This window comes from Chitinophaga niabensis (assembly GCF_900129465.1).
Classification (GTDB): domain Bacteria; phylum Bacteroidota; class Bacteroidia; order Chitinophagales; family Chitinophagaceae; genus Chitinophaga; species Chitinophaga niabensis.
On sequence record NZ_FSRA01000002.1, the window covers coordinates 2532871 to 2590541 of the forward strand.

Here is a 57671-nt window from a genome sequence, read left to right on the forward strand (position 1 = left end):
TCCGTAAACTTACGGACGTGATCGATATTATGCCATGATACTTTGGATCGGATAGACACATACCTTGAAAAGAACCTGAACTTTGTTGCAAATCATTGAATGATAAAGGCTACCGGATGGCGCTTAGCGGATCCAGTAACTTTTTTATCGCTGCAAAGTGGTTCTAAGTGATTGTCCAAAGGCTTTTTAAACGGCTATATCCAGGCAAAAGACCATGCTATTAACCGATTATAAAAAGAACTGTAAAAATAAATCAAACACGCCGGGCTTATGGCGAAGCGTGTCTTAAACGCAATGTGGAATGCGGTCGCTAGACGGCCCTGTTTCATATTTTCAGTAGGTGTATTCGGTTAATAGGAAAGGGGCGAATTCTTTCGCCCCTTCACTTTTTCATACATGCCTGAAGTACAATCGTTTATTTTTTTTAACTTGTGGATACTCTTTCCTTTCACCATGTCTAAAAAAGGCCTCATTCTTATTGTGTTCCTGCACCTTGCCATGTGGATGCATGCATCGGCACAGGATTCCCTGCAGGTTCAGGCGAGCCTGGATTCCATCAAAGGAATGGCGGACGATACGGTCAAAGTGAACCGGCTCATGGCCAGATCTAAAAGTCTCTACCGCTATTTTGATAAACGTAAGGAAGATAACGCCTTCCTCCAGGAAGCCATCAACGTTTCCCATAAGATCCGCTATAACAAAGGATTAGCAGAAGGATATAACGAGCTGGGCACGGCTAAACGAAATAAATCCCAATACATCCTCGCAGCCGATTTTCATGAAAGGGCCCTCAAATATGCAGAAGACGCAAAAGACGTTCGCCTGATCACTATTTCCCTCAATAACATCGGGGTAGATTACCGCAGGAGGGATATGCTGCCCAAAGCATTCGACTTCCACTTCCGTGCGCTTAAACTGGCTGAAAAGGCCAATGATGTCCGTAATATCTGCATCGCCACTAACTCCATCGGCAATATCAAACTCTCAGACGGCAAGTATAACGATGCCATCCAGGAATTTTCCCGCAGCCTCAGGCTGGAACGGGAAGGTAAAAACGATCTCGGTGTGGCCATTAACCTGGGTAACCTGGGATATGCCTATGAGGGGCTGGGGCAGCTGGACAAAGCCATTGAATACTATAAAAGCTCCCTGGCCGTTAACCAGGCTATGGATAATAAAACAGGGATGTCCATCTGTTATACCTGCCTGGGCACCGCCTATCAGAAAAAGAAGAATTACCCCCTTGCCATGGAATACCTCCAAAAGGCATTACAGGCAAATGATAAAGTAGACGACAAAGTACATGTGGCAGAAAGTTACCTGAGCATCGGACGTTTATTGAATGAAGAAGGTAAACATGAAGAAGCCCGCAAATACATCCAGGGATCTATAGACCTGGGTTTGAAATGGGGATTCAAATCTACCCTGATGGAGGCTTACAAAGCCATGGCGGATAACTACAAACGCGCTGGTGATTTCAACCGTTCCATTGATAATTCCAATCTCTCCCTCCTGTACAAGGATAGTATCCTGGACGAAAGGTCTACTACAGAGTTTGCACAGATGCAGGCGATGTATGTAGTACACCAGAAGGATAACCAGATCAAACAATTACAGCAGGAACAGGATATCAGCCAACTGAGGATCCGCCGTAACCTGGCACTGGCCATTGCGCTGGCAGGTTTTCTTTTTATGCTGATCGTAGGCGGGTTCTTTTATATCAGGCACCGTAACCTCCAGGCGAACCGCCAGACCCTTCAGCTGGAATTACGTTCCCTTCGTTCTCAAATGAACCCGCATTTCATTTTCAACTCGCTTAGTTCCATCCACCGTTATATCTGGAGCAATAACCAGGAAGAAGCATCGGATTACCTCACCAAGTTTTCCAAACTGATGCGCATGATCCTGGATAACAGCCAGCATACGTTCATCCCTTTGAATAAGGAGCTGGAATCCCTGCGTTTGTATCTTGATCTCGAAGCATTGCGCTGTAATAATATCTTTGATTACAACATTCATGTGGCAGAAAATATCAATGAAGAAGAAGTGCTGATCCCGCCCATGATCATTCAACCCTATGTAGAGAATTCCATCTGGCATGGCTTAGTGCACCGTAAGGATAAAGGCCGTTTGGATATCAATGTGAGCCTCAATGGGAGAGTACTCGAAATACTTGTAACAGATAACGGCATCGGCCGCAAACTGGCGATGGAGATCAAAGCCAAAAAAGATCATCTGCATAATTCCATGGGTATGAAAGTGACCGAGGGCCGTATAGCACTGATCCGCAAGATCAATAATACCAAAGATGCCAACGTGGTAGTGAACGATCTGCAGGACCATGTAGGGCTGGCTACCGGAACGCAGGTAAAGATCGTATTGCCCGCAGAATTTTTATTTTAGACAGAGGGGCAGAGAAAATAGCAAAATATCACCACATGAGCGAGATTAAAGCAATTATCGTTGACGATGAACAGCATTGCATTGATGCTTTGCAGACTATGCTGCAGAAAAAATGCCCGGAAGTGACGGTACTGGCCGGCGTGAATAGTGTACAGGACGCTAAACAGATCATAGACGATCTGCGGCCGGACCTGGTTTTCCTGGATGTGGAAATGCCCCATCAGAATGGGTTTGAATTATTGAAGCTGTACGATAAGGTGCATTTTGATGTGATCTTTACCACTGCTTACGAACAATACGCCCTGAAAGCTATCAAGTTTAATGCCCTCGATTACCTGCTGAAACCATTCAGCGTACAGGAATTACAGGAAGCCCTCCGCAAGTTCCACGAAAGGCGCCTGAATAAACAGGATAACAGCACCGCCCCGCTGGAAGTTTTCCTGCAGAACATGAAAACTTTGCAGCAGACCAATAAAAAGATAGCACTCCCAACTATTAACGGGTTGGTGTTCATGCCTGTACAGAATATCGTAAGATGTGAATCCACCGGCAACTATACCAAGATCTTCTTCACAGATAAAAAGCAGCTCCTGGTGTCCAAACCACTCAAAGAGTTTGAAGAGCTGCTTACAGACGTGGATTTCTTCCGCATACATAATTCCCACCTGATCAATTTACAACAGATGGAATCCTATATCCAGGGAGAAGGTGGGTTTGCCTTGATGAGCGACGGCACACAGGTAGAAGTGTCACGCAGGCGTAAAGCAGATTTCCTGAAAAAAGCGATGCAGTTTTAATGGCAGTCCTGCCGCACCAAATTTACTTCCAATCTTACCACTTATCGGCAATACAATACCGGATATTAAATCAAGGTTGCGGACTGCTATATTGGAATGTACTTTTGTTGCACGTTCAAGGTCATCAATTGTTTGTTACAAGAATTTTCTCTGCATTACTAGCGTTTGATTAGCCCCAAAGGAAAAAGACACCCTTCTGGTGTCTTTTTTGTTATCCGAAAGTTTCTATCGCTTCATTCACTTTATGTTCCAGTCCGTAAAAAGAAAGTAGTTTCCGGATCACTCCCTCTACAATGGCATCCGGGCAGGATGCGCCACTGGTAAGGAGAATGGTAGCCGGCGTTTCCTTTTGCGGAAGGAATTGGGTGCTGTGCAGCTCCTGGTGATGATGGAAATCCCAGTGTAATACCTCATCGCGGGAAAGGAGCTTTTCTTCTGAGGAAACAAAATAGGTAGGGAGTTTCTCCTCGCAGAGCTCTACCAGGTGGGAAGTGTTGGAACTGTTATACCCGCCCACCACAATGGCCAGGTCGGCTTCCTCTTCCAGCATCCCTGTAACAGCAGTCTGGTTGTCGTTTGTGGCATAACATAAAGTATCCCTTGTGTCCGCAAACCTTTCAGCCACCTGGTTATCTGCCAGCTGGTATTTCTCCTGGATGGTCTGTTTGATATAGTCTGCAATAGCCTGTGTTTCCGATGCCAGCATGGTAGTCTGGTTCACTACACCAACACGCTGGAGGTGTTTGGTAACATCGAACCCTTCAGAATATTGTCCTTTGAATTCTTCGTAGAATTGCTCCGCAGGCTGTGTGCCCAGGATGTAGGCTGCCAGCCTGTGGGTTTCTTCCATATCCTTTACAACAACTGTAGGGGTATGGTGCCTGCTATGGGAAAAAGTAGCCCGGGTTTCTTCATGTTTGGGTTTGCCATGTACGATCACGGTATATTCTTTGGCCGCAATCTGTTCAGCTTTATTCCATACACGTTCAACAAAAGGGCAGGTGGTATTATATTGAAGCGGGGTGATCCCCATGTCCTGCAACCTGCCTTCAATTTCCAGGGTGGTGCCAAAAGCAGGAATGATCACAATATCGTCTGCACTCAATTCGTCCCAGGGGATCAGCTGCCGGCCGGAAGTATCCATCAGGAACTTCACGCCACGGGAAAGCAGGTCGTTGTTCACCTGCGGGTTATGGATCATTTCGCTCAGCAGGAAGATCCTTTTCCCCTCATTTTCATCCACCGTTTTAAAAGCGATCTCAATTGCATTTTCCACCCCGTAACAAAACCCGAAATGCCGGGCAAGTTGTATCCGTACAGGCCCAAAATCCAGCAGGGTAGGGGTGAAGTCTTTCTTCATGCGGTCCTGCTGTTTCCGCTGCTGTTTAATAGCAGAGATCAGTGGGCTGCGGTATATAATAGGAACGTTAAATGTCTTCATGTGGTTCGTCTGTACATTGTCTTGTGCCGTACAAAGATAACAAGAATCTGATTGCCCATAATTCGGTAAATTCGTATCGCTTAAATCCCCGCCCGTGAACATCACCAGGTCCATATTATGCTTAAGCGCTGCCTTGTTCTTTACGGTAACCTCTTCAAATGCCCAGGATGCGCTCCTTGCCGCAGCCATAAAACAAAGGCTGGATAAGCAAACCTTCCGCCGCCGGAACTCGCCGGAGTAAGTTATATGGTACTGAATGTGTTAAAGACCGGAGAGGCTACCCTTTATGTGGAACCGCGGAATAAACAGCCCATTTCCTACCTGGGGAACATTATAGAATAAAAAAAAGCCCCCAGGGAGATCCTGAGGGCCTGTTCAATCCTTAACCTTACCTTATAAAACATAGTAAGCGGGTTGCTGCTGTTCAAGTTCTACCTCCGGCAGCTGCGTTTCTTCCAGCATCTGCAAAAGGTCCCGCTCAACTTTACGGGCAATGCTTGTCATAGGAGTATCAGTTGGTTTATTTTCAAACGGGTCCTGCAGGTTGATGGCCATTTTCTCGATCAGCAGAAAAGAAGCTGAAATAGCTGCCACCAACGGCACTTCTACAATACCAAGGGAATCTATAAGGGCAAAGGGAAGTAACAGGATAAAAAAGATCACGGCAAAATGGGTATACAGGCTGTAAGTGGCCGGAAAGATCGTGTTCTTGATCCGCTCACATTTACCCATCGCATCACAAAGCCGGGTAAGCGTTCTGTCCATTTCCACCTGCTGGTAACTATTGATCCATTCATGCTGCAGGGCATACCGCAGATCACGGCTATGCATCTGGAGAAGACCGGCAGGAACATTATCGAATTTCGAAACAAAATTCAGTTCCCGCCGGGAGAGCAGCCGGTCCAATCCTTTAAGTGGATCTTTCTTTCTGAGCGCTTGCCCGAGGGCATAATTCCATGCTATCTGTCTCCTTACGAATTGGTCCCGGAAATGCCTGATCTCCTCTGATTCATTTGTGTTATTGATCATGGATGTCAACTGCCTCACCAGTGAACGGGAATCATTTACAATGGCTCCCCAGATCGTACGTGCTTCCCACCAGCGATCATATGCCTGGTTAGATCTGAAAGCCAGGAGCAGGGATAATACTGTACCCAGTACCATCGGTATGGCCAGCGGAATAGCAATCTCACGTAATCCGTATTGATAATAAAGGATATTGATCAGCAGCGTGTAAACCGTTACTGCCAGTATCTCATACCGGATCGTACCAAAAATATATCTTAGCGGAATACCTTTCTTTAGCAACATAATTCATCATTTTAATTTTCACCGGTAAGGCATCATCTTAATTTTGCAGTACCAGCAGCTCAGCAATCGAAGTGGCGGAAGGAGCAGTCTGTTTGGGTGTATGTATGATCAGTTCCCTGATCGGCAAACGGCATTTCTTTAACAGCTTTTCAGGATTATAGCTTTCACTCCCCGGGCACTGATAAACCAACGACTGTGGCATAGCTACTTCATGGATCTCATGTGCTTTCAGGAAGTTCCGCAGCGCAGGAGTAGTGCTGCCGTAGAAGAATTCTACTTTTATTTCACGGATCGTTTTGGCGTACTTATTCTTCATCACTTCACAGGCCTCTCTGAAATCGCCGGTAACAAGCGTATGATGTCTTCCTGATTTGGTGAACATCCAGAGGTCCAGAATGGAGTCCGGCATTCTTAATGCATGCATCAGCGTGATGCTCACCACTTCATCATTCCGCTCTGCCAGGTTGTGCAGGTAGTTTAATGAACGAATGGATAGATCAGTGGGTACGAGTATGTTTTTCATGAGCATTTATTTTAAAACAAAACTAAAATGGGGGTGTTAGAAGGAAGTAAATGCAGGATTAGAAGATAGTTGCGAAATGATAAAAATCTGTTGGCAAAGAGGTTAGAATCTGGTAAGAGAATGTGCAAACCCACTGTTTTCTGGGCTTCAGTGTTTAAATTTGGAAAGATGAGGATTTTATTAGTAGAAGATGAACCTGCTGTGGTATCTGTGATCTCCCGTGGATTAACAGAATCAGGATATGAGGTAAGTGTGGCGCCGGATGGTTTGCTGGGGCTGGATATGGCGCGGAATAACAATTTCGGCCTGATCATCATGGATGTAATGCTGCCCGGAAAGAACGGGATAGAAGTATGCCGGCAATTAAGGGCTGACCAGGTACAAACACCCATCCTGATGTTAACTGCATTAGGTACTACGGAAAATGTAGTGATCGGGCTGGACAGTGGGGCAGATGATTACCTCACCAAACCTTTTAAATTCCAGGAACTGGAAGCCCGTATCCGTTCCCTGCTCAGAAGAAGGAGTACAACACCCCTCAACGGCAAAGATAACAATAACGTGCTGCGAATGGCTGACCTGGAACTGGATACCGATACCAAACAGGCCTCCCGCAAAGGACGGATCATGACCTTAACCGCTACGGAATACCGCCTGCTGGAATACCTGCTGCGCAATCCCAGGAAAGTATTGTCCAGGGTAGAGATCCTGGAGCATGTATGGGGCATTGATTTCAATATGAGCACCAAAGTAGTGGACGTATATGTGAACTACCTCCGCAAAAAAATAAATAAAGACAGTGGGCCGGAACTTATACAAACCGTTGTAGGCCATGGTTATATGCTAAAAGAAACCCTTGCCGATGAAAATTCGTACTAAGATCATGCTGCTGTTTGCGATACTGACGGTATCCATTATTTCAGTAATGTGCTTTTTTGTGTATTACCTGGCTACGCAGTATTCTTTTGAAGATTTCTATAAACGGCTTGAAATACGGGCATACCTCACTGCTACAGCTGCTTTCCCGCCTGTGGGAACAGATACGCTGGCATATAATTATATACGGGACAAACACCTGGAAAAACTGCCATCAGAAAATGAATATATCCTGCGCATCCTGCCCGGCAACAAAATAGAGGCGCATCATTACATTGGCCTTCAACCGGAATTCTACCAGGCCGTGATCAGGGAAGGAAGGGAAACGTTCCGGAATGGAGACCGGTTCTATGAAGGCATCCTCTACACCAGCGGAGAGAATAGTTACATCGTGATCGTGTCCGCAGTGAATGAGTATATGTCGCAATACATGACGGACCTGCGGCGGATCCTGCTTACCTGCCTTACAGTAGCGCTGGCACTGATCATAGGAACAGGGCTGTTCTTTTCACGTTATATTTTAATGCCCGTACATCGTATTATAGACCGGGTGAAAGATATCAGTTCCAGTAACCTGCATTTACGTGTGGAAGCACACGGCGGAAATGATGAGATCCGTGAGCTGGCAGATACTTTTAATAATATGCTGGATCGTTTGGAGATGGCTTTTGAAACACAGAATAACTTTGTAAGTAACGCCTCGCATGAACTGAGTACACCACTTACGGCTATTATCGGGGAAGCAGAGCTGGCATTGAGCAAGGAAAGGGATTGCCTGAGCTACCGCGCTGCCGTCAGTAATATGCTGCGGGAAGCAGAACGCCTGGAACATATTACGCGCAGCCTGTTACACCTGGCACAAACAGGTTTTGATGGTAAAAAAGAAAGCTGGGACATGGTGCGTACAGACGAATTGCTGTTTGCCGTAAAACATGTGATAGACCGTATCACGCCGGATAATAAAGTAGAGATTGATTACAGTCTTTTCCCGGAAGAAGAAGAGAAAATGAATGTGCTGGGTAGTTTTCAGTTACTGGAACTGGCGCTGAGCAATATTGTGAGCAATGCCGTGAAGTATTCCAGCAACCGGCCGGTATCGCTGGCATTAGCTGCTACCAATTCCAAGAACATCATTATTGTAAGGGACCTGGGGATTGGTATACCCGTACCGGACCTGCCTTATATCTTTTCTCCTTTTTTCCGTGCATCCAATACACAGCCATTTAAAGGTTACGGGATAGGGCTGCCGCTCACAAAGAACATTATCCGCATGCACAAGGGGGAGATCATAGTAAACAGCCGTATGGGGGAAGGAACGGAGATCAGGGTGGAATTGCCTTCGGCATAAAAGAGTGCCTGTTACTGAAAGCTAATTTGCTTAACACCCTTTCTGCCAGCCAGCCTACTTCTCGTCACTATATTTCTTCAGCCAGTTCTTCTCCTCTGAAGTGAGGCTTTCATATCCCTTCTCATTGATCTTATCCAGCAATTCATCCAGCCGGGTGCCGATAGCCACCTCATTATTCCTCACCACGCGGAGGGGAGATTTTTTAGGTTTGAACTTCTTAGGTGCCCTGGCTTCGCGGCGGGAGAAGATCCCTGATATTTTATCAAAGGCCGTGATCAATGGCCCGCAAAGGTCAGTGCCGCTCTGCAATACCCGGATATAACCAAAGCCAAAAGCAGCACCTCCCAGGTGAGAGAGCAGTCCGCCCAGGTTACCATCTGCCATGGAAAACACGTCTATCAATACCAGCGCAATGGCCAGCCATTTTAACCGGATATTGAAGACCCCGAACAGCGCTATTTCAAGATTAGGCATGAGGGTACTGCTGGCTACGAGAAAGGTCATAACAGCAGCTGAGGCTCCTACCATGGTCCCGTCTATTCCCCGGTAACCGGGAAGGAGATTGTAAACCGTTACATAAACTATACCGCCAACAAGCCCTCCGAGCAGGTATAAAGGCAGCACACGCCGGTTACCCAGGTCTGAACGGAAAAGATTGCCGAAAAAGAAAAATATCATCAGGTTAAACAATACATGGAGTACCATGTAATGGGTGAACATATAGGAAATAAAGCCCCATGGCTTCACCAGCAATTGGTCAGGGCTGGAATGCAGCGCCAGGTTGTCGTACAGGAAAACGAAAACAGGGTTGGCACTGTCCGATGCGAGGGCAACCAGCCTGATAATACCCATTAGAAAGAAAATAGCGATATTCGTTACGATCAGGTACGTAACCATATTTTCCTGCCTGATCCAGTTCCGCAATTCCGTTTTGATAGAAGTTCCGTTCATAATGGAAAATTAAAGAAAATTGTTGATCCCGGCGGAAACAGCTGTCATTAATAACGTTATATTTAATATGTAACCCGCTTATATACACGGGCTATTTGGTCCAAAAAAAATTGTCCGAAAGGGATTATCTGCGTATCTTTGCCGTCCTTAAAATTCTTTACTTAAAAGGAGGAAACAAAAATTGACAGAAAACAACATTACTAACGAACAAAACGCTGAACAACAGGCCCCCGCAGCTCAGGAAGCTACGGCAGGAACAGCGACACAAAATGCACCTGTTGCCACCGCTCACGATGATTTCGACTGGAGCGTGGACAAACGTAACGTATCTTCTTACAACAAAGAAGAAAAGGCTAAGTACGATCAAACCTACGAGAGCACTTTCAAAGTGATCGAAGAGAATGGTCTGTTAACTGGTCTCGTGGTTGGTTTAACTAAAACCGACGTAGTGCTGAACATCGGCTTCAAATCCGATGGTCTGATCTCCCTGAACGAGTTCCGCGACATGCCGAACCTGAAGATCGGAGACGACGTAGAAGTATTGGTAGTAGAAAAAGAAGACCGGGACGGTAACCTGCACCTGAGCCGCAAACAAGCGCGCGCACAACGTGCATGGGAACGTATCGTTGAGGTTTACAAAACAGGCGAAGTTGTTACTGGTACTGTTACCAGCAAAACCAAAGGCGGCTTGATCGTAGATGTTCACGGTATGGAAACATTCCTGCCAGGTTCTCAGATCGACGTTAAACCGGTTACCGACTACGATCAGTTTGTAGGCAAAACCATGGAATTCAAGGTGGTGAAAGTGAACGAAGCCATCCGCAACGCCGTGGTATCTCACAAAGCCCTGATCGAAAGCGATATCGAGCAACAACGCGTGGATATCATCTCCAAACTGGAAAAAGGCCAGGTATTGGAAGGTACTATCAAGAACATCACAGACTTCGGTGCTTTCATCGATCTGGGTGGCCTCGATGGTTTACTGTACATCACAGACATCAGCTGGGGACGTATCTCTCACCCAAGCGAAGTACTCCAGATGGATCAAAAGATCAATGTGGTGGTACTGGACTTCGACGACGAGAAGAAACGTATCAGCTTAGGCTACAAACAACTGACCCCGCATCCTTGGGACACATTGCCTGCAACTATCACCGAAGGTGCAAAAGTGAAAGGCAAAGTGGTAAATATCGAAGATTACGGCGCATTCCTGGAAATTCTGCCTGGTGTAGAAGGCCTGGTACACGTATCCGAGATCTCATGGGCTTCCACGCCGATCAACGCCAAAGAGTTCTTCAAACTGGGCGAAGAGTACGAAGCAGTGGTAGTTACCCTGAGCAAAGACGAGCGTAAAATGAGCCTGTCTATCAAACAACTCACAGAAGATCCATGGTCTACTATAGAAACTAAATTCCCGCTCGAAAGCCGTCACAAAGGTATCGTGAAGAACATCACTCCTTATGGCGTATTCGTTGAGCTGGAAACTGGTATCGGTGGTATGATCCACATCTCCGACCTGAGCTGGATCAAACGCTTCAATCACCCAAGCGAGTACACGAAAGTGGGTAGCGAGATCGAAGTTGTTATCCTCGGTATAGATAAGGACAACCGCAAACTGAGCCTCGGTCACAAACAGATCGAAGAAGATCCATGGAACACTTTCGAAACTATCTTCCCGATTGGTTCTATCCATGAAGGTACCGTAGTGAAGAAAGATGATAAAGGCGCTACCGTACAACTGCAATACGGACTGGAAGCTTACGCTCCTGCACGTCACCTGCGTACGGAAGATGATAAACCAATTGCTGTTGAAGATGTGAAAGAATTCATGATCATTGAATTCGACCGCAACGAAAAACGCATCCTGGTTTCTCACACTAAAGTTTGGGAACAAGTTAAATCAGACGAGAAAGAAGCCGTGAACAAAGAAAAACGTGCTGAAGCGGAAAAAACCCGCAAGTCTGTTAAGAACCTCCAGGCTAAAGTGGAAAAAGCTACCCTGGGTGACCTCGGCGCACTCGCTGAACTGAGAGAAAAATTGAAACAATCAGAAGGTGGTGAAGAAAAGAAAGGTGAATAATTGATTGTTTTAAAAAGATAGAAGATCCTCCCGATGTATGTCGGGAGGATTTTTTTTGCTCCGCCATATTCCTCCGGAACTCTGGAACCCCGGGAAAGCCCGCCCTCTGCTGTGCGGCAAGATTTCCACTTCCTGCATCCCCTCATAACCCTCCTGCATCCCCTCATAGATTTTTTTTATTAGGATAGTTTTAACACATGGCCTACCTTCGCAGCCTATTTAGTCTATATAATTAATAGGGTTTAAGCCATGCGACAGAACTATATGCTAGCAACCCTGCTTTTGCTCCTAACCACCATTACCCTTCATGCACAAAGCAGGAAAATCACCGGTAAAGTAATTACCGAAGGCGGACAGCCACTACCCGGCGTTTCCGTATTTATTAAAGGTACCGGAACCGGCACTGCAACCGCCGCAGACGGCACATATGCGCTCCAACCTCCGGATACTGCCACACTGCTCACCTTCTCCCTGATCGGTATGGAAACACAGTCCATACTCATCAACGGCCAGTCAACCATCAACATCACACTGCATGCCGCTGATAAGCAATTGCAGGAAGTCGTAGTAACTGCCCTGGGTATCTCCCGCAGCAAAAAAGCACTGGGTTATGCTGTACAGGAAGTGAAAAGCGCAGAGCTGCAAACCCGCCCTACCAACGCATTGAGCGCACTTTCCGGCAAAGTTGCCGGTTTGCAGGTGATCACCTCTGGTGGTAATATGGGCGGTTCCAGCAGGGTATTATTAAGAGGGATTAATTCCATCTCTGGTAATAACCAGCCACTCTTTGTAATAGATGGTGTTACAATTGACAATGCTGATCTCAACACCAAAAGCACCACCAATGGTTCCGCCGGTAAAGATGTGGGGAATATGATACAAGACCTGAACCCGGATGATATTGAAAATGTGAGTGTGCTGAAAGGCCCGTCTGCCGCAGCCTTGTACGGATCACGCGCTGCAAATGGCGTTATCCTCATCACTACTAAAAAAGGCCGCACCGGCAGAGGATATGATGTAACCATTAATTCAGGTATTGAACTGGAAAGGATCAACCGCCTGCCCGAACGCCAGAAATTATACGGCGGCGGTAAAAGCAATACCTTCCAGGAAGCAGTGATCAACGGGCAAACCTACAAGATCGTTGATTACGGTATGGATGAAAGCTGGGGCCCTAAACTGGATGGTACGCCAGTATTGAACTGGTATAACCTGGACCCTGAATATACCAGTGACTACCTGAAAGCAACTCCATGGGTATATCCTAAAAAGGATGTTACTGATTTCTTCCGCACAGGTATTTCTTCTACTAACAACATTTCTGTTAGCGGCGGTGGTGAAGATCAAACCTTCCGCCTTTCTTATACGAATAAGTCTGTAAGAGGTACCATACCTAATTCAAGCCTGCAAAGGAATACCATCAACTTCTCCGGCTCTACCCGTTTCTCCCGTTTGCTGGCTACTGCCAACTTCAATTATGTGAAGAACAGCAGCACCGGCCGCCCGTGGACAGGAGCCTCCAACCGTAATATTATGCTGGAAGCATTTCAATGGGGCCAGGTGCAGGTGGATTATGATAAGCTCAGCGATTACAAACGCCCGGATGGAACACCCCGTTCCTGGAACCGCAACAGCTGGGAAAATACCACAGCAGGCAGGGCTACTAAATACATAGATAACCCTTACTGGTCTGCCTACGAAAGTTACCTGGAAGAGAACCGCGATCGCTTCTATGGAAATATCGGTCTTGCTTATGACGTGAATAACTGGCTGCAACTGAGTTCCAAAGTGAATGCGGATATTTATAACTACCAGTACCAGGACAGGATTGCCGTATTCTCCCGCAGCCAGAGTAATTACACGGAGTACGCCAATTCATTCAATGAGTTCAACTATGAATTCCTGGCCACTGCCAACAAACGCTGGAACACTTTATCACTCACGGCTTATGCCGGTGGTAATATCATGGACCAGAAACGCCGCATTTCCAATGCAGCCACACAGGGTGGTTTGATCATTCCATTGTATTACAACCTGAAGAATGCCACCAGCGTATTGAATGAATCCAACTTCTATCATAAAAGCATCTACTCCTTATTTGGAAGTGTATCCTTAGGTTATAAGAACTTACTCTTCCTGGATGGGACCATCCGCAACGACTGGAGCAGTACCCTGCCACGTGATAAGAACTCCTTTGCTTATCCATCCGTATCTTCCAGTTTCATCATCAGCGAACTGGAAGGGCTGAAAGATATCTCCTGGCTGAACTTCCTGAAAGTTCGCCTGGGCTGGGCACAGGTAGGTAACGATACAGATCCTTACCAATTGCAGCAGGCTTATGAAGCCCAGCAACCTTTCAACGGTAACCCCGGGTACAAATTACCGGCCGTGTTAGCGAATAAAGACCTGAAACCGGAGATCACCAGCTCCTGGGAAACAGGCCTGAATGTAAGGGCTTTCAACAACCGTGTAGGGCTGGACGTTACTTTCTATAATAACGATAGTAAGAACCAGATCATCAATATACCCGTTTCCACTGCATTGGGTTATGAATCCAAATTCATCAACGCAGGAAAGATCAATAACCGTGGTGTGGAAGTAACGCTGAACGTAGCGCCGGTAAGAACAACAGATTTCAATTGGGATGTGAGTTTTAACTGGTCTAAGAACACCAATAAAGTAGTGAAACTTTCAGAAGGTGTGACCAGCTTCCCGCTTACTGATCCAACCGGTTCACTTATTACCCTGGTAGCAAGAGAAGGAGAGGCTTATGGCCAGTTACTGGGATATGATTTTGTGTACGATAATGCCGGCAACAAAGTGATCACTGCAAATGGGGCTTACGCCAGAACAGAGCAATTGCGTTCTATCGGAAGTGTATTGCCCAAATGGCAGTTCGGCGTGCAGCAGCAATTCTCTTATAAACGTTTTGATGCCAGCTTCCTGGTAGACGGGCGTGTAGGAGGAAAGGTGTTTTCCCAGACCTATAAAGTAGGGATGCAAACAGGTGTATTAGCACCTACAGCAGCCAATGGCATCCGTGAGAATGGCCTGGTACTGGAAGGTGTGAACGGCGATGTGGTATTTAAACCAGATGGCTCTTATACCGTAAGCAACACCAAGACCAATACAACAAAGATCTCTGCATACGATTGGGCATATGGGTTCTCCAATGGCCCTACAACACAAAGCGTATTTGATGGTACTTATGTAAAACTGCGCGAAGTAACAGCAGGATATACCATCCCCTTTGCAAAAACATCCGCCATTCGCCAGGTCCGCGTAGCCGGTTACGGCCGTAACCTCTGGAACATATACCAGGCAAACAAATTCATTGATCCGGAACTCACTAACAGCGGAGGGAACATCCAGGGTGTGGAAGGTGGTAACCTGCCATTGCCCATTACATTTGGTGTAAACGTACAGGTGAAATTCTGATAAAAGTAATCGTCATGAGAAAGAAACATATTTTAATATATAGCTTCACACTGTTAGCAGCAGTATCCCTGGTTTCCTGCAGTGATAAGAAGCTGGAGGAGATCAATACAGACCCTAACAGGCCTGTTGATGTACCCACTACCACTATTATATCTTCTGCACAAAAGCAATTGATGGATAATGCACGCGGTTCCGCAGGCAGTATCAGAAGTGCGATGCTGTTTGCGCAATACTTCTCCCAGAACCAGTACACCAATGAGAGCAGGTACGATCTGCCCAGAACAAACTCTGATACTTATTGGGATAATGCCTACAAAGCATTGAATAACCTGGAACAGGTGATCCGCCTGAATACAGACCCGCTGACGAAAGCAAAAGTAACAGCGGGAGTAGGGCCTAACGAAAACCAGATCGCCATTGCGCGCATCCTGAAATCATACACCTTCCTCACGCTTACAGATGCATTCGGGAATATACCTTACAGCTCTTACGGCAGCAACGATCCTGATTTTCAGGCATTGAAGCTCAATCCGGATATTGCTAAGCCAAAGTATGCTTCCCAGGAAAAGATCTATACAGATATCCTGAAAGAGCTGAAGGAAGCTGCCGCACAGTTGATCGTAACTGAAAATACTTTCGGAAATTTCGATGGCATCTACAAAGGCAAGGCTGATCTTTGGAAACGTTTTGCCAACTCCCTGCGTTTACGTGTAGCCATCCGGGTTCGGGCAAAACTGCCGCAACTGGCAGCAACGCATATCCAGGAGGCCATTGCAGATGGACTGATCCGTAACAATACAGAGAATGCTGCCCTGAAATATGAAGCCAAAGCACCCAACGAAGCACCGCTTTACAGGGCGACCGTAACAGAGAACCGCCGGGATTTTTCCGTATCGCATATTCTGATCAATGTGCTGAAAGGCCAGGTAGGGCCTTTTACGGCTGCAGATCCAAGGTTGAAGATCTATGCCCGTCCTAATAAAGATGGGCTGTATATCGGGCAGCCTTATGGTTTGCTGCCAAGCCTGGCCTCTATCCTGAAAGCGGAAGATATCAGTTTGCCCGGTACCGTGGTGAATGCAGCAGATTATAGTGAAGTGTTGATAGAGTACGCCGAAGTGAGCTTCCTGCTGGCAGAATATAACAATTGGAGCCAGGCAGATTATATCAACGGTGTAAGGGCCTCCCTGGAAAAATGGGGGGTAGATAAACCTTCGGCAGATGCATATGTAGCATTATTACCCGCCGCTACCCAGGAAACGGTATTGTCTCAGAAGTACCTGGCATTATACATGCAGGGAAATGAAGCCTGGGCAGAGATCCGCCGCACCGGTTTCCCTACATTCCTTATAAAGAAGGGAGATGTTGTTTGGCCAACCGCCCCGGCCCCTGAGGAAGAAAAGAAATTCACCCCGCTGGCAGGAACAGGTATTCCCAAACGGATCTATTATCCGCAGAAGGAGCAGGCCGTAAACCTGGAAAATTACAGGGAGGCAGTGGGGCAATTAACGGGGGATAACATTGACGCGAAAGTCTGGTGGAATAATTAACCAGTCATCCTCGATATATAAGGGCGGCATGGGACTTAGCGCTCATGCCGCTTTCTATTTCATATTACAGCAGTTCCAGCTTCCGCTCATCAAACTCCAGTAAAGAATCCAGCTTCAGGTCCGCCAGTACAAACTTCTTTTCCTCCCGCCTGTGTACCTCTGGCACCACCACCACTTTCATCCTGGCAGCCTTGGCGGCAATCATGCCCGTCACAGAATCCTCAAAAGCCACACATTCCAGCGGGGAACTGTTCAATTTCTCCGCGCAGGAAAGATAAACTGCCGGATGGGGTTTGCCGTAAGGCTCAAATTCCGCAGAAACCACCGCATGCAGGGAAGGTCCGATCTGCAAATGGTCCAAAACGGACTGGATCAATCGCATGGGAGAGGAGGAGGCCAGTCCCATTTTGAAATCCCGCTGTGCAAAGAAGTCCAGAATATAATGGAGCCCTTCCATAGCCCGGCCCTCCCGGAGGATCCTGGCCGTAACACCTTCGATGATCTCATCCGTTACCTGCTCGGCACTTTTGGCATCCCACTTAAAATAATTGTGCCAGTAGCTCACTACTTCCTTGGTTCTCAGGCCAGTAGTGTGGCTGGCCAGCTCAGCAGAAAGCTCAACCCCTACTGTTGAAAACACCTCCCGCATGGCCAGGCCCCACAGAGGTTCCGAGTCAATCAGCAGGCCATCCATATCAAAAATCACCGTATTGATCATATAGTCGTTTTTCGCCGCCGCAAAGGTAACGCGAAACTACCGCATGCAGAAGCCCCCAATACCTCGCTTAGCCCCACCTTTCGAAAATTTCTAATTTATACCCCCCTTTTTTATTAAAAAAAGTTTTGCCGTTCGTCCCGGGGGCTATATCTTTGTATTACTCTACAAAATCTATAGGAATATGGGTAATCAAGTATCAATGGGATTGAATATGTGCATGTGCTGTTGGGCTAGCTCAACGGACTAGTGAGGTTTATACATATGAAGTATCTGTTTTCAGAATCATACAAGTTTAAGCCTCCGATATGCCAACGGAGGTTTTGTTTTTTTAGGCATCTGCCGCACGTTATATGAATACATTTTATCACGAGCAATTCAATTATCATGCAAAGTTTCAGAACTGAACTGGAAAATCCGATTGTAGAAAAGGACATCATCGAACTGGAGCAAAAGATCAGGCTGTTTAGAGAAGGAAAGATGTCTGACGAGAAATTTCGCAGTCTGCGTTTAGCCCGGGGCGTTTACGGACAACGCCAGCAAGGTGTGCAAATGGTGCGCATCAAACTTCCCTATGGTAAAATGACTTTACAGCAATGGAAACGTATTGCTGATATCTCGGATGAATATTCCACCGGGAACCTTCACCTGACCACCCGTCAGGATATACAGATCCACTTTGTTTCCCTGGACAAAACGCCTGAACTCTGGGCGAAACTCGAAATAGACGATATCACTTTACGCGAAGCCTGTGGTAACACCGTGAGGAATATTACGGCTTCTGATAAAGCAGGGATAGATCCGGAAGAACCATTTGACATCACGCCTTATGCGGATGCGGCCTTCCGTTATTTCCTCCGTAACCCTGTTTGCCAGGATATGGGCCGTAAGTTTAAGATCTCTTACTCTTCCAGCGACAGGGATACTGCCTTCTCTTTCATGCACGACCTCGGTGTGATCCCCAAGGTCCGCATCGTAGACGGTAAAGAGGTACGCGGTTTCAAAGTAATGGTGGGTGGTGGATTAGGTGCACAACCTTATCTTGCTAAAACTGCTTTTGAATTCCTGGAAGCGGATCAGCTGATCCCTTATACAGAAAGTATCCTGCGTGTATTCGACCGTTATGGTGAAAGGACCAGCAGGCATAAAGCCCGGATGAAATTCCTCATCGCCAAGATCGGTATGGAAGAATTCGAGCGCCTCGTGAAAGAAGAATACAAAGCAGTTAAACTGAAATCAGTGCCGGTAGATCACGCTGCATGGAAAGAACCTGCGCTGCCTGCTGCTAATCCTGCATTGCCTTCTTATACGATCAAAGATCCTAAGCAATACGAAGCCTGGAAGAAAACAAATACTTTCGAGCAAAAGCAGAAAGGTTATTATGGTGCTTATGTACGTGTGCCATTAGGCAATATCAGCTCCGTAAACTCCCGCACCCTGCTGGAAAAACTGGCGCCTGTTGTTGCAGATGATGTACGCGTAACCGTTAACCAGGGCTTATTGCTGAAATACGTACTCCCTGAGCACCTGCCTTATGTTTTCAGTTTACTGGAAGAAGTAGGTTTCCAGGCAGCGGGTTTCGATAGTATTGCAGACATCACTGCCTGCCCTGGTACAGATACCTGTAACCTGGGTATTTCCAGCAGCACCGGTATCGCTGCTGCATTGGAAGAAGTGATCCACAACGAATTCCCGGACCTCATTTATAATAACGACATCAAAATAAAGATCAGCGGCTGTATGAACTCCTGCGGCCAGCACGGTATGGCACATATCGGTTTTCATGGTTCTTCCATGAAGAGCGGTGGAAAAGTATTACCAGCCCTGCAGGTATTGCTGGGTGGTGGTCTTGTTGGGGATGGTGTAGGCCGTGTTTCTGACAAAGTACTGAAAGTGCCCAGCCGTAAAGGTCCTGATGTACTGCGCACACTGCTGCACGATTATGAAACCAATGGTGAGAAAAAAGAACTGTTCAATGATTACTACGATCGTAAAGGAGAGAAGTACTTCTACGAACTGCTGAAACCACTGGCAGACCTGAGTGTATTGGGAGACAGTGATTTCATCGACTGGGGCCAGGCAGAAACTTTCAGCACTGCCATCGGTGTGGGAGAATGTGCCGGTGTAATGATCGATCTCATCGCTACATTATTATTTGAAGCGGAAGAGAAACTGGAATGGGCAGCACAATCTTTTGCCAACAATTCATGGGCAGACGGTATCTATCATTCATATGCATGTATGATCCAAACCGCTAAGACCATGTTGCTGGATGAAAACGTGAACTGTAACACACAGCACGGCATCATCGCTGATTTCGACAAACACTTTGTAGAAACAGGCCGCTTCAAAATAGACAGCTTCAAAACAATGGTGCTGCAGATCAACCAGCACGAACCAACGGAAAGCTTTGCCAAACAATACTATCAACAGGCAAAGGCATTTTATGACAGAGCGCAGGAATACCGTCTTGAAAAGCAGGCGGCGAGTGCAAACGCTTAATAAACCAACCGATCATGCAAACAATACAACCGAAAGTGACACTGGTAGGCGCGGGACCCGGAGACCCCGAACTGATCACCGTAAAAGGATTGAAGGCTATTCAAAATGCCCGGGTGATCCTCTATGATGCTTTATCCAACAATGAATTGCTGGACAATGCACCACAGAACTGCCTGAAACGTTTTGTAGGCAAACGCGCAGGTATGCATGTGTACACACAGGCTGAGATCAACCGCATGATCGTTAAATATGCATTGACCTATGGGAGTGTAGTTCGTCTGAAAGGCGGCGATTCTTTTGTATTTGGCCGTGGTCAGGAAGAACTGGCTTCTGCACAACAGTATGGTATAGAAACAGAAGTGATCCCCGGCATCAGCAGTGCTATTTCCGTACCGGGCGTTAATAAAATTCCTGTAACCGCACGTAACGTGAGTGAAGGGTTTTGGGTGATCACGGGTACCACCCAGGATGGAAAACTTTCCCGTGACCTGGAATTTGCTATCCAGGCAAATACCACGGTAGTGATCCTGATGGGCATGAGTAAACTGGATGAAATTGCTGCAATTTATACCCAACAGGGTAAAGGCCAGACGCCTGCCGCCATTATTCAGAACGGAACACTGCCTACCCAGAAAATGGGCGTAGGAAATGTGGCTGATCTGGGTACATTTGCAAGAGAGCAGGGACTGAAAAATCCCGCCATCATTGTGATAGGGGAAGTGGTAAGGTTCCATGAAGCGTTTCAGGACCTGCAGGCAAAACTCGCGGAGAATTACAAGCAAATCGCATAAAATGTGATCTTATGGAAGAGAATCATTTATTTCCTGTTTTCTTTAAGCTGGATCAGTTACAGGTACTGGTAGTGGGAGGTGGAAATGTGGGTACGGAAAAAGTGAATGCCATCTTACAGAACTGCCCCGCAGCGAGAGTAACCGTAGTAGCTACCTGGTTTGCACCTGAACTGGAAAGCCTCACGGCCGGGTTTCCTAATGTAACGCTCATCCAAAAAGCGTTCTCCTGTGGGGACCTGTTCGGAAAAGACCTGGTAATAGCCGCCACGGCAGACAGGGAATTAAATGCATGCATCTGGGAAAAAGCAAAGGCCAGCAAAGTACTGATCAATGTAGCAGATACCCCCGGCCTGTGCGATTTCTACCTGGGTTCCATTGTACAGAAAGGAAACCTGAAGATCGCCATTTCCACAAACGGGAAATCCCCCACCATCGCAAAAAGATTAAAAGAGGTACTGAACGATGCCATCCCCGATACCCTGGAATCTGTTTTACAACATTTGCAGATCCTGAGGGACAGGCTGAAAGGTGATTTTAATGATAAAGTGAAGAAATTGAATGAATTGACCAGCGTACTGGTGAGCAGGGATCATTGATACCGGGCTTAAATCATAAAAAGGACCGTCCCGGGTATAACCAGGGGCGGTCTTTTCATTTCCAGACAGAGGGTACTCTATTACATAAAGAAGGGCTGTTCCGTAAAAAGAACAGCCCTTTGTGTATTAATTACATTAAAGTAAGCTTATTGCTCATAAAACAAGGCCTTCAGTTCTCCCGCATCCGCAGGTTTCATCTTCCCGCCGAGGATCAGCCTTAGCTGTCTGCGGCGGAGCGCTCCTTCAAACAGTTTCACTTCATCTTCAGATTCCGGGATGATAGGAGGTACGTGGCGGGCCTTGCCATTAGGGTCCAGGGCCACAAAGGTCATAAAGGCCTCGTTGGATTTATACCGGTACTGCTGCACAGGATCTTCGCCCCATACTTTCATATGTACTTCCATGGAAGTAGTGAAAGCACGGGTAACCTGGGCTTCAATATGTACCACATTCCCCAGTTTAATGGGGTTTTCGAAGGAGATATTATCTACAGAAGCAGTAACAACAGGGGCAGCACAGTGTTTCATGCAGGCGAGGGCGGCAGCAATGTCCATCCAGTACATTAAACGGCCCCCCATCAGGTTGGCAAAAGTATTGGTGTCGTTCGGAAGCACCAGCTCAGTCATATTGATCAGGGAGTCATGTGCCTTCTTGGGCGTCAAGGTCATATCGAATGTATTTCAGGTCGCAAATTACGGGAATGCTGCGATAATTCCCGTGAACAAATAAAGTTACACTTCGGTGAAGTTTTTTGAAACGCTTGCCAGTAAAGGATTTGAATTGATATTGAAGGGCCTCTGCGAAAAATTGGCTTGGGTGCGAGGCAAATTTGTGTAACTTTGCATGACCTTACGGAAGTAAATTACTTGACAGGATACACCAAACAGTCCGGCATCACTTCCTCTTTGGTCAAGTAAAAATTTCGGGAACTTAGTTTTTTATGGCAAAATATATCTTCGTTACGGGAGGTGTTACTTCCTCATTGGGTAAAGGAATTATCGCAGCATCCCTGGCAAAACTATTGCAGGCACGCGGCTTTAAAGTGACAATTCAGAAATTTGATCCGTATATCAATGTGGATCCCGGTACACTCAACCCCTACGAACACGGGGAATGTTACGTAACCGAAGATGGCGCCGAAACCGATCTCGATCTGGGCCACTACGAGCGTTTCCTCAATACACCTACTTCCCAGGCCAATAACGTGACCACCGGCCGTATCTATCAAACCGTGATCAACAAAGAAAGAGAAGGGGCCTACCTGGGTAAAACCGTGCAGGTGATCCCGCACATCACGGATGAGATCAAACGCCGCATCCTCCTCCTGGGCAAGGATAATAAATTCGATATCGTGATCACCGAACTCGGTGGTACCGTGGGGGACATTGAATCCCTCCCTTATATAGAAGCCGTTCGTCAGTTGCAATGGGAACTGGGGGAAGAAGATTGCCTTGTAGTGCACCTCACCCTCATTCCGTACCTGCGTGCGGCGAAAGAGCTGAAAACAAAACCCACACAACACTCTGTAAGATTATTAAGCGAAAACGGCGTGCACCCGGATATCATCGTGTGCCGTACCGAAGAACCTTTATATCGTGAACTGAAGAAAAAGATCGCCCTGTTCTGTAATGTGCAGGTAGATGCGGTGATAGAAGCACAGGACGTGGGAACCATCTACGAAGTGCCCCTGGAAATGATGCGCGAGAAACTGGATGTGATCTGCCTGAAAAAGCTGAACCTCCCCGTAGAAAAAGAACCCGAGCTGATCAAATGGCGCGAGTTCCTGGATAAGCTGAAATATCCTAAAACCAAAGTGACCATTGGTTTGATCGGTAAATACGTGGAATTGCAGGATGCCTACAAATCCATCCTGGAATCATTTGTTCATGCAGGTGCCGTGAATGAATGCAAAGTGATCGTACAAAATATTCACTCTGAGCATATTACGCCGGAAAATGTAAGTGAGAAACTGAAAAATCTGGATGGTTTGCTCGTAGCTCCCGGTTTCGGGCACAGGGGAATAGAAGGAAAGATCACCGCTATACAGTATGCCCGCGAAAACCACCTGCCTTTCTTTGGTATCTGTTTAGGTATGCAAATGGCCGTTGTGGAATATTCCCGCAACGTACTCGGCCTCCGCGACGCACACTCCACAGAAATGAACCCGGAAACACCTTACCCGGTGATCAACCTGATGGAAGAACAAAAGAAGATCACTAAAATGGGCGGTACCATGCGTTTAGGCTCCTATGCCTGCGAACTGAAACCCGGCTCGCAAGCTGCTGAGATCTACCATAACCAGGCCTCTATCAACGAACGCCACCGTCACCGCTACGAGTTCAATAACGACTTCCTGGACCAGTTAGAAGAGGGCGGCCTTGTTGCCTCCGGTAAAAACCCGGAAACCGGCCTCGTGGAAATGATCGAATTGCCGGGCCATCCCTTCTTTATAGGCGGCCAGTTCCACCCGGAACTGAAAAGTACCGTAGAAAGCCCGGCGCCTATATTTGTCAGCTTCATCGCCGCCGCCAAGAGTTTTGCCGAAAGCAGGAATGGCAAAGCTAAACAGGCGGAAGAGAAGATGATACATGATTGATATTTTTTATAAGTGATAGTGGATTCCGGCAGATGAATACTTTAACAATTCATCTGCCGGAATTCGTACATATTGCTACCTTATATATTACCTTTGCTCCTTAAATTTTAAAATCGACATGGACAGAAATTCGGTCATTGGTTTTGTGTTACTTGGCGCTTTGCTGATTGGATATATTTTCTGGAATCAACAAAGCACTAATACTGCAAAGCTGGAGAAGGCCCGTCAGGATTCCATCGCCAACCTGAATAAGCCTAAGGAAGAACAGGCCAAAGTAATTGATTCTACCGGAGGCAATATTGTACTGGACTCAGCCCGTCTGCAAAGCGAATACGGTCCTTTTGCCGCAGCCGCCAGCGGAACGGAACAACAACAGGTACTGGAAAACAAACTGGTAAAGATCACTTTTAGCAATAAAGGCGGTGAACCACGTACTATTCAACTGCTTGATTTTAAAACCTCTGATGGCAAGCCCCTGTTCCTGCAACAAGGTTCCTTTAACAGAACAGGCCTGAAAATACCTTTAGCGAATAACCAGTCGCTCAATACTTCGGATGCTTATTTTGCACCACAGCCGGTACAAAAGAATGCAGATGGCAGCCAGACCATCAGCTACCGCCTCGGTACCAGCGCCAACCAATACCTGGAATATGTATATACCCTGAAGGCAGACAGCTACCTGGTGGATTATACCATCAACCTCATTGGTATGCAGAACGTATTGCCGAAAGGTAATATCAACTTCCAGTGGAACAGCCAGGCAGACCGCCAGGAGCATAACATGGAGCAGGAGCGTTTAAATAACCAGATCCATTACCGCTTTGCGAATAAGGACCATGATTATTTCACCCTCACTAACCGCAGCCAGGAAAAGCTGGATAAACCCATCCAGTGGATCAGCTTCAAGCAGCAATTCTTCAATATCACCCTGCTGGCCCGCAAAGAAAACTTTGCATCCGCAGAGATCAATACCAAAGTACCGGAAAGTGGTAACATCGTTGGTCAGAACATGACCACCCTGGCTATCCCTTATAACGGTGCTGCCGCTTACAGCTTCCCCATGGAAGTGTATTACGGCCCTAACCACTACCAGACCTTAAAAAGGATGGATGTAGACCTGGAAAAGATCATCCCGCTCGGTTCCGGGATCTTTGCCTTTGTAAAGTATGTGAACAAATGGATCATCATCCCTGTGTTCAACTTCCTGGGTAGTCTTACTTCCAACTATGGTCTGATCATCCTGCTCCTCACCATCTTCATCCGCCTGATCATTGCTCCGTTCACTTATCAGAGTTATGTATCGGCTGCAAAGATGAAAGTACTGAAACCGGAACTGGATGAATTGCGTGCCAAATACAAAGATGATCAGCAATCCTTTGGTGTGGAACAAATGAAGCTCTTCCGCAGCGCCGGTGTGAACCCGCTGGGAGGTTGTTTGCCTGCACTGATGCAATTGCCCATCCTCGTAGCGATGTACTCTTTCTTCCCCTCTTCCATTGAGCTGAGGCAGGAAAGTTTCCTCTGGGCAAAAGACCTTTCCACCTACGATTCCATCTACACCTTCGGCTTTAATATTCCTTTCTACGGAGATCACATCAGCTTGTTCACCATCCTGATGACCATCACCAGTTTGATCCTCGCTTTCTACAACCGTGGAATGACGGACCAAAGCAACCCGGTGATGAAATACATGCCATATGTATTCCCCGTAATGTTGCTCGGTATCTTCAACAAACTTGCAGCGGCGCTTACTTATTACTACTTCCTGAGTAACGTGATCAGTATCCTGTTGCAATGGGTGATCCAGACCTTTGTGATCAACCACGATAAGATCCATGCAAAGATCCAGGCGAATAAATCAAAGCCGAAGACCCAATCCAAATGGGCGGCAAAACTGGAAGAAATGCAGAAACGCCAGCAGGAAATACAGAAAACACCCAAGAAGAAATAAAATAAAAATATCCCAAAGGCTCCACGAAACTGGGGCCTTTGTTTTTTAACAGTGAACACATGAGAGTTATTTTATTAGCAGGTTTATTATTAACCGCTGCCGGCAGCTATGCACAAACTTATATGCCCTCTGCGGAGCGCATTACCAGAACAGTAAGTTATCTCGCTTCTGATAAATTGAAAGGAAGAGGTACCGCAGAAAAAGGAGGGGAAAAAGCAAGTAAGTATGTGGCAAAGAAATTTGCCACCCTGGGCCTGGAACCGGGTTTTAACGGCAAATATTATCAACCCTTCACCTTTACCCGTGGCAAACATGTTGATGTGCCCAGCAGGAATGTGATCGGCTTCCTGGATAACGGAGCGCCTTATACGATCATCATCGGCGCACATTATGATCACCTTGGCCGGGCCGGGCTTTTCGATGGGAAATACCCTATTGGTGAGATCCATAACGGAGCGGACGATAATGCCTCCGGTGTGGCCGGTTTACTGGAACTGGCAAGGTATTACACAGAGAATGGAACGCAGGAAGACTTCAATTTTATGTTCATAGCTTTTGGAGGAGAGGAGCTGGGATTGCAAGGCTCAAAGTACTATGTGAAGCACCCTGTTGATTCGCTGGATAATATCCATTTCATGCTGAACATGGATATGATAGGGCGGTATAATCCTGAACGTGGGGTAGGTATTGGCGGATACGGCAGTGCGGAAGAATGGCCGGCCATTTTTAAAGATGTTAAAGGAGATGGTGTGAAGTTCTTTACTGATGCAGCTGGTAAGGGTGGATCGGATCATCACAGTTTTTATGTGGCTGGTGTGCCGGTATTATTTTTTCACACCGGCGGACATGATGATTATCACAAACCTACAGATGATATCGCTAAGCTGAAAGCCAGGGAGGAAGCCGGTATCCTGGGTATTGCCATTCAGCTGATCAACAATGCCATGAAGGAAAAGAAGCTGACCTATAAGGGAGAGGAAGAAAAGAAGTAGTTGGTAATTAACAGGAGAATAACAACCATTTTATTTCCGGATGGGTTGTACCTAAGTATTAAATCTTACGTACAATGAAAAAGAACTTACACATCAACCCCGAACTGCAACTGCTTACTACCACACAAATGAATGAGATCAGGGGTGGAGATGTTATTGATGTTAACGAAGTTCAGGATGATATTGAATTACCTAAGCTGCCTAATTTACCATCATCTCAACCGAATTTTATTCCGGTATACGTTAATCAATGAGACAATAAAAAAAGCGTTCCAACCGGAACGCTTTTTTTGTAATGAGATATTTATGTTCTTTTAATTTTAGCTCAACCCCACCGCGCTTTTTGCAAAGGTTGGTTTCAATTAGTTATCTTTCTTCACCGGTTTCGGCGGCATCAAAGCCTTTGGGTCCTTTGGCTGCGTAGCCGGATCTTTCGCCGGTTTATCTTTTTCTTTCGCAGGTTCTTTCTCTTTCGCAGGCTCTTCTTTCTTCTGATTCTCTACCGGTTCTCCATACTGCCCCACATCCACTACCGGTTCATAATCAGTAGCAGCACCATTCCCCACATCTTCTGCTTCAGCGCCGGGTTGTACGTTAGAATCATAATTAAAGTACAGATCATTATGCAGGTTAGCAGGAATAGGGAAGGTAGAATTAGGATCAACCCCCAGTGTTTTATCTGCATACACTTTCTGCATGAAATAAGCCCATATAGGTAAACCCGTATTCGCACCCTGTCCCAATGCTGTACTCGCAAAACGCAGGTAGTTGTTTTCGCAGCCTACCCATGCACCGGCCAGCAATTGTGGGGTATACCCCAGGAACCATCCATCTGTATTATCATTCGTTGTACCGGTCTTACCACCAATCTCACCAGGAATATTAAAACGGAAACGTAATCTCGCACCGGTACCACCCGCAGCAGTAACCCCTTCCATCATCTTCACCATTGTATAAGAATCCGTTTCGCTGATCACTTCTCTTTTTTCAGGAACAGAAGTTTCCAGGATATTGCCATTACGGTCTTCAATACGTGTGATGTAGATAGGTTTGGTGATCACCCCTCTTGCAGGGAACATCGTATAAGCACGCAGCATTTCAAAAAGGGAAAGCTCCGGCGTACCCAATGCAATGGATGGATATTCAGGGATCTTGCCTTCAAATCCGATCTTGTTCTGCGCAAAATCCGCAAAAGCTTTGGCACCTATTTGTTTGATGAGGTAAACGCTCACCAGGTTGAGCGATTTAGCCAATGCACCTGCCATGGAAATGGAACCACCCACGCTTCCCTCAGAGTTGCGGCTCACCGTCCAGTTACCAATGGTAACAGGTTCGTTGGGCAGCATCGCATTCGGACTGAAACCATTCATCAGCGCAAAGCAATAGAGGAATGGTTTAAAGGTAGAACCCACCTGGCGTTTGGTTTTATAAACGTGATCATTTTTGAAATAACGGAAATTAGGACCACCTACCCATGCTTTCACTTCCCCGCTTTCAGGGTCCATGGCCATGAAACCTGCCTGCAGTACAGCACGCATGTATTTGATGGAATCCATGGGCGTCATCACGGTATCGATATCATTCAGATCGGGTTCAGTGAAACTGCGCCATGCGAATACCTTCATTTTAACAGGTGTACTGAAAGCTTTTTTGATCTCTTCGTCCGTAGCTTCATCATCCTTCATTTGTTTATAACGGTCGGATTCTTTCATGAAAGACTCCAGGTCCTTTTGCCTTTTGTCCCACACCTTGCCGGACTTGACATTAGACTGCTGTGCGAAAGATTTTTGCAGGTCTTTCAGATGTTTGGCCACTGCTTCCTCCGCATACAGTTGCATCCGGGGATTGATAGTGGTGTAGATCTTGAGGCCATCCCGATAGAGATTGTATTCTGTACCGTCTGCTTTTTTATGTTCTTTACACCAGGTCTTTAATTCAGCCCGCAGTACTTCACGGAAGTAAGGAGCCAGTCCTTTATTGTGATCTATTTTGTTATAGCGTAAAACGATCGGACGGTTTTTGGCAGCTTCACCTTCAGCTTTGGTGATATAACCTTCATCGATCATATTCTCGATCACCGTATTCCTTCTGTCGCGCGCCATTTGAGGATTCCTCCTGGGATTGAATTGAGAAGGGCCTTTCAGCATACCTACCAGCATAGCTGCTTCTTCGAGGGATAAACGGCTGGGATCTTTACTGAAGAAAGTACGTGCGCCGTTTTCAATACCATACACGTTATCTCCGAAAGTAACTGTATTCAGATAGAGCGTAATGATCTCTTCCTTGGTGAAATTCCTTTCCAGTTTGATAGAGATCACCCATTCCGGTAATTTCTGGAAAGCACGTGCAAAGAAATTCCTTGCCCTTTGTTTTCCTTCTGCATCTGCTTGCAGGTTCAATGCCAGCTGTTGTGTAATGGTACTGGACCCTCTTTTTTTACCGATCAGCAGGTAAAAAGGAATAGCGATGGTGCCTTTGGCAGAAATACCGGAGTGTTCATAGAAACCACGGTCTTCTGTAGCCAGGAGGGCATTGATAACGTTTTTGGAGATATCCTTATAGTCGATATTGGAACGGTCTACGGAAAGATATTTACCCATAACGGTACCATCCTCTGCAAGTACCTGCGAGGCAAGAGCCGTTCTGGGGTTCTCCAGTTCCTCAATACTGGGCATATGCCCAATGAGGCGGAGATTGATGAGTAAAATAAGGATCACCAGGAAGGCAAGCCCTCCCCCGAATACCCACCATAATAATTTTACGGATTTCTTCATATGTTAAATTGTGTGAAACAGTCTGTATGGTGCAAAAATATCTAAATTCCCCGGCTTTCATAGGCCTTGCCCAATGAGGATTTTCTCTTCATTGGGTGCTACCATCATATAAAACGCAAATAATATTGAACGTAGTGCAAATATTATTCCGTTATGTAGTTGGTATTAAAGAATTTCTTGTAGCCCTCTATGTCTTTTGTATTGTTGAGAAGAATGAAGTTTTCTCTTGATATGATAAAGAATTTATACTCAGTAGGTTTGATCCTCGGAATGATCACGGAACTGGCTGATTTAGAGATCTCATCCAGGTAATCCAGGGCTTTATCTTCACTCGGGAAAAGCCGGAAAATGACCATGATCTCGGTAGGTGTGAGCACAAAACTGCTCGTTTCCACTTTATCTGTCACGTGTTTCTCTGCATTGTACTTGGAGAACTGCGCAAGTGCTTCATCTACAAGCACTTTGGATACCCGTGTGAAGTACATCACCACAAAATGTGGATTCGCCGCTTTTTCATCACCCAGTTTATAAGGTGTAACAGGGGGTGGCGGAGGAGGGGCTACAGCAACTGCTGCAGAATCCGTTGCAGGTTTTTGCACCACAGCGGCAGAATCTTTCAGATCGGGTTTAGGAGACTGCCATGGATAACGGATAGAAATATTCTCATCTACTATGGCATTCCCTGCACTATCGCGTGCAACCTGCAGGTTGGACAGGTAATCCACCACTTCTTTTTTCTTATTTAGCGCATCTGAGATCATAGTAGCCTGACGTAAGATGATATCATCTCCGGGATACTTTTTGATCACTGCCGCGATGGCATTTTTGCCTTCATCTTCCGTACCGGTTTTAATAATGGTCATGGCTTCCAGCAGGTCAAAACGGGATTGCAGGGAGCTGAACTGGAAAGCAGAATCTGCCTGCCGCTTTAAAGTGAGTACGGTATCGTAATTGCCTGTGAGATAAGCCATGTAAGCGGACTCATAAATTGCACTCACGGCTTTTGTGCGCTCTTTATTTTCATCCTTCGGTAAACCGAACTGGATATAATTGGCATAACTGGTACCACCGAACTGGCTCAGCACAATCTGTTTGTAACGCGCAGCTTCCTGCGTATGGCCCATTTTTTCATGCCATACATACAGGGAATACATGATCTCTGCCTTACGCGGATTATCCGGGAATCTCGCCAGCAGCGAATCGTAAGAAGCGATCGCATCCCGGGGATTTTCCAGTTTATCATGGTATAATTTACCCAGTTCGTACCAGGCATCCATTTGTTTGGTACGGGATTCCGCCAGTTTTTCCGGCGTTACGGGAAGATTGGCGGCCAGCACATTGCTATTGATGCTATCCGCAGGTAAACGGTCGATATTGGCAGCCACATTATCTGTAGCAGGTAACTCATCCGTAAGCGGTTGCTTATTGGCAGAAGAAGCGATGGAAGCTCCCTGGCTTCTGCGCCAGTTATCAGACAACTGGCGGTTTCCCCATCTGCGCTTAAATTCAGAATAACCACTGGATTTGCTGCCGGTATTATAAAAATACCAGTCCCCTGCAGCATCTCCGTTATTACCGGGAGCATTGGAATTATTGTAACGGTTGTTATTGTTATAAGCCTGGTATTGCTGATCTTCTCCTTTCTTCACAGGAGCATTCTTTTCATTACGAATGATCGTCACTTTCCTGGCAAGCAGGGCTTCTCTTTGATCTGCCGGTAATGCAGCGATCCTTTGGAGACTGTCTTCCTGGTTGATCAGGTCTATTCTTTTTGCTACTTCCGTTAACACCTCTTTGCGGGTGTTAACCAGTTCGGCATCTGCAAACTCAGGCCCCATAATACTGGCTGTACTGTCGTAATACCGCTGGGCAATGAGATAGTTCTTCTGGAAGTAATGAATATCCGCGATAGCTTTGAAGGTCAGTGTTTTCTGCAGCATATTGGGGTTTTCCACCTTCAGTGCTTTATGCAGGTAATCCAATGCCCTGTTGGGATCGTCGTTGGCAACAATGGAGGCCATGTTGTAATAGAGCGCATCTTTAAAGGGCAGGAAACGTTCTTTACGCATCATGCGCTGTAAAGCAGCCAGGCTTTGTTCCATATTGGCACCACTCACTTTTGCATTGGCGCGGGCTATCTGTACCCGGGCATTGAAGTCCATCAGCGCATCCGGCTTACGTGCAATCACATCCCGGAATGCATCCATGGCGGAATCCGGTACATTCTGGGAAAAGTAAAGCTGGCCCAGGATATAGCTCATGCGTGCCCTTTCGTCCCTGCTGCCTTTACCTTTTTTAATAGCCACCTTTAAAGGTTCTATGGTTTCCCTGTACAAGCCTTGTTTATAAAAGCGGTAAGCCTGTAATTCTGCCAGCTGGCCTTCCAGCCGGCGGGGAAAATAAGGGTCTGTTTCCAGTATGTTCAAAAGGGATTGTGCTTCGTCGTGTTTCTTTTCCTCCAGGTAAACACGTGCCTGCCAGAGGAAGGCATCATTCCTGGCAGATTTATGCCTGAAACGGCTAAACCAGTTCTTTTCTTTTTCGCGGGAGGAAACGGACAGTTGGGAGTCTTCACTTCTGCCGATCACCGTGCTGTATTCAGATTTCTTTTTAGGGGCAAAGGTGGTATTGATATACTTGAAGGTGTTATTGGCATTCTCCCAGTCGCCTTTATAATAATAAGCCTTACCAACCAGCAGGTAACAATCGTCTATCCATTTACTGCGCGGATCGTGGATCTGTACAGCTACGGAGGCTTTCTGGATCACGGAATCCAGGTCTGTGGTATTCAGGTTCAGTTTATCAACGGAAAAGGGGTAGAAGGGGAGGAATACATTATAATTATCCTGCCGTTGGGTGTTAATGCCTTTCAGCACACCCTCCAGCTTGAGTTTGGCGTGATAGTAATAGTTATACCGGGTCACAGTGTTCTGCACCAGCCTTCGCTTGATGGTCCAGCGCTTTTCGGCCATTTTTTCAGAAGGAGGGCGCCGATCTTCTACTTTAACAGGTTTATTAACCTGGCTTTGCCCAAATACGGCCAGTGCCCCCGAACACAAAATCAAACTTACCACACAAGCGCGTACATATAAGGATCTAGAACAATTCATGTATTTAACCAGGGTCAATAAGAACTATTATATAAACTATGTAATTGGAAAAAATATTTTAAAGATATGATTATTTTTTTCTTTGCGGAGAGGAAGGGGGTAGCCATATTATTGCCTAACTTTATGAGAATTACGATTTTTGATTGATTTTTCGGGAAATTCCACAATCTTTACATTAACAAAAAAGAATACATCTCCGTAACTGAACGCAATGGCAGAAGACAAAAACAAAAGGAGCCTCGACAGGTTAAACCACAAGTACAGGCTGGTGATCATGAATGACGATACCTATGAAGAGGTAACGGCATTCCGCCTTTCCCGTATGAGTGTATATATAGCATTGAGCACCCTGTTCGTTTTACTGGTAGCCATTACGGTGGCCACTGTTGTATTCACGCCCCTGCGTTACTACATTCCCGGCTACGGGGACCTGAAGCAACGGAAGGAGTTCCTGCAGTTGCGGATGAGGGCAGATTCCCTGGAAAGGTCCATTATCACCCGCGACCAGTACCTGGATAACCTGAAGAACGTGATTGGCGGCAACATCCAGCTGGATACAAATATGCTCAAAGTGCCCAAGGTAGACAATAGTACCTATTAACGTAATTCAGGGCCGGGGAGATTTAATAATATTATAATACACATATCAATATATTTAACTATCTTACCAGCGTCTTTAATTTTGACCATATATCTTAAAAACTGAAAACCTTTGAACCTATGTTTAACCAAACAAAGAAAGGCGACGCCAAGGGGCTCATGCCTACGTCCAACATCAACCTTATTGGTAACGGCACCACTATCAATGGCGATATTGCGTGCGAGGGTGATATTCGTATAGATGGCCAGGTGAACGGACTGGTATCCACGAAGGCAAAGATCGTTGTGGGGCCGGAAGGAGAGATCAATGGTGATCTGGTCTGCCAGAGTGCAGATATCCTGGGGAAAGTAACAGGTATTATTAAGGTAGAGGAATTACTCTTCCTGAAAGGCAATGCTTTGATCAAAGGAGATATATACACCGCACATTTTGAAATGGAGCCTACGGTGAAGTTCAATGGCCGTTGCTATATGGACCCTAATGATGCGCCTGCAGCAGCTTCTGCTTCATCATCCTATAATCATTCGGATTCTAAAAATGGAAGAACAGTCCTCCAGGAAGAGACCGTATAACATGCTCTGGCGTTACGCCGGACTTGCATTTCAAATGATGGCAGCCATCGGTATATCCTTGTGGCTGGGATACCTGTTGGATCAGTGGCTGGGCATGAAGTTCCCGCTGTTCATGATCATTTTTTCTTTACTGGCTTTAGCACTACTTTTGTGGAAGATTGTTAAAGATACCAGTAAGCATGACCGATAAATTTATTCTCTGGCTGGCAGTTGTTTTCATAGGGATCACTGCCGCCTTATTTCTCTTAAAGACCTGGCTGCTCCAAACGCTGGGCGTACATTACGAAGTGCTGGTGGCAGGTAACATTGTCATGGCACTCATCACACTCATCAGTTATTCACTGAACCGCAAGGGCATGACGAGCGAAAACGCGAATGTCATTGTGCGTTCTGTTTATGCGTCTACGTTGGCTAAACTCATGCTTTGCGTAGTAGCGATTGCGGTCTATGTGATCGTAAACCGCACCCGTGTAAGCAAAGCCACTATCTTTCTGTTCATGTTCTTCTATCTCGTATACACCGTATATGAGACCAGTCATTTGATCCGAACCAGCAAAAAGAAATCGTAGCGCTTGAAGCAGGAAGCTCCATTACATGCATTGGCCGGTTATCTGCCGGATGGGACCTTTGAGCAGGTGATCCAATACATCACCCACTATAAAGTGCATCTGACCATTACCAGGGAAAGGCAGAGCGTATTGGGAGATTATCGCCATCCTTACCAGGAAAAAGGCCACCGCATCAGTATCAATGGTGGTTTGAATAAATATGCCTTCCTCCTTACTTTACTGCATGAGATAGCCCACCTTGTTACTTTCATGATCTATGGGAACAGGGTATCCGCCCATGGAAAGGAATGGAAACAGGAATACAGCAAGATCCTCCGGGAGTTTGTAGGTAAACAATACATGCCGCCGGATGTGGAAGCCGCTGTGAGGGAAAGCCTGCATAACCCGGGTGCCAGCTCCTGTGCAGACGAAGGTTTAATGAGAGTATTGAAACGGTACGACCGGAAAAAAGATAATCATTACCTGGTAGAGCAATTGCCGCCGGGTCAGTTATTTAAAACGAAGGACGGAAGGATATTCCGGAAAGGAGAAAGGATCCGCAAGCGGTACCGTTGCGAAGAAGTGCCGTCGAAAAAAGTATACCTGTTCAGCCCGGTATACGAAGTGGAACTGGTGAGTGAGTAAGGGAGGCGCATATTGAACTGCTTAGCCGGTGTTCAAAATAAGCCCGTTTATCTTACCGTACCACTTCTACATGATTCAGTTTCACAGCTGCCCCTGATCTTAATGAAAGCGGGATCTCCGCAATCTGGTCCGTATGCCGGATCAGTTCTTCAATCTTCTCACGGGGCGCAGCAGATTCCACTTTGATGTCGTAACGGATATTAGTGGCCTTTACAGGTTCTCCGCCCCAGTCTCCGTTCACAATGATCTCTACATGCCGGATAACCACCTGCCAGAGAGCAGCTTCCCGGTACAGATCATTACAGATACTGGCGCCGATAGCCATCATAAAGAGCTCTTCCCCGCTGAACCCGATCCCCATTCCTCCAGCCCTGGGCGTACGATCTATCACCAGGCTGCGCGGTCCCGCCCAACCAGCCGCAGCGCTGCTTTCATGAATTGTTTTGATATGTACTTGCATAATTTAATGTACGGAAAGTTGAGGGGATAAACAAAAACAAATGCCCCCCGTAAACGGAGGGCAAGGGGTAACATTTGCTACTAGTTAACGTTTCTTCAACGGTTTTAGAAAATGGGCCGGCGATATATAAATCCTTTGCGTTTTCGTTTGCACATAGCCGTTAGTTTTACAAAGGATGAAATAACTCACCTGATTCCATAAACCCCGTTAAAATATTTTTAAGAAAAAGCCGCATTTTTTATCCTGTGTTCACTTTCTCCCCTCCGCACTGCAATTCGTTCATCCGTTTCAAGTGTGAGCATGGTCTTTCTTTCTTTATTATGCATGGTGAATCCATATTCATGCTGCTCCAGCAGATCATCATAAGGCCCGCGGGGCGAGATCAGCTTCACAAATACAGGTGCTGTTTCAATAGCAATGAATAACAGGATAATAAACCAGTTGGCCCAACGGATAGGGGCACTGTTCTTTGTAATGGTACCCAGTGCATCCAGCCGGGAAGCAAAGCCGTTCAACTGATCTCTTTTCAATTGTGCAATGGCGCTGGCAATCTCTGCATCCACTGCAGCCAGTTCAGCTTTGCCTGCAAGGTATTGCTGGTTTAAAGCTTCCCAGGCAACCTGTGCACTATCCGCATCTGCTTTTTTTGCTTTATAGATAGGGCCAAGGTTTTTGAGCCTGGAACCACCGGTACCATCTGCTTCCTGCTGTGCCAGTAATTGTAAGGTATCCCTGCGTGCGGCCTGTGTGGTCATTTGCTGCTGCAATGCCTGCAAACGTGTATCCAGGGTAGTGCTGCGGGCCTGGAAACGTTCTTTCACCTTATCTTCCTGGGCTTTGAATTTCTGTTGTTCCATGATCACCAGTTCAGCCTGGATCTCTTTATTAAAGATCTGCAGCTCCAGTGGTTTGGAAATAACGATAGCGATCAGGAGTGCCAGGATGATGCGCGGCAGGGCCATGAGGAATTCATCCCGGAAACGTTCCCGCTTTTTCATGCTGGAAACAATGTACCGGTCCAGGTTAAAGATCATCAGGCCCCAGACGAGCGCAAATACCACAGCAGCCCAGGGTTGCTGAAACACCGTCCAGAGGGCATAACCACCTGAAAGGGCAGCCAGTAATCCTGTGAAGAAAATAGTAGCGCCAATACCTGCATACTTGTTCAGTTCTGAAGGAGCGCGTTTCAGCATCGGCAGGTGAGCGCCGGAGCAGATGAGAAAAAATTGGCGGATGCGTAACATGCGTAATCTGTGTTAAAGGATAAGACCAATAACCATTTGCATGTTTTAAGTAAGAAGGATGGAAACCAAAGATACTAGATTTTCACAATCTCCACTCGCCGGTTCTTTGCTTTGCCTTCTTCTGAAGCATTATCTGCAATGGGTTTGTCCTGCCCGATTCCTTTTGCGGTTAAACGGCCGGCATCAATCCCTTTTGCTGTGAGCGCGGCTTTTACGGCCTGCGCTCTTTCTTCGGAAAGTTTTTTGTTACGGGCAGCGGTACCGCTGTTATCCGTATGTCCTTCTATGGCTACTTTTAAACCTGCATTGGTGCTCAGCAGTTTCTGGATCTCATCGATAGTAGGCTGGGATTCAGCTTTGATATTCGCTTTATCCGTATCAAAATTAATATAGAGCGCAATGTGCCCTTTGCTGTCCAGCTCCGATTTCATTTCTTCCGCTTTGGTAAGGGAAGCGGTGATCTTCAGGGCTTTGGTTTCCAGCACCATCCAACAGATGGAAGACCCATCGTCTGAAGGGGTGAATTGTACCCAGATGTTCTTATCGGCCCTGCGGATCAGGTAAGTAGTAGTGACGGCATTGGCGATAAATCCATACCCCGTCATATATTTTAACCTGTTATTTTCAGGAATAACGCTGGCAGAGTCTTGTGGTACTTTCATTTCTGAAACCTTCACCCCGCCGGCTCCGGTGATCACGGCATCCAGGTTCTTCGTCAGTTCCAGGTCGCTGTAGGATTTGCCTTCTTTAGCCCTGATGTAGTCATAGAAGATCTTCCCTTCCGGCTTTTCAAAATGATCTTTTACCCAAAAGTAGGCAACATCATAATCAGCAATCTTGTTCTTGTTGAAATTGTAATATCCTTCCGGCAGCTCAAAATAAGGGAATGCGCCCAGCGGTTTATCAGAAACGGGGATGGCATTCAGATCAAAGCCTTTGGCAACCGGGGTTGCTGCTTCGGGGGCAGCAGGTGTAGTATTTTCGGTGGTAGTGGTGGTATTCGTACTGTCTGTAGTGTTTCCTTTTTTACCTGAATTACAGGCTAACAGAACGGTAGCGGATGCTGCAATGGTTAGAATACGGAGGTACATATAATTGGGTTTTATGGTTATCAAATATAGGTGAAAGGCATAAAAAAATGGCCAGCATATTTGCTGGCCACTTATTATCAAAACATTATCTCTGGGTTTATTAAGCGTTTACCGCTTTGTTCACCAGTGCAGCTGCTTCACTCAGCAGGATGGCAGACTGTACTTTCAGGCCGCTCTCCTCGATAAGTTTCTTAGCTTCTTCTGCATTGGTGCCTTGTAAACGTACAATGATAGGTACGTTGATGGTGCCGATGGACTGGTAAGCATCAATAACACCCTGCGCCACCCTGTCGCAACGAACGATACCACCAAAGATGTTGATGAGGATCGCTTTCACTTTAGGATCTTTCAGGATGATGCGGAAACCAGCTTCAACGGTTTGTGCATTTGCAGAACCGCCTACGTCCAGGAAGTTAGCTGGTTCACCACCGCTCAGTTTGATCATATCCATGGTAGCCATGGCCAGGCCGGCACCGTTTACCATGCAACCTACGTTACCATCCAGTTTCACAAAGTTCAGGTTGTGTTTACCGGCTTCTACTTCGGTAGCATCTTCTTCTGTTGTATCACGCAGGGCTACCAGGTCAGGATGACGGAGCAATGCGTTATCGTCCAGGTTCAGTTTGCAATCCACCGCAATGATCTTTTCATCGCTGGTTTTGAACAGGGGGTTGATCTCCAGCATGGCAGCATCCAGGCCAACGTATGCATTATACAGGTTGGTCACGAATTTCACCATATTTTTGAAAGCTTCGCCGCTCAAACCGAAGTTGAAAGCGATCTTGCGTGCCTGGAATGGTTCCAGTTTACCGCCTGGGTATACCCACTCTTTGAAGATCTTTTCTGGTGTACTGTGTGCTACTTCTTCAATATCCATACCGCCTTCGGTAGAATACATGATCACATTGGTACCTTTAGCCCTGTCCAGCAGGATAGAGAGGTACAATTCCTTAATAGGATTGGGACCGGGATAGTAAACGTCCTGGGCTACCAGTACTTTGTTCACCACTTTACCGGCTTCTCCTGTTTGTATGGTTACCAGTGTACCGCCAAGGATATTGCCGGCTATGGTCTTAACATCTTCTGCATTCTTTCCTACCGCTACGCCACGTTGCTCTGTTCCCACAATTTTGCCTTTACCACGACCACCAGCGTGGATTTGCGCTTTCACTACGGAAAACTCGTTGCCAAACTGAACTTTCAGTTGCTTGTAAGCCTCAGCAGCAGCTTCCGGAGTATCTACCGGGATACCTTCCTGCACCGGTACGTTATATTTTTTCAACAGTTCTTTCGCCTGGTACTCGTGTAAATTCATCGGTATTTAAATTTGGGCGCTAAAATAGGCAATTTATGTTTTAGAAAGGTGAATTCTTTGGGGGAAGCTCGTCATATGTAATATAGGATTAACTTTGCCGGGCATAAATTTTTGCCATGCCCACACAGATCAACGAAGCAACCGCATTTATACAGCAATATGCAAAGGAAGCGCCACAGGTGGGCATTATCCTGGGCAGCGGCCTGGGAAACCTGGCCGGGGAGATAACGGATAAAACGGAGATCTCTTATAATGATATCCCTCATTTTCCACCCGCCACAGTGGAAGGCCATTCCGGTAAACTCATCCTGGGCAGGCTGAATGGCCGTCCTGTAGTTGCAATGGCAGGCCGTTTCCATTATTATGAAGGTCTCAGCATGCAGCAGGTGACCTTTCCCGTAAGGGTTATGAAAGCCCTGGGCATTCACACCCTCCTTATTTCCAATGCAGCAGGAGGAATGAACAAAGCTTTCAGGGTAGGGGACCTGATGATCATCACAGATCACATCAACCTGCAGCCGGAACATCCGCTCAGAGGGCGTAACGACGATACCCTGGGACCCCGGTTCCCGGATATGAGCGAGCCTTACGCCAAAAACCTGGTCGCCAAAGCCCAAAGTATAGCTGCCGCTAAAGGTATATCTTTACATACCGGCGTTTATGTGGGAGTACAGGGGCCTACTTTTGAAACCCGCGCCGAATATAAGTTCATGCATATCATAGGAGGCGATGCCGTTGGAATGAGTACCGTACCGGAAGTGATCGTGGCCATCCATAGCGGATTAAAGGTTTTTGCCATGAGCGTGATCACGGACCTGGGCATACGGGAAGAAGACAATGTGATCACACACGAAGAGGTACTGGCAGCCGCTAAAGCAGCAGAACCACATTTAACATATATTTTCAGGGAATTGGTTCAACAATTGTAGCGAATTGCGGGCCATATACGAATCATCAGAATGAGGCAGTTCACCATTATTTTACTTTTGCTGGTTTGTTCCGGCACCGCCCTGCGGGCTCAGATCAATACCGGCCGTATTCCTACCGGCGCAGGCGGTGGCAATTCCCGTATGCAAAGGGATACTACCAAACATGATCATGAACCTGATACCCTTACCCTCAGGTTCCGCTACCTGGATGAGCCTACCGATTTCATGCTGGATTCCTCGATCACCGATTTCAACCTGAACTACCTCAACGTTCCGGCCAACTATACCACCCTGGGCAATAACGGAAGCGCAGCCCGCAACCAGATCTTCAGCCCAAGAATGGTACCCGGCTTTGACCCCGGTTTTCATGCATTTGATGTATACGGCTTCAATCACCAGAATGCCCGTTTCTATAATACCAACAGACCTTATTCAGAACTGGGATACCTTATCGGCAGCAAGCAGGAGCAAATGATCAACCTGATGCATACCCAGAACCGCGGAGAGAAATTCAATTTCTCCTTTGCCTACCGCAAAATAAATTCCCAGGGATACTACAGGAACCAAAGCACCAACCACGATAATTATAAAGTAACCGCGAACTATAATAGCCAGAACAAACGGTATCACATCCTGATGAGCTACTATCTGAATAAGATCAACGGTGGTGAGAACGGAGGGATCACAGATATCGCGGAACTGAAGAATCCTGAAAATACACAGCTTCGGCTGATCCCCACCAACCTGGGTGGCAGCAACCCTGCATCAAGTACTATTTTCAATACCAATATACCCGTAAAGAATGCATACCAGGAAGCCAGTTTCCTGTTCCGGCATCAGTACGACTGGGGCAAGGGTGATACCATCCATGTGAACGATACTACGGATGTATACAAGTTCGATCCCGTTTTCCGCGTAGAACATACCTTCACTTATACACAGAATACTTACGAATATATAGACAGGAATGTAGATACCACTTTCTATAAGAAGAATTACGGTTTTGCATTCCCTCCTCCTGCCACCACTGGTTTTACAGACACCATATTAACACGGCATCAATGGCGCATCCTCAGTAATGACCTTTCCTTTATCCAGTTCCCGATACGCGGTAATATGGCCCACTTCATTAAGATAGGGGGAGGATTTGATAATATCATAGGTGAGTTTATTGATAGTACCAGCATCACATTCCAGAACCTCCGCATCCATGGAGAGTACCGGAATAAAACAAAGAACCAGAAATGGGACCTTTCGGCCAAAGGTGAGTTTTACCTGCTGGGTGAAAATGCAGGCGATTACAGTGTGAGCGCCAGCCTGCGCCGTTACCTTAATAGTACATTGGGTAACATTACCCTGATGGGCTTAAATGTGAACAGGGAGCCTTCCTATGTGTACCGTTACTTTGCTACCGATCCCAAACACAACAAGGTGTACAGGAACCCTAACATACAGAAAGAAAATACCACGCTGTTACAGGTACGTTCAGATAACCCGAAGCTGAAGTATAGCATAGTGGGTAGTTACTACCTTTTTAATAAATACACCTATTTTAAAAGTTATTCGGAGAGTGATCAGTTCACTGGTTTGTTCAATCTCTTACAGATCGTAGGACAGAAACGTTTTGATGTGCGCAGCTTCTCTTTCCTGGCAGACCTGGCTTTCCAGCAACTGGCAGGCAATGCGCCCATTCAACTCCCCACTTTCTGGGGCCGTGTAAGAGCTGGTTACAATGCCCGCCTCTTCAAGAACCTGAACCTCTTCACAGGTATTGAAGGAAAGTATAACACACCTTATTATACCGATGATTATTCTCCCATGTTCGGCCAGTTCGTATACCAGACCTCCATCAAACGGGAAGTGTATCCAGACCTTGCAGGCTTTGTGCATTTCAGGATCAAATCCTTCACCGCTTATGTACGGGCAGAGAACCTGAACACTTTCTTATGGGATCAGAATTTCTTTGCACCACAGTACCCAAGTAACGACTTCTCCCTCAGGGTAGGTTTGCGCTGGTGGTTCATTAATTAAAACTATCTTTAGCTGTGTAAAGGATTGTATAATTATCCCAATAAATGCAATATCGTATGTTCAGCACCCTCACTGTATGGTTACGGATCAGCGTAGCTATTATCCTTTTCACACATAGCATCCCCGGAATGTTTGACGGAGGCATCAATGCCTTTGGAAACCTGTACCTGAACGAGATAGGTTTTGCACCATTCGGACTGGCACTTGCCTGGGCAATAAAGCTATCGCATGTTGTATGCGCTGTATTACTGCTACTGAACAAACAAATACTCCTGGCCTGCCTTACCACGATTGCCGTTTTAATTATGGGCATCATCATGGTGCATTTCAGGGAAGGTTGGTTTGTGGTAGGAGGGGGAAGGAACGGCGTAGAATACAATTTTCTGCTGATTGCTGTGCTGGTACAGATCATGGTGAATGAAAGAAGAACCCTTCGCACCGCCAGATAAATATTTGCCTGGTATTGGTTTTTATGCTTACTTTGTAGTGCAAAGTGAAGCTAATAATGGAGCAGTTCGTAAAAGAAGATAGTATTGTAAGGGAGATCTGGGGGAAGGCAGATACGATACTCTTTGTTTTTGCAGGAGCTGCTGCGGAGTTTGCCCTGAATAAGGCAGTGGACTGGCTTTACTTTACTGGTAAGTTGCCCGCGGACCCACTGAAAAGATTGTTCTCTACAGTTACTTATGCACAACGTATCGTTTTTGCAACAGAAGAAAAGGCCTTTACTGCCATAGATCAGATCACTGCCATTCACCGGCAGGTGGAAACTTCCCGTGATATGAAAATACCCGATTGGGCATACAGGGATGTATTATTCATGCTCATCGATTATTCCATTCGTGCTTATGAATTGCTGGAGCGCAAGCTGACCCTGAATGAAAGGACGGAAGTTTTTAGTACTTTTTATAAGGTGGGTGTGCGCATGGAACTGAAAGACCTGCCGGCCAGCTACAGTGAATGGGAACTAATGCGGGAAACTCACCTAAAGCAGGATCTCCGGTTCAGTGATCTTACAAAAGATCTTTTCGGAAAATATCGCGAACATTTAGGTGAAATACGATACAGATTGTTAAAACAGGTACAGGCATTGCTGGTGCCCGAAACAGTAAAAGACCTGCTTTCCCTGGATAACGCAGGATCATTATTACCGGTGCTTTACCTGTATAAATTGAGTGGAACATTTAATATGCAGGACCTGCTGCGGAATATGCTGCTGCCTGCAGAATACAGGATACAGGTACAACAGTTGAACAAGCCTCACAGATCGTTTACCTTTGAATAGTTATAATTCCCCTTAATAAAAGCTACCTTTAGCAGATAATCCACCCTTATTGCAACAGATCTTTGATACACTTATCAATAGTTTTATAGAAAGTAAAGTAGGCATAGCAGAACATTTTTTGAGCGACCGGCTGGCAGGTCACCTGAAAGACAATTTGAATACCCTATACGAAGGAAATAGTATGCTTGCTGCCGGAACCGGTAACAAGGAGCTGGTGCTAAAAGACAAATTAGTGCGCAGTGATGTGATCTACTGGCTTGACAGGAAGCATAATAACCCCTGGGAAAATGAATTCTTCGATCTGATGGACGCTTTTATATTGTATCTCAACAGGGAATGTTATACAGGCATCACAGGATATGAATTCCACTACACCCTGTACGAAGAAGGCAGCTTTTACAAAAAACACCTGGATCAGTTCCGTAATAATGAAAGCCGGCAGTTCTCCATGATCATGTACCTGAATGTTGATTGGGTGGAAGAAGATGGCGGGCAATTATCTATTACACGTGCAGAGGGCGATCAGCAGATAAGTCCTGTAAATGGGAAAACCGTGTTCTTCAGGAGTAATGAAATGGAACATGAGGTATTGGTAACGAACAAACCAAGGCTGAGCATTACAGGATGGCTGAAACAGGATAATTAAAGTATCCCTACCTTTGAATAGCTATGAGCTATCAGCAATACAAACCACACCCGGCCCTGCATCCATACATCGATGCATACTGGACGGTTAGATCCGGCCAGGCCGCCAGCCGTATTCTCCCGGATGGTTGTGTTGACCTCATCTGTAATTTCGGTTCTCCCATCACCAGCGATAACACCATCCTTGCCCCGGACCATGTATACCTCATTGGTACCATGACGCGTTTTTCCGACACCGTCAGCACAGCAGAGACCAACCTCCTGGGGATCCGTTTTAAACCCGGCGCTTTTGCTTTGTTCTTTGATCATCCTTTACAGGAAGCCAGCAACCAATGCATTGAATTTGACAGGTCATTGCTAAGCATAACCAACCTGGATCAATATTTTCTTGACAAACAAAAGAAAACAACGCACGCATTACTTCCCATCATCACAGATATCATTGCCCAAAAAGGCAATACGAAAATAAGTACGCTTGCAAAAAAGCATTTCGTCACAGAACGTCAGCTGGAAAGGAATTTCAAACAATACACCGGTATCGGTCCCAAAGCATTTTCAAATATCATCCGCTTCCGTTCCATGATGGACCAGATAAAACACAACAAAGCAAAGGACAGCTTTGAAACCATCGCTTTCCGGAATGGCTATTACGACCACGCGCATCTTACACATGAGATAAAAAAATACACCGGTCAGACCCCTGCGATTTTGTCGGGTTTTTCCAAAAACAGGAACGGCATCTAAGCCTACATTTGTGAGAAAAAATGAAAACGCTTCTTCTTGTATTAAATCTCAGTATCTCCATCAACCGCAGTGCAGATGATGTATATGCATACATGGCTAATGCTGAAAACCTTCCGCAATGGGCAGCCGGCTTATGCACATCCATACAGAGAACAAACACGGCGAATGTATGGCAGATCAATAACGGGGAGGCCAGGGTACGCTTTGTGGAAAAGAATAAATTCCGGATAGTGGACCATTATGTACGTGCAAAACCAGGTGAAAAGGAAGTATACATTCCCATTCGTGTTATTGAACATGACGATGCCTGCGAAATAGTATTCACACTGTTCAGGTTGCCCGGTATGACGGATGAAGAATTTAAAAAGGATATGGGAAACGTACAGAAAGACCTGGATACCATCAAAGCAATAATGGAACGGAAGGTTAATTGATCTTCAGCGCAATGACGGTTTTCCCATTGTTGTTGATGATCAGCTTTTCTCCTGCTGCAAATATCACTTCAAAGTCTTCCTGGCCTTCCAGGAAGAAATGCGTTTCGTCAACGGCGCAAAGTACAGACTGTGGCCCTCTGTGTGGGGCCGCTATCAGCTTTCCATCTTCAAGCCTTACCTCTACCACAAGGCCACGTTCTTTGGCTTCATAAGTACCCACATACTTTTGAAGAACCGTGGTATTCAATATAATTTCTTTCTTTTTGCCGGGTAGCTGATATGGCTGATGATAAAGTATGGCGAATATCTTACGCGTCATCGTTTCTAAAAGCGGGGTTTCTGTATTGCTCAGCATTACAATGCAGATATTGTCTGAAGGTACCCTGGCAAAATTGCTTCTGAAGCCCCAGATGCCGCCGCTATGTGATACCACCTTATGCCCGTAAACGGTATCAATGATCCAGCCATAACCATAATTCCCTTTGAAGGGAATATAGGCTGGTTCCATCATGCTTGTTTGCGTTTGTAGTGATTGGTGCCATTTGTAGAGGTCACCCACGGTGGAATAGATAGAACCTGCTGCAAAAGATACGGATGGATCTACCGATGGAAAATCACTGGATGCTTTTAAGGGAGCATTCAGCCGCACAAAATCAAAACCGGAATCATGCATGCCATCAGGCTCGAAAAGATATTTTCTTAAGGCCTGTTCGTAAGTCATACCAGTTACCTTCTGAATGATATAGCCTAACAGCATATACCCGGAATTACTATAGTTCCAGCTGGTACCGGGTGAAAAATCAAGGGATTTGTCTTTGAAGAGCGCCAGCATTTGTTCCTCTGTAGCCGGCTGTCCGGCTGCTGTTTCCATGAACTCACGGTTCATGGTATAATTATAGATGCCGGAAGTATGTGTTAACAGGTGCCGGATAGTAATACTATCTCCCCTGGGATAATCAGGATAGTATTTACTCAGTTTATCCTCTAACGATAACCTGCCTCTTTCCGCAAGTTTTAAGATCGCAGTAGCCGTAAATGTTTTAGTAACGGAAGCGATCTGGTAGATCGTATTCTCCTGGTTGCCATAACCTTTCTTTAGCAGAACGGTTCCTCCGCGGGCAACGAGTACCGTACCGCGAAAGTCTTTATAAGCAGCCATAAGGGTATCTATTTCTGCCGGAATGTGCTGTGCCGTTGCGGCGCTCCAGGTAAGCAGGAAAAGGAAGAGGATACGTTTCATAGGATAAATATGACCATTAAAAGCATAGGTCTGAACCAAATGTGATAAGTACAGCGGAAAATGTGATGGGATTCTTCAATGGAGGTGTAAAAACAGCATTAAATTACTACATTGGGGCTATAAAATAATTAACCCAATGAAAAGAATCCTTATACTCTTGTGCCTGATCTCCCAGGTAACATTTGCACAAACTTTGGAAGAAGTTACCACAGAAGGCGCAACAACAACTAAAACCGTAGAATTTCAGAACACCGCTGCTTTTAGGATCAAAGGAAATTTGGGAAGCCCTGCCTATGGCCTCCTGGATCAGACAGTGAATAGTGGCCCTGTCTGGCGTTTTGGGAATGCCGACAATATAAATGGCTATGGGAACTTTGATATCTTCAATGAAAGTGCTCAGATCGTCGGTTTAAGAATTACAGGCACAGGAAATGCAGGGATTGGAACAGGAACGCCCAGTTCCTATTACCATGGAGGAAATAACAAGGTGCTGGAGATATTTAATATTAATCAGGTTACCAATTCACAATCTCATCTTATTTTAAGTACAGGATCATTATTGGCGGGTTCTGTGGGAAGTATTTCCTGGATGTCGCCCCGTACACCAGGTAATACAGGCGTTGCATACATAGGAGCTATTATGCCTCATGATGTCACTTACCACGCATCTGGTGAGTTAGTATTTGCGACAGCAGACCAGGGCATTCCATCAGTAAAGATGCGCCTGATGGCAAATGGTCATCTCGGAATAGGAACACAAACCCCCACGCACAGATTACACGTAGTAGGCGGTGGCGGCATCATGGCTACGGACGGCCCGCTTAATGCATATACTTCACAGGGAGTGCCTGATCCTAATATTAATGATCCCAACACCAGCTTATTAGGAGCAAACGGATTAATGAGCAACAATGGTGAATTCTATTACTGGAGAGCTTTCTGGGGCCAGTCAATAGACCTCAGGGCAGGAGGTATCCCGGATGCCAACAGGAACATTTTCCGCGTAAGGCGTTTCGATAGCGGTAGTAACTGGACGGAACTGTTCCGTGTAAACGAAAACGGCAACGTAGGAATTGGCACCACGCACAATGACCCAAATTATAAATTAATCGTCAACGGCACCATCGCATCTCACAAAGTAAAAGTAACCCAGGAGGCCTGGGCAGATTTCGTGTTTGAAGACCACTACATTCTGCCCACATTGCAGTCCGTAGAAACCCATATCAAAACCCATAAACATTTACCCGGTATTCCTTCAGCAGGTGAGATCGCAGAAAAAGGAATGGACATCGGAGATATGCAGCAGAAGCAAATGCAGAAAATAGAAGAACTCACATTGTATGTAATAGAACTGAATAAAAAACTGGCCGCTCAGCAGGAAGTGATTTCACAACTGGAGAAAGCACTAAAATTGCCAAAAAAGCAGTAATTTCCGGGATAACCTCCTTATAAAACCACCAAATAAATGAGCATCCTTATCACGGCCTTCACTATCCTCATCGGCATCATCCTGCTGTTACTGATCATTGCACTGTTCATCAAAAAGGAATACACCATTGAACAGGCTATTGTTATCAACAAGCCCAAAGCATTGGTGTACGACTATCTGCGGCTGCTTCGTAACCACGATAACTTTGTCAAATGGTCAATGATAGATCCCAACATGAAAAAGGAATACACGGGAACAGATGGTACTGTCGGTTTTGTATCTGCATGGGACAGTACAAATAAGCAGGTAGGAAAAGGAGAACAGGAGGTCATTAAAATGGCAGAAGGAGAGAAGATAGATTATGAACTGCGTTTTATCCGTCCTTTTGAAGGAATATCTTATGCCTCCATTGCCACTGTTGCAGTAGGAGAACAGCAAACCAGGGTAATATGGGTCTTTAACGGTAAGATGAAGTACCCTATGAACCTGATGCTCCTGTTCATGAACCTGGAGAAGATGCTGGCAAAAGACCTGGATGAAGGACTCGTAACGCTGAAAAATATCCTGGAAAAATGACACCAATTCAGAAACTACAGCCTTTCATTGGCACCTGGAAAACAGAGGGGCAGATGAGGACCGGTGAAAAAATTACGGGTACCGATATTTATGAATGGTTCCCCGGCGGCCACTTCATCATGCACAAGGTAGATGTGTTCATGGGCAGCCAGAAAAAAATAGGCCTCGAAATGTTTAGTTACGATGCCGCCACCGGTAAATATCCCATGCGTTCCTATGATAATGACGGAAATACCACTGTACTCCAGGCCACAGAACACAAGGGCGCCTGGACCTTCACCGGGGAAACAGTACGCGGCACCTTTTCCTTCAGCGAAGGGGGAAATGTGATCACCGGCACCTGGGAAGGTTCGGAGAATGGAAAGGACTGGGCACCCATCATGGACATGAAACTCAGCAAAATATCGTAACTTTACCCCGTGAAGAAACTGCTCACCATATGTTTTGCCGTTCTGTACACGCTGATAACCAGCGGGTTCACGGTAAATATGCACTATTGCATGGGTGAGCTGGCTGCCGTAGATCTACACGACACCCATAGCGATGCCTGCCCGAAATGCGGCATGGACGTGAAAGGGGATTGCTGTAAGGACGAAGCCAAATTCGTGAAGCTGGATAACTCCCACCAGGCAGCAAAAGCCTTTGTGGAGCTTTCCGCCACTGTTTCCCTGCTTCCGGCTGTTATGCAACCCATATGGCTGGCACCTGTTGCTGAAACAGTGATCTTAACTCCCCGGGCGCATGGTCCACCCATCACCCCATCTACACCACTCTACATGAGCAACTGTATTTTCCTGATCTGATATAAATACCCGTCTAACAGGTATTTATTTAATCATTTCATTTAATACAACCATCATGAAAACAATACTCATAGCCCTCGCGCTGATAGGTGTACAATTCACCGCATCCGCTCAATATAAGAAAGCATCTTTACAGGCTGCCGGTCTTACCTGCGCCATGTGTTCCAACGCTACTTTCAAAGCACTGAAAACATTACCCTTTATAGACAAGATCGATACCGATCTGAACAACACTACCTTCATTCTGTATTTCAAACCCAACAGCAATGTGAACCTCGATCAGATCAAGGGAAAAGTGGAAGGCGCCGGTTTCTCAGTAGCCAAACTGATCGTTACTGCTAACTTCGATAAGATTAAAGTGGAAAACGATACGCACATTCCTTTTGCCGGTCAAACACTGCACTTCATGAACGTAAAACCTCAAACCTTGCAGGGAGATAAGGACATTACCGTGATCGATAAGGATTTCGTGTCCGGCAAAGCGTTTAAGCAATATAGCACCCAGACTAAAATGAGCTGTTATAAAACCGGTATCATGGAAAGCTGCTGCAAGCCTGAAAGTGGAGTTGCAGGTAAAAGAGTGTATCACGTAACCATTTAACCCTGCCTTCCATGAAGAAATATATAATACTGCTGGCATTCGTCAGCATCAACCTGGTTGCGCAGGCACAGGAACTGTATGTGAATACAGAGCCTGCCAGTAATATGCCTGCCAATTCCATGGGCATCCGCCTCACCAATAAGTTCTTCAACATGAAGTTCGAAGGCCATACCGGTATGCGCTTTGAACCGGAAGTAATGTTCGGTATCTCTAAGGACCTGATGGTGCATGGGATAGGATACTTTTCCAATAACATGCAGGAAGATATCCGTTTTGAAGGAGGAAGTTTTTACGCCAAGTACCGCTTTCTCTCCAAAGACGACCTCCATTCCCATTTCAGGATGGCTGCCTATGCAAAAGGTTCCCTGATCGATAATCCATATTACCCGGTACTAAATGCCGGGCACGACCATAGTGGCAGGAACTATGAGAATGAAGAACTGGACCTTGAAGGAATGACTTCCGGTGCAGGGGCTGGTATCATTGCTACGCAGCTCATTCACAAACTCGCTATTTCCGGTATCGTAGGGTACAACCGCCATATGAAGAATCTCAAGAACGAGTTGCCATCCAACGTCTCCCGCAGTATGGTGAATTACAGTCTTTCTGCCGGGTACCTGTTATTGCCGGTGAAGTACAAGAGCTATGAGCAAACGAACCTGAACCTTTACGTGGAATTCCTTGGTAAATCCAATATCGATCAATACCGGGCAGGTTATTATGTGGATGTGGCCCCGGCAATCCAGTTCATCTTTAACAGCACTACGCGGCTGGACCTTTCCTACCGCACACAGCTGTTCGGAGATATGGCACGTAATATGGATAAGAGTTTCCTGATCAGGTTAGAACACAATATCTTCAATCTTAGAAATAAATAGGATGAAAAGTACTGTATTGCATATTAAAAATATGGTTTGCCCGCGCTGTATCAAAGCCGTGCGGCAGGTGCTGGAGCAGGAAGGGAAAGATGTGGTGGAAGTGAGCCTGGGTAGCGCCACTGTAAAAGGTACGCTCAGTGCAACGCAAACAGAAGGGATCGCAAAAGCCTTACAGGAAGAAGGATTTGTATTGCTGGACGATCGTAAACACCAGATAGTGGAAGGCATCAAAAATTTCATCGTGGAAACCGTACACTACGGTGAACTGGATGAGCTGAATGAGAACTTTTCCACGCTGTTGTCCCAACGCCTGCAAAAGGACTACCACCTGCTCAGCAAACTATTCTCTGAAGTAGAAGGTACTACCATCGAGCAGTTTATCATTCAGCAGAAGATAGAACGGGTAAAAGAACTCCTGGCGTATAATGAATTAACGCTGAGTGAAATTGCCTATAAGATGGGATACAGCAGCGTAGCCCATTTATCCGGGCAGTTTAAAAAGGTAACAGGGCTTACTCCCAGCCAGTTTAAACAGCTGAAAGAAGATAAACGAAAATCACTGGATACGATTTAGGCAAGGGGATAAGAGCAAGACTTCCTGGATTTTCTTTTTACAAAAGGCAAATCCTCCCGGATTTATCCTTTACAAAAAATCTATCGTTACAAAATAAAAACCCCCTGATGCTGGATCAGGGGGCTTTTTTATTTGAGGGGGAACAGATATCATTTATTTGAAAGGGAACAGATATCATTTATTGAGGGAATGAATATCATTTATTTGAGAGGAACATGTTCCTTTTATTTAACAGACCCAACCTTCTTTACTTATCCCACCATAACCTTCCATACAAATTGTCCCCACCCGGGAACTGCCGCTTCACCGCATCCTCATAATGTGTCTTATTATTAAACACCTCATCCTGCGGATATCCCTGCCTTAACGGAACATCCTTACCATCCGGTTTAATCAACCCAGCCGGAAATCCCGTTCTCCTCCATTCCGCCCATGCTTCAAAACCATGCATAAACAAATGCACCCAGCGCTGATTCCCGATCTGCTCATAACCATTGGCTGCAACATACGGCATACCCGCACTGGCCATCATAGCACCATACCCCGTAGTATCATTATTTTTCCATTGACGAATAGAATGCTCGATCGCCATTTTGTAATTAGCTTCAGCAGCAACATCCCCATCCGGTATCCAACCCAGTTTAGCAGCTTCCGCTTTTGCAAAAAGTGCCTGCGCATAAGTTACGAGGTATACATTCGCATTCTGTTTCCTGATCTCCGCGCCCAGTAAAGAATAGGCAGTGGTGCTTAGCCCGGTTGTAGCGCCGTAAGGTAAACCCACATATTGCCCGGCGGAATTCTTATCACCATAAACAGGCAAACGCGGATCGTTCACGGGTTTCATTTTGCTTACGAGGCTTTCACTCAATGCCCACCATTTACGATTCTGGTCTGTGATCTGATCATACCAGTAACTTTCATTCGCAGCTTCTGCAAGATGACTGAAAACAAAATTATCCGCATTGGAAGTCATGATACCTGCCGTCAATGCTTTATTGAATTCTGTTTTTGCTTTCTCCGGTGCCGCAGCAGATAAACGCAGGGCCATCAGCAAACGGATGGTGTTACCGAGTTTTTTCCAACGCGTCATATTACCCTGGTAAATGATATCGTTGATGATATCTCCTGCCACGATGGATTTATCCGCCCGGTCTAACAATAAGAACAAACTGTCGTAGATCACTGACTGCGGATCGTAAGCAGGTGTTGTATTAGCACGTCCCTTTAAAGCTTCTGTATAAGGCACATCTCCCCAGCGGTCTGTAATATGCCAGAAGAAATAGGCTTTAAGGATGCTGGCCACTGCCAGCTGATTAGGGATGGGGCCTTCATTGGCGTCCATGCTGGTAGTACGGATCACGGAATCCAGGTTCATCAGCGGGCCGTAATACATACTGTAAAAGTTAGCACTTACCTGGTTGTATAATGAAAGGTTAGGATATTGTGTTTCTGATAAGTATTGCGCAAAATATTCCGCCTGGGGAGATTCTCCCAGTACCGGCAGATAGAGTTCTGCATTGGCGATCAGCTGTGTACTGGAAGTTTTAGAGGGCAGGTTCGGATTCACGTTCATGTCGCCAAACTTATTACAAGCCGCTAAAAGCAAACTGATACCTATGATATAATAAAGTCTTTTCATGATCGTTGATTAAAAGTTAATGGTGAGGTTCGCGCCGAAAGAACGTACGGTGTTAGACTGACCGGATTCCAGCCAGCTGATGCCCTGTGAACCACTGGAGAGTTCTGTAGGATCAAGCCCTTTAGGTGCTTTCTGCCAGATCATGGCGGGGTTGCGTGCAATCAGCGCAATGTTCACTTTGCTGAAAGGCAGCCTGCCCAATGCGGCTTTATCCAGTGTATAACCCAATCTGATCTCACGGAGTTTGATGTAATCCGCACCATATAACCATTCTTCATACACATGTGTGGCCAGCACCGTTCTGTAATAACTGCGTGCATCCACATAAGCCGTTACTTCCTGTTTGGTAGCTGCGGAAATACCGGTTACTTTGATACCGCCACCATCTGCCAGGGGATCCCGGATGTTTTTACCTTTATCGTTCAGTACGGCTGTTTCCTCTGCCATACCGGTTTTCATGGCCAGCATTTTGGAACGGCTGAAGAACTGCCCGCCGAATTGATAATCGATCATCACACCGAGATCAAATTTCCCAAGGCGGAACATATTCTGGAACCCACCGGTAACATCGGGCAATGCGCTGCCGAAGTTGTGATTGGCTTCTGTATACAAAGGCATATTGTTAGTGCCAAGCAATATCTTGCCGGTGGCGGAATCACGCTGATATGCCTTCCCGATAAGACTGCCGAATGCCTGTCCTTTATAAGCATTGATATAAGCGGTAACACCTGAATAAGTAGAGGAATACAGGGGATACACACTCTGCCCGGGTCCCAGTTCCACCACCTGGCTTTTGTTCCGGCTTATGTTGAAAATGGTGTTCCAGGAAAAGTTCTTGCTTTGTATGGGCGTAGCCGTTAGTGCTATTTCAAATCCTTTGTTCTCTATCAGGCCGGCATTGATGGTAGTGCTGGCAAAACCGCTGGTACCTGATAAAGCTAATGGAATGATCTGGTTTTTATTTTTCTGTGTATAATAGGTGAACTCAACTCCCAGCCGGTTATCGAGGAATTTCAGGTCGATACCTGCTTCGTAGGAATGCGCGAAAGAAGGTTTGATATTCGCATTCGCCAGGTCGTCCAGGATATAAAGTGAATTCACGATGGATTTATCCGGCATCGTGTAATTGGCACCTACGCCATAGTTCAGGGAAGTTTCATACACACCAAGGTCAGAACCAGCCTGTGCATAACTCAGCCTGAGCTTACCATAGGAGAGTGCATTCCATTTGATCAGTTCACTGAATACAAAACTACCGGATAAGGAAGGGTACCAGTAAGAATTGTTCTGTTGTGGTAAAGTAGAGGAGTTGTCGTTCCGTAAAGAAACATCTACAAAGTAAGTGTTCTTGTAACCAAAGGATGCCATACCGTAAGCGCTCCTGATCTGTTTTCTTAACAGATAGGAATTACTGAGTGGCCGGTCCTTGGAAGCGGAGAGGCTGTAGAAACCGGGGCTGGAAAGCCCGCCCTGTGTTTCTCCGGTTACATAAGTATATCTCCTGTTATAGATGTTACCGCCAAGGTTGGCATTGAAAGAGAAATCGTCCCAGTTTTTATTGTATTGCGCCAGGAACTCATAGTTCATTTCCTTGTTCTGATATTTACCAGAGGAATATGCCGGTACCCTTCTGCCATTGAAAGCAATCCTTGTTTCAATGTTTTGCGTGTACATATCGCTGCGTACAAATCCGCTTAGTTTCAAACCCGGTAATACCTGGTAGCTGAGGCCTACGTCGCCGAAGAAACGATCCCGGCTGTCACTGCTGAAATTCTCATAGGCATCGAAGTACGGATTGTCCCAGTACAATGCGCTGAGGTCTGTGAGTACGCCACTGCTGCCGGCGGCAGGAGGGGAGATGTTCCAGTGTTTGATGGTACCATCTGCATAACGGTAATCCTTCATCCGTTTCATATCCATATTACGCTGGAACCATTGTACAATATAACGCGCGCCCCATTCGGAACCCTGCGATGGGCGTTGCGCGCTATTGTTAGCGTAATTGATATTTGTTGAAACCGTCAGCTTGGGGGTAAGGTCGAGAGATGCATTTACGCCGAGGTTATTTCTTTTTAACCAGGTGTTGGGTTCCACCCCTCCGATATTAGTATTGTTATAGCTCAGGCGGAAAGTAGAATTTTCATTACCGCCGGAAACTGTGATGCCATTGTTTAAACTATATCCTGTTTCATAGAAGTCCTTGATGTTGTTGGGATGTGGAACAAAGGGAGTTTCCTTTCCATACTCAGGGTCCAGCGGGAAAAAGCTGAATACCTGGCGAACGGGTGTACCATCCATTTTAGGTCCCCAGCTTTCATCATAATCCAGCTGTACGAATTTCTGCCCGTTGGCGAGGGTGCGCCATGTTTGCGTAGAACCTGCACCATACAGGTTTTGAAGGGGGAGGAAGTTAGCGGCTTTTTCAATGGAGTAAGCACTGTTCAGCTGTACATCTACTTTCTTTGGTCCTCTTTTTCCTTTTTTAGTAGTGATCATGATCACGCCATACTGGCCGCGTATACCATATAATGCAGAAGCGGCGGGGCCTTTCAGTACGTTCACTGTTTCAATATCTTCCGGGTTCACATCCTGGCCAAGGTTACCATAGTCTGCCCTGTCGCTGGAGGCAAAGTTGGCGTTGGAGATAGGAGTTCCGTCTACCACTATCAGTGGCTGATCGCCGCCGGAAATGGAGTTCACGCCACGGATCTTGATCTTTTGCGTTCCGCCAAGGCTGGCTCCTGAAGACCCCGTCACCTGTACGCCGGCAATTTTACCAGCCAGTGATCCGATCACATTCTGCTCTTTGGTGAGGGTGAGGTTTTCTCCTTTCACCTGTTGGGTGGAATAACCCAGGGAACGCTGACTGCGCGAAATGCCCAGTGCCGTCACTACCACTTCAGATAAACGGGTATCACCTTCCAGCATCTGGAAGGTCACTTGTGCTACTTCATTATTCTGCACCGTAATATTCTGAACTACAGGGCTGAAACCCACGGCAGAAGCCTGCAAACGGTAGGTGCCTGCTTTGAGGTTATTCAAACTGAATTCGCCCTGTGCATTGGCTACGGTGCCATGCGTAGTACCAACAACGGTTACTGTAGCAAAGGGGATGACTGCTCCCGTCGGATCAGTTACTTTTCCTTTAACTCCTCCTTCAAATGAAGGCAGAGGTGCTTTTTTGATGATGATGTTATCATTCACCAGTTCATACTGTAGATTGGCGGGTTTTAACAGATCGTCCAGGATCCGGGCAACGGTTTCACTATTTGCCTGGTAAGTGATGCTGGTGTAAGCAGCAATGTCTTCCGTCTTATACGTAAAGGAGAATTTGGCGTGGGACTCGATCTTGCGCAGGACCTGTTTCAGACTCATGTTCTTTATGTCTAAAGACATCGTCTTATTCAGGTTCTGGCCGGAGCCGGTACCTGCCATCAGCAATCCGCTCAGGGTAAGAAGAATGGCAAGAATAGATATCCTCATAAGTAACCGTTTGTTTTTGAACAACTTAGGAAGTTGTTGCATGGCACAAAACAGCGCAGCAATACTGCTGTACGTTTTTACATACAAATTCATAGCTTTGATAAGTTTAGTAATTCTATGACGGGATTATTTAAATGCACAAAAAGAGCCGTTTCCTGCTCGTAACAGGAACGGCTCTTACATGTTTTTCTAATCCGGTGCAAACACTGCATGGATATTCATAACATTAGATTTTGGTTGAAGATCGATTTATTCTTTATTGGATCACATATACGCCCGCCGTGTCCAGCAGTTGACTGTCCGTCAGCTTGCATAATATATGTAACGCTTCCTTTATGCCGATATCCCTTCTGAATGAAGTGGAAATATTGATCGCACTGATGGCTTTATTATCTATCCTGATCGCTACGTTGTACACCCTTTCCAGGTCTGCTGCAATCTCTGCCATGGTTTCTCCGTCATAGGCCAGGCTGCCGTCTTTCCAGGGAGCTGTTTCTACCAGCGTTGCTTTTTTAGTGATAGCTGATTCCGTTACTTCATTCACTTTCACCTGCTGGCCCCGTGTAAGTAATGCGGGTGTTTTATCGCCTCCATAGTTCACACGCACTTTACCATGGCTTACAGAAACAATGATGTGCTCCTGCCCCGGATAGGCCTTTATATTAAAGGCAGTACCCAATACGGTGGTAGATACTTTCCCGGTATGAATAATAAATGGTGCATTCTCTGCATGCTGCACATCAAAATATGCTTCCCCGGAAAGCGTCACTTCCCTTTTGCCGGAACCAAAGGTTGTCGGGAATTCCAGTGTACTGGCTGCATTCAACCATACTTTGGTGCTATCCGGTAATACGAGGTATTTATATTCAGAACGTTCCGTGATCCTTTTCGTTAATGCAGGTGCCTGGGATGGCAGCAAAAACCAGGCAGCGGCAGCCAGTATAATAACGGCAGCAGCAATGGCAGGTATCATCCTCATACGGCGGCGTTTGGGATGCAGCAGTACAAGGTTACCCATTTCATCAATGTAAGAAGTGTCCCCGGTCTGCGCATAAGCTGCTTTTACCAGCTCACGGATAGCTTCATCATACTCGGATTGGCGGACGTAACTAAAGAACTCTTCATACTCCTCGTGGGAGCATTTATTGTCCATATATTG

The 57671-nt window shown here is 46.2% G+C and carries 50 protein-coding genes; 34 read left to right on the forward strand and 16 right to left on the reverse strand.

What is annotated here, in order from left to right; genetic code table 11:
• Positions 1-453: 453 nt before the first annotated feature.
• Both BUR42_RS27685 and BUR42_RS27690 read left to right on the forward strand, forming a co-directional pair.
• Positions 454-2403 carry a tetratricopeptide repeat protein gene (locus BUR42_RS27685; protein ID WP_074242774.1) on the forward strand — a complete coding sequence of 650 codons (1950 nt, stop codon included), beginning with the start codon at positions 454-456 and terminating at the stop codon, positions 2401-2403.
• Positions 2404-2438: 35 nt separating this feature from the next.
• Positions 2439-3200 (forward strand): LytR/AlgR family response regulator transcription factor, encoded by a 762-nt coding sequence (locus tag BUR42_RS27690; protein ID WP_074242775.1) that lies wholly within the window; start codon positions 2439-2441, stop codon positions 3198-3200.
• A 211-nt stretch (positions 3201-3411) separates the two neighbouring features.
• Here the strand turns inward: BUR42_RS27690 and BUR42_RS27695 are convergent, their stop codons facing one another.
• Positions 3412-4641, reverse strand: coding sequence for a 4-hydroxy-3-methylbut-2-enyl diphosphate reductase (locus BUR42_RS27695; protein ID WP_074243260.1), 1230 nt, complete (start codon positions 4639-4641; stop codon positions 3412-3414).
• Positions 4642-4735: 94 nt separating this feature from the next.
• Between BUR42_RS27695 and BUR42_RS29835 the strand changes: the two genes are divergently transcribed.
• The gene (locus BUR42_RS29835; protein WP_159442359.1) at positions 4736-4882 is read left to right on the forward strand and encodes a hypothetical protein; all 147 of its coding nucleotides are present in this window, start codon (positions 4736-4738) and stop codon (positions 4880-4882) included.
• A gap of 152 nt (positions 4883-5034) precedes the next feature.
• On the opposite strand, the gene BUR42_RS27700 is transcribed toward BUR42_RS29835, so the two are convergent.
• Positions 5035-5952 (reverse strand): bestrophin family protein, encoded by a 918-nt coding sequence (locus tag BUR42_RS27700; protein ID WP_074242776.1) that lies wholly within the window; start codon positions 5950-5952, stop codon positions 5035-5037.
• Between the two features lie 37 nt (positions 5953-5989).
• Positions 5990-6475, reverse strand: coding sequence for a hypothetical protein (locus BUR42_RS27705; RefSeq protein ID WP_143197616.1), 486 nt, complete (start codon positions 6473-6475; stop codon positions 5990-5992).
• 168 nt (positions 6476-6643) lie between these two features.
• On the opposite strand from BUR42_RS27705, the gene BUR42_RS27710 reads away from it, so the two are divergent.
• Both BUR42_RS27710 and BUR42_RS27715 read left to right on the forward strand, forming a co-directional pair.
• Positions 6644-7354 (forward strand): response regulator transcription factor, encoded by a 711-nt coding sequence (locus BUR42_RS27710; RefSeq protein WP_074243261.1) that lies wholly within the window; start codon positions 6644-6646, stop codon positions 7352-7354.
• Positions 7338-8699: a sensor histidine kinase gene (locus tag BUR42_RS27715; protein ID WP_074242778.1), complete on the forward strand. Its 1362-nt coding sequence runs from the start codon at positions 7338-7340 to the stop codon at positions 8697-8699. Before BUR42_RS27710 ends, BUR42_RS27715 begins: the two co-directional genes overlap by 17 nt.
• 54 nt (positions 8700-8753) lie before the next feature.
• On the opposite strand, the gene BUR42_RS27720 is transcribed toward BUR42_RS27715, so the two are convergent.
• Positions 8754-9650, reverse strand: a complete 897-nt coding sequence (locus BUR42_RS27720) for a rhomboid family intramembrane serine protease (RefSeq protein ID WP_074242779.1) — start codon at positions 9648-9650, stop codon at positions 8754-8756.
• 181 nt (positions 9651-9831) lie between these two features.
• On the opposite strand from BUR42_RS27720, the gene rpsA reads away from it, so the two are divergent.
• From rpsA to BUR42_RS27735, 3 genes are all read left to right on the forward strand, one after another.
• Entirely contained in the window at positions 9832-11730 is a 1899-nt protein-coding gene (gene rpsA / locus BUR42_RS27725; protein ID WP_074242780.1) for a 30S ribosomal protein S1, read from the forward strand.
• Between the two features lie 249 nt (positions 11731-11979).
• Entirely contained in the window at positions 11980-15168 is a 3189-nt protein-coding gene (locus BUR42_RS27730) for a SusC/RagA family TonB-linked outer membrane protein (protein ID WP_084185863.1), read from the forward strand.
• A gap of 14 nt (positions 15169-15182) precedes the next feature.
• On the forward strand, positions 15183-16718 hold the full coding sequence (locus tag BUR42_RS27735; RefSeq protein WP_074242782.1) for a SusD/RagB family nutrient-binding outer membrane lipoprotein: 1536 nt from the start codon (positions 15183-15185) through the stop codon (positions 16716-16718).
• Positions 16719-16782: 64 nt separating this feature from the next.
• On the opposite strand, the gene hxpB is transcribed toward BUR42_RS27735, so the two are convergent.
• Positions 16783-17436 carry a hexitol phosphatase HxpB gene (hxpB, locus tag BUR42_RS27740; RefSeq protein ID WP_074242783.1) on the reverse strand — a complete coding sequence of 218 codons (654 nt, stop codon included), beginning with the start codon at positions 17434-17436 and terminating at the stop codon, positions 16783-16785.
• Positions 17437-17820: 384 nt separating this feature from the next.
• On the opposite strand from hxpB, the gene BUR42_RS27745 reads away from it, so the two are divergent.
• The 3 genes from BUR42_RS27745 to BUR42_RS27755 are packed head-to-tail and all read left to right on the forward strand — an operon-like array spanning position 17821 to position 21322.
• Positions 17821-19935 carry a HEPN domain-containing protein gene (locus tag BUR42_RS27745; protein WP_074242784.1) on the forward strand — a complete coding sequence of 705 codons (2115 nt, stop codon included), beginning with the start codon at positions 17821-17823 and terminating at the stop codon, positions 19933-19935.
• 14 nt (positions 19936-19949) lie between these two features.
• On the forward strand, positions 19950-20726 hold the full coding sequence (gene cobA / locus BUR42_RS27750; protein WP_074242785.1) for a uroporphyrinogen-III C-methyltransferase: 777 nt from the start codon (positions 19950-19952) through the stop codon (positions 20724-20726).
• An 11-nt stretch (positions 20727-20737) separates the two neighbouring features.
• Positions 20738-21322: a precorrin-2 dehydrogenase/sirohydrochlorin ferrochelatase family protein gene (locus BUR42_RS27755; protein WP_074242786.1), complete on the forward strand. Its 585-nt coding sequence runs from the start codon at positions 20738-20740 to the stop codon at positions 21320-21322.
• Between the two features lie 146 nt (positions 21323-21468).
• Here the strand turns inward: BUR42_RS27755 and BUR42_RS27760 are convergent, their stop codons facing one another.
• Positions 21469-21990 (reverse strand): acyl-CoA thioesterase, encoded by a 522-nt coding sequence (locus tag BUR42_RS27760; RefSeq protein WP_074242787.1) that lies wholly within the window; start codon positions 21988-21990, stop codon positions 21469-21471.
• 272 nt (positions 21991-22262) lie between these two features.
• On the opposite strand from BUR42_RS27760, the gene BUR42_RS27765 reads away from it, so the two are divergent.
• The 4 genes from BUR42_RS27765 (at position 22263) to BUR42_RS27780 (ending at position 27115) form a co-directional block, all read left to right on the forward strand.
• Positions 22263-23918 (forward strand): CTP synthase, encoded by a 1656-nt coding sequence (locus tag BUR42_RS27765; RefSeq protein ID WP_074242788.1) that lies wholly within the window; start codon positions 22263-22265, stop codon positions 23916-23918.
• Positions 23919-24036: 118 nt separating this feature from the next.
• Positions 24037-25869 carry a membrane protein insertase YidC gene (gene yidC / locus BUR42_RS27770; RefSeq protein WP_074242789.1) on the forward strand — a complete coding sequence of 611 codons (1833 nt, stop codon included), beginning with the start codon at positions 24037-24039 and terminating at the stop codon, positions 25867-25869.
• A gap of 59 nt (positions 25870-25928) precedes the next feature.
• Entirely contained in the window at positions 25929-26861 is a 933-nt protein-coding gene (locus BUR42_RS27775) for a M20/M25/M40 family metallo-hydrolase (protein WP_074242790.1), read from the forward strand.
• Between the two features lie 74 nt (positions 26862-26935).
• Complete coding sequence (locus BUR42_RS27780; protein ID WP_074242791.1) at positions 26936-27115, forward strand: hypothetical protein; 180 nt, start codon at positions 26936-26938, stop codon at positions 27113-27115.
• 108 nt (positions 27116-27223) lie between these two features.
• On the opposite strand, the gene BUR42_RS27785 is transcribed toward BUR42_RS27780, so the two are convergent.
• Positions 27224-29635 (reverse strand): penicillin-binding protein 1A, encoded by a 2412-nt coding sequence (locus BUR42_RS27785; protein ID WP_074242792.1) that lies wholly within the window; start codon positions 29633-29635, stop codon positions 27224-27226.
• A 143-nt stretch (positions 29636-29778) separates the two neighbouring features.
• Complete coding sequence (gene porW, locus BUR42_RS27790) at positions 29779-32607, reverse strand: type IX secretion system periplasmic lipoprotein PorW/SprE (RefSeq protein WP_159442360.1); 2829 nt, start codon at positions 32605-32607, stop codon at positions 29779-29781.
• 349 nt (positions 32608-32956) lie between these two features.
• Between porW and BUR42_RS27795 the strand changes: the two genes are divergently transcribed.
• The 5 genes from BUR42_RS27795 (at position 32957) to BUR42_RS27815 (ending at position 35111) form a co-directional block, all read left to right on the forward strand.
• Positions 32957-33346, forward strand: coding sequence for a hypothetical protein (locus BUR42_RS27795; RefSeq protein ID WP_074242794.1), 390 nt, complete (start codon positions 32957-32959; stop codon positions 33344-33346).
• Between the two features lie 119 nt (positions 33347-33465).
• Positions 33466-33918 (forward strand): bactofilin family protein, encoded by a 453-nt coding sequence (locus tag BUR42_RS27800; protein ID WP_074242795.1) that lies wholly within the window; start codon positions 33466-33468, stop codon positions 33916-33918.
• A 1-nt stretch (position 33919) separates the two neighbouring features.
• A complete protein-coding gene (locus BUR42_RS30215) occupies positions 33920-34108 on the forward strand; it encodes an AtpZ/AtpI family protein (RefSeq protein ID WP_143197618.1) in 189 nt (62 codons plus the stop codon).
• Positions 34098-34487, forward strand: coding sequence for a hypothetical protein (locus tag BUR42_RS27810; RefSeq protein WP_074242797.1), 390 nt, complete (start codon positions 34098-34100; stop codon positions 34485-34487). The genes BUR42_RS30215 and BUR42_RS27810 overlap by 11 nt, the downstream gene beginning before the upstream one ends.
• Before the next feature lie 3 nt (positions 34488-34490).
• Positions 34491-35111: a SprT-like domain-containing protein gene (locus BUR42_RS27815; protein WP_074242798.1), complete on the forward strand. Its 621-nt coding sequence runs from the start codon at positions 34491-34493 to the stop codon at positions 35109-35111.
• 52 nt (positions 35112-35163) lie between these two features.
• Here the strand turns inward: BUR42_RS27815 and BUR42_RS27820 are convergent, their stop codons facing one another.
• From BUR42_RS27820 to sucC, 4 genes are all read right to left on the reverse strand, one after another.
• Positions 35164-35571, reverse strand: a complete 408-nt coding sequence (locus tag BUR42_RS27820; RefSeq protein ID WP_074242799.1) for an OsmC family protein — start codon at positions 35569-35571, stop codon at positions 35164-35166.
• A 218-nt stretch (positions 35572-35789) separates the two neighbouring features.
• Positions 35790-36815, reverse strand: coding sequence for a DUF4407 domain-containing protein (locus BUR42_RS27825; protein WP_074242800.1), 1026 nt, complete (start codon positions 36813-36815; stop codon positions 35790-35792).
• Between the two features lie 74 nt (positions 36816-36889).
• Positions 36890-37906: an OmpA family protein gene (locus BUR42_RS27830; protein ID WP_084185864.1), complete on the reverse strand. Its 1017-nt coding sequence runs from the start codon at positions 37904-37906 to the stop codon at positions 36890-36892.
• A gap of 100 nt (positions 37907-38006) precedes the next feature.
• Entirely contained in the window at positions 38007-39221 is a 1215-nt protein-coding gene (gene sucC, locus BUR42_RS27835; RefSeq protein WP_074242801.1) for an ADP-forming succinate--CoA ligase subunit beta, read from the reverse strand.
• A 116-nt stretch (positions 39222-39337) separates the two neighbouring features.
• Here sucC and BUR42_RS27840 point away from each other — a divergent pair, with 116 nt between their 5' ends.
• From BUR42_RS27840 to BUR42_RS27870, 7 genes are read left to right on the forward strand one after another with little or no spacing between them, the layout of a single operon-like run.
• Positions 39338-40150, forward strand: a complete 813-nt coding sequence (locus BUR42_RS27840; RefSeq protein WP_074242802.1) for a purine-nucleoside phosphorylase — start codon at positions 39338-39340, stop codon at positions 40148-40150.
• A 30-nt stretch (positions 40151-40180) separates the two neighbouring features.
• On the forward strand, positions 40181-42181 hold the full coding sequence (locus BUR42_RS27845; RefSeq protein WP_074242803.1) for a putative porin: 2001 nt from the start codon (positions 40181-40183) through the stop codon (positions 42179-42181).
• A gap of 44 nt (positions 42182-42225) precedes the next feature.
• Positions 42226-42630: a hypothetical protein gene (locus BUR42_RS27850; protein WP_200798375.1), complete on the forward strand. Its 405-nt coding sequence runs from the start codon at positions 42226-42228 to the stop codon at positions 42628-42630.
• Between the two features lie 56 nt (positions 42631-42686).
• A complete protein-coding gene (locus tag BUR42_RS27855; RefSeq protein ID WP_074242805.1) occupies positions 42687-43466 on the forward strand; it encodes an oxygenase MpaB family protein in 780 nt (259 codons plus the stop codon).
• Positions 43467-43515: 49 nt separating this feature from the next.
• The gene (locus tag BUR42_RS27860; RefSeq protein ID WP_074242806.1) at positions 43516-44112 is read left to right on the forward strand and encodes a 2OG-Fe(II) oxygenase; all 597 of its coding nucleotides are present in this window, start codon (positions 43516-43518) and stop codon (positions 44110-44112) included.
• A 23-nt stretch (positions 44113-44135) separates the two neighbouring features.
• A complete protein-coding gene (locus tag BUR42_RS27865; RefSeq protein ID WP_074242807.1) occupies positions 44136-44855 on the forward strand; it encodes a DUF6597 domain-containing transcriptional factor in 720 nt (239 codons plus the stop codon).
• Positions 44856-44875: 20 nt separating this feature from the next.
• Complete coding sequence (locus BUR42_RS27870) at positions 44876-45289, forward strand: hypothetical protein (protein WP_074242808.1); 414 nt, start codon at positions 44876-44878, stop codon at positions 45287-45289.
• Here the strand turns inward: BUR42_RS27870 and BUR42_RS27875 are convergent.
• Entirely contained in the window at positions 45282-46529 is a 1248-nt protein-coding gene (locus BUR42_RS27875) for a serine hydrolase domain-containing protein (RefSeq protein ID WP_074242809.1), read from the reverse strand. The two genes, BUR42_RS27870 and BUR42_RS27875, sit on opposite strands and share 8 nt — an antisense overlap.
• 136 nt (positions 46530-46665) lie before the next feature.
• On the opposite strand from BUR42_RS27875, the gene BUR42_RS27880 reads away from it, so the two are divergent.
• Genes BUR42_RS27880 through BUR42_RS27910 form a run of 7 tightly spaced genes read left to right on the forward strand, consistent with a single transcriptional unit; the run spans position 46666 to position 51390 of the window.
• Positions 46666-47958 carry a hypothetical protein gene (locus tag BUR42_RS27880; RefSeq protein ID WP_074242810.1) on the forward strand — a complete coding sequence of 431 codons (1293 nt, stop codon included), beginning with the start codon at positions 46666-46668 and terminating at the stop codon, positions 47956-47958.
• A gap of 36 nt (positions 47959-47994) precedes the next feature.
• Positions 47995-48534 carry an SRPBCC family protein gene (locus BUR42_RS27885; protein WP_074242811.1) on the forward strand — a complete coding sequence of 180 codons (540 nt, stop codon included), beginning with the start codon at positions 47995-47997 and terminating at the stop codon, positions 48532-48534.
• A complete protein-coding gene (locus tag BUR42_RS27890; protein WP_084185865.1) occupies positions 48531-48944 on the forward strand; it encodes a DUF1579 family protein in 414 nt (137 codons plus the stop codon). The genes BUR42_RS27885 and BUR42_RS27890 overlap by 4 nt, the downstream gene beginning before the upstream one ends.
• A gap of 9 nt (positions 48945-48953) precedes the next feature.
• A complete protein-coding gene (locus BUR42_RS27895; RefSeq protein WP_074242812.1) occupies positions 48954-49337 on the forward strand; it encodes an HYC_CC_PP family protein in 384 nt (127 codons plus the stop codon).
• 55 nt (positions 49338-49392) lie between these two features.
• A complete protein-coding gene (locus BUR42_RS27900; RefSeq protein ID WP_074242813.1) occupies positions 49393-49938 on the forward strand; it encodes a heavy-metal-associated domain-containing protein in 546 nt (181 codons plus the stop codon).
• Between the two features lie 11 nt (positions 49939-49949).
• Positions 49950-50816, forward strand: a complete 867-nt coding sequence (locus tag BUR42_RS27905; RefSeq protein WP_074242814.1) for a hypothetical protein — start codon at positions 49950-49952, stop codon at positions 50814-50816.
• A gap of 1 nt (position 50817) precedes the next feature.
• The gene (locus BUR42_RS27910; protein WP_074242815.1) at positions 50818-51390 is read left to right on the forward strand and encodes an AraC family transcriptional regulator; all 573 of its coding nucleotides are present in this window, start codon (positions 50818-50820) and stop codon (positions 51388-51390) included.
• A gap of 247 nt (positions 51391-51637) precedes the next feature.
• On the opposite strand, the gene BUR42_RS27915 is transcribed toward BUR42_RS27910, so the two are convergent.
• The 3 genes from BUR42_RS27915 to BUR42_RS27925 all read right to left on the reverse strand — a co-directional run bounded on the left by BUR42_RS27915 (position 51638) and on the right by BUR42_RS27925 (position 57665).
• On the reverse strand, positions 51638-53029 hold the full coding sequence (locus BUR42_RS27915) for a SusD/RagB family nutrient-binding outer membrane lipoprotein (RefSeq protein WP_074242816.1): 1392 nt from the start codon (positions 53027-53029) through the stop codon (positions 51638-51640).
• 9 nt (positions 53030-53038) lie between these two features.
• Entirely contained in the window at positions 53039-56512 is a 3474-nt protein-coding gene (locus BUR42_RS27920; RefSeq protein ID WP_200798376.1) for a SusC/RagA family TonB-linked outer membrane protein, read from the reverse strand.
• Between the two features lie 256 nt (positions 56513-56768).
• Positions 56769-57665, reverse strand: a complete 897-nt coding sequence (locus tag BUR42_RS27925) for a FecR family protein (RefSeq protein ID WP_200798377.1) — start codon at positions 57663-57665, stop codon at positions 56769-56771.
• Between the last annotated feature and the right edge of the window lie 6 nt (positions 57666-57671).

Bases quoted from the DNA above. Each gene is read 5' to 3' on its own strand.
- BUR42_RS27720 (WP_074242779.1), bottom strand. From the start codon at position 9,650: ATGAACGGAACTTCTATCAAAACGGAATTGCGGAACTGGATCAGGCAG.
- BUR42_RS27840 (WP_074242802.1), top strand. From the start codon at position 39,338: ATGCCCACACAGATCAACGAAGCAACCGCATTTATACAGCAATATGCA.
- BUR42_RS27920 (WP_200798376.1), bottom strand. From the start codon at position 56,512: ATGAGGATATCTATTCTTGCCATTCTTCTTACCCTGAGCGGATTGCTG.
- BUR42_RS27690 (WP_074242775.1), top strand. From the start codon at position 2,439: ATGAGCGAGATTAAAGCAATTATCGTTGACGATGAACAGCATTGCATT.
- yidC (WP_074242789.1), top strand. From the start codon at position 24,037: ATGGACAGAAATTCGGTCATTGGTTTTGTGTTACTTGGCGCTTTGCTG.
- BUR42_RS27865 (WP_074242807.1), top strand. From the start codon at position 44,136: ATGAGCTATCAGCAATACAAACCACACCCGGCCCTGCATCCATACATC.
- BUR42_RS27845 (WP_074242803.1), top strand. From the start codon at position 40,181: ATGAGGCAGTTCACCATTATTTTACTTTTGCTGGTTTGTTCCGGCACC.
- porW (WP_159442360.1), bottom strand. From the start codon at position 32,607: ATGGCCGAAAAGCGCTGGACCATCAAGCGAAGGCTGGTGCAGAACACT.
- BUR42_RS27855 (WP_074242805.1), top strand. From the start codon at position 42,687: ATGGAGCAGTTCGTAAAAGAAGATAGTATTGTAAGGGAGATCTGGGGG.
- BUR42_RS27695 (WP_074243260.1), bottom strand. From the start codon at position 4,641: ATGAAGACATTTAACGTTCCTATTATATACCGCAGCCCACTGATCTCT.
- BUR42_RS27705 (WP_143197616.1), bottom strand. From the start codon at position 6,475: ATGAAAAACATACTCGTACCCACTGATCTATCCATTCGTTCATTAAAC.
- BUR42_RS27885 (WP_074242811.1), top strand. From the start codon at position 47,995: ATGAGCATCCTTATCACGGCCTTCACTATCCTCATCGGCATCATCCTG.
- BUR42_RS27765 (WP_074242788.1), top strand. From the start codon at position 22,263: ATGGCAAAATATATCTTCGTTACGGGAGGTGTTACTTCCTCATTGGGT.
- BUR42_RS27890 (WP_084185865.1), top strand. From the start codon at position 48,531: ATGACACCAATTCAGAAACTACAGCCTTTCATTGGCACCTGGAAAACA.
- BUR42_RS27735 (WP_074242782.1), top strand. From the start codon at position 15,183: ATGAGAAAGAAACATATTTTAATATATAGCTTCACACTGTTAGCAGCA.
- BUR42_RS27760 (WP_074242787.1), bottom strand. From the start codon at position 21,990: ATGACCTTGACGCCCAAGAAGGCACATGACTCCCTGATCAATATGACT.
- BUR42_RS27685 (WP_074242774.1), top strand. From the start codon at position 454: ATGTCTAAAAAAGGCCTCATTCTTATTGTGTTCCTGCACCTTGCCATG.
- BUR42_RS27715 (WP_074242778.1), top strand. From the start codon at position 7,338: ATGAAAATTCGTACTAAGATCATGCTGCTGTTTGCGATACTGACGGTA.
- BUR42_RS27775 (WP_074242790.1), top strand. From the start codon at position 25,929: ATGAGAGTTATTTTATTAGCAGGTTTATTATTAACCGCTGCCGGCAGC.
- BUR42_RS27925 (WP_200798377.1), bottom strand. From the start codon at position 57,665: ATGGACAATAAATGCTCCCACGAGGAGTATGAAGAGTTCTTTAGTTAC.
- hxpB (WP_074242783.1), bottom strand. From the start codon at position 17,436: ATGATCAATACGGTGATTTTTGATATGGATGGCCTGCTGATTGACTCG.
- BUR42_RS27900 (WP_074242813.1), top strand. From the start codon at position 49,393: ATGAAAACAATACTCATAGCCCTCGCGCTGATAGGTGTACAATTCACC.
- BUR42_RS30215 (WP_143197618.1), top strand. From the start codon at position 33,920: ATGCTCTGGCGTTACGCCGGACTTGCATTTCAAATGATGGCAGCCATC.
- BUR42_RS27870 (WP_074242808.1), top strand. From the start codon at position 44,876: ATGAAAACGCTTCTTCTTGTATTAAATCTCAGTATCTCCATCAACCGC.
- sucC (WP_074242801.1), bottom strand. From the start codon at position 39,221: ATGAATTTACACGAGTACCAGGCGAAAGAACTGTTGAAAAAATATAAC.
- BUR42_RS27795 (WP_074242794.1), top strand. From the start codon at position 32,957: ATGGCAGAAGACAAAAACAAAAGGAGCCTCGACAGGTTAAACCACAAG.
- BUR42_RS27915 (WP_074242816.1), bottom strand. From the start codon at position 53,029: ATGAAAAGACTTTATTATATCATAGGTATCAGTTTGCTTTTAGCGGCT.
- BUR42_RS27850 (WP_200798375.1), top strand. From the start codon at position 42,226: ATGCAATATCGTATGTTCAGCACCCTCACTGTATGGTTACGGATCAGC.
- BUR42_RS27875 (WP_074242809.1), bottom strand. From the start codon at position 46,529: ATGAAACGTATCCTCTTCCTTTTCCTGCTTACCTGGAGCGCCGCAACG.
- BUR42_RS27810 (WP_074242797.1), top strand. From the start codon at position 34,098: ATGACCGATAAATTTATTCTCTGGCTGGCAGTTGTTTTCATAGGGATC.
- BUR42_RS27825 (WP_074242800.1), bottom strand. From the start codon at position 36,815: ATGTTACGCATCCGCCAATTTTTTCTCATCTGCTCCGGCGCTCACCTG.
- BUR42_RS27800 (WP_074242795.1), top strand. From the start codon at position 33,466: ATGTTTAACCAAACAAAGAAAGGCGACGCCAAGGGGCTCATGCCTACG.
- BUR42_RS27780 (WP_074242791.1), top strand. From the start codon at position 26,936: ATGAAAAAGAACTTACACATCAACCCCGAACTGCAACTGCTTACTACC.
- BUR42_RS27910 (WP_074242815.1), top strand. From the start codon at position 50,818: ATGAAAAGTACTGTATTGCATATTAAAAATATGGTTTGCCCGCGCTGT.
- BUR42_RS27820 (WP_074242799.1), bottom strand. From the start codon at position 35,571: ATGCAAGTACATATCAAAACAATTCATGAAAGCAGCGCTGCGGCTGGT.
- cobA (WP_074242785.1), top strand. From the start codon at position 19,950: ATGCAAACAATACAACCGAAAGTGACACTGGTAGGCGCGGGACCCGGA.
- BUR42_RS27710 (WP_074243261.1), top strand. From the start codon at position 6,644: ATGAGGATTTTATTAGTAGAAGATGAACCTGCTGTGGTATCTGTGATC.
- BUR42_RS27700 (WP_074242776.1), bottom strand. From the start codon at position 5,952: ATGTTGCTAAAGAAAGGTATTCCGCTAAGATATATTTTTGGTACGATC.
- BUR42_RS27905 (WP_074242814.1), top strand. From the start codon at position 49,950: ATGAAGAAATATATAATACTGCTGGCATTCGTCAGCATCAACCTGGTT.
- BUR42_RS27745 (WP_074242784.1), top strand. From the start codon at position 17,821: ATGCAAAGTTTCAGAACTGAACTGGAAAATCCGATTGTAGAAAAGGAC.
- BUR42_RS27730 (WP_084185863.1), top strand. From the start codon at position 11,980: ATGCGACAGAACTATATGCTAGCAACCCTGCTTTTGCTCCTAACCACC.
- BUR42_RS27880 (WP_074242810.1), top strand. From the start codon at position 46,666: ATGAAAAGAATCCTTATACTCTTGTGCCTGATCTCCCAGGTAACATTT.
- BUR42_RS27830 (WP_084185864.1), bottom strand. From the start codon at position 37,906: ATGTACCTCCGTATTCTAACCATTGCAGCATCCGCTACCGTTCTGTTA.
- BUR42_RS27785 (WP_074242792.1), bottom strand. From the start codon at position 29,635: ATGAAGAAATCCGTAAAATTATTATGGTGGGTATTCGGGGGAGGGCTT.
- BUR42_RS27755 (WP_074242786.1), top strand. From the start codon at position 20,738: ATGGAAGAGAATCATTTATTTCCTGTTTTCTTTAAGCTGGATCAGTTA.